We start from the raw sequence: 55,237 nt of genomic DNA, 5'->3' as shown, positions 1-55,237 counted from the left end.
GAAAGCGAACGAGGCGCTGTGGGCGACGCGCAGCCGGTCGCGGCCGGCGCGGCGCACGGCGGGGGCGATGTGGTCCTCGCCGAGGCCGGCGTGCAGGTTGGCCAACGAGGCGTGGGTGACCACCACGCCCTTGGGGCGGCCGGTGGATCCCGAGGTGTGCAACACGTAGGCGGGGTCGCGGAGTCGGGGTGCGGGCGGGGCCTCGGCGGGCTCGAGGTCCGCCTCCCCCGGCTGGACGGTGAGCAGGTCGGCGGGCTCGGGGTCCGCCTCCCCCGGCTGGACGGTGAGCAGGTCGGCGGGCAGGTCGAGCCCGGCAAGGGCCTCGGCGGTGCCGATGGCGCAGACCGGGCGGGCGTCGGCCAGTACGGCGGCCAGGCGCTGCGCCGGGTGGGCGAGGTCGAGGGAGACGCAGGCGCCGCCCGCCTTGAGGACGGCGAGCATCGCGACCAGGGTGTCGGTACCACGCGGCAGGGCGATCGCGACCGGTGCGCCGGCCCGGACTCCGAGGGCCGTCAGGCGGTGCGCGAGGTGGTCGGCGGCGCGGTCGAGTTGCTTGTACGTCAGGGCCGTTGAGCCGCAACGGACGGCGACGGCGTCCGGGGTGCGGGCGGCCTGGGCGGCGAACAGCTCGGGCACGGTCCGCTCGACGGGGGGCTCGGTGCGGCCTTCGGTGGCGCGGCGCAGGCCGTCGGGGTCGAGCAGGTCGATCCGGGCGATCGGCGTCCGCGGGGCAATGACCAGGAGGTCGGCGAGGGCGTCGAGGTAGCGCAGCAGGCCGTCGCGGTGAGTGGCGAGGGAGGCGAGGCCGTAGCGGACCGGGTCGGCGTCGATGACCAGGCGCAGCGCGCCGTCCGGGCCGGGTGAGACGTTCACGGCGAGATCGTCGACCGGGCCCGCGGCGAGATTGCGGACGGTGCCGGGCAGGCCCGCCAGGTCGAGGTCGCCCTCGAAGGCCTTGATGTTGACCATCGGGCCGAACAGGGCGCGACGGTCGCCGGTGCGGCCGAGGTCGCGGCGCAGTTCCTCCAGCGGGTAGCGCTGGTGGCGGCGGACCGCGCGCAGCTCGCGGACCACGGCGCGCAGCAGGGCCTCGGCGCTGTCGGCGGGGTGGACGGCGAGGCGCAGCGGGAGCACGTTGGCGGTGGCGACGGGGGTGCGCAGGGCGGCCGGGCCGCGCCGGTTGGCGAGTGGCAGGCCGAGGACGACGTCCTGGGTGCCGGTCAGGCGGTGCAGGTAGCCGGCGGTGGCGGCGAGGAGCAGTTCGGCCCAGGTGGCGCGGACGGCTTCGGCGGCGCGCTCCAGGCGGTCGCGGGTGCCGGGGGGCAGGTCGGCGGTGAGGCGGACCGTTTCGGCGGGGGCGTTGTCGGCGCTGGTGTTGTCGGTGGCGGGTTCCGGGGTGGCGGTGGCGGCGTTGTCGGTGGCGGGTTCGGGGGTGGCGGGTTCGGGAGTACCGGGGAGGGTGGCCGGGGTGTCGGCGTCGGCCATCCGGGCGGACCAGTGGGCGCGGTCGGCCTCGTACTCCGCGCTCTCCCGGTAGGCGGCCTCCTCGGCGGCGGTCTCGGCGAGTCCGGCGAAGGGGTTCGGAGCGGGTTCGACTCCGGTCGTGCGGGCGGTGTAGAGGGCGGAGACCCGCTCTCCGAGGAGGGTCAACGCGTAGGCGTCGACGGCGAGGTGGTGGATGCGGCGGTACCAGAGCCGACGGCCCTCGGCGAGCCGGATGAGCGCGTGGGTGAACAGCGGGCCCTCGGCGAGGTCGGCCGGGCGGGCGAGGTCGGCGCGCATCCAGGTCTCGGCCTCGGCGGCCGGGTCGGCGGCGGCCCGCAGGTCGAGGCGGTGCAGCGGCCAGCGTCGGCCGGGACGCAGCCGCTGGCGGGGCGTGCCGTCCGGACCGGTCACGACGACGGCGCTCAGCGCCTGCGCCTCCTCCACCGCCTGCCGCAGCGCCTGTTCGAACCGGTCCTCGTCGAGCGGGCCGCTGATCTCGACGGCGTCGCCGGTGTTGTAGACCGGGCTCGCGGGGTCGAGGGCCTGGGCGTACCAGATGGCCGACTGGGCGGCGAGCAGCGGGATGTCGGCGGTCTGGCGGTCGGCGATCTGGGTTTCGACGGCAGGCATGGGGTGGAGAGCTCCTCGGGGATCCGGAACGCCTTACTTAGGTTAGCCTAATCTAACTTCATATGATCTGGTCAACGGCCCCACAGGGCCGGGCCCCTGACAACCCGGAGACGCCACCCATGCCCCCGACCGAGCCGCCGACCGCACCCTCGGCTGATCTCTCGACCGGCCTCTCGACCGGCCTCTCGACTGACCTCTCGCCCGGCCTTCTCACCGAGGCCAAGCAGGCCGTGCGCGACCGCGTCCACGCCCACAGGGCCGAACTGCTCGCGCTCAGCCGCCGCATCCACTCCCACCCCGAGACCGCCTTCGAGGAGCACCTGGCGGCCGCATGGTGCTCCGAACTGCTGCGCGCGCACGGCTACTCGGTCACCGCACCCGCCCACGGCCTGGCCACCGCGTTCGACGCGCGCCTCGGCAGCGGGCCGGTCACCGTCGCGCTGGTCTGCGAGTACGACGCGCTGCCCGACCTCGGCCACGCCTGCGGGCACAACCTGATCGCCGCCGCCGGCCTGGGCGCGGCACTCGGGCTCGCACCGTTCGCGGACCGACTCGGGCTCACCGTACGGGTGATCGGCGCACCGGCCGAGGAACGCGGGGCCGGAAAGGCGCTGCTGCTTGAGGCCGGGGCGTTCGACGGGGTGGACGCGGCGATGATGGTCCACCCGTGCCCCGTCGAGGTCGCCGACTTCCGGTCCTTCGCGCTCGGCACGCTGTCCGTCCGCTACACCGGGCGCGCCGCCCACCCGAGCCTCGACCCCCACCGGGGACGCAACGCCGCCGACGCGCTCACCGTCGCCCAGGTCGCGATCGGGCTGCTGCGCCAGCAACTCCCGCCGCAGTGGCGGGTGCACGGCATCACCACGGCGGCCGGGACGGCACCGAACCTGATTCCGGACAGCGCGAGCGCCGAGTACGAGATCCGCGCCTCGGCGGCCGAGGACCTCACCGAGCTTCGCTCCCGGGTCGAGGACTGCTTCCGGGCCGGGGCGCTCGCCGCCGGCTGCGAGGTGGAGTTGACCCGGCCCGAGCCGGACTACCTGGACATGCGCTCCGACCCCCGGCTGCTGGCGCTGTGGCGGGCCAACGCGGCGGCTCTCGGCCGGCCGGAGCCGGTCGAGAGCGGGCCGTTCGCCTGCACGGACATGGGGAACGTGTCGCACGCGGTGCCGTCGATCCATCCGGTGCTGGACATCACCGGCGGCACCTGCGCCCCGCACGAGGCGGCGTTCGCCGAGGCGGCTCTGAGCGCGGAGGCGGAGCGGGCGGTGCTGGACGGCGCGGTGGGGATGGCGTGGACGGCGGCGGACCTGGCGGTGCGGGCGGCGGCGGTCGAGCCGCGCTGAACGACGGGCGACAGCCGACGACTTTCAGCGAACAGATGACGAAATCTGTTCGCTGAAATCTGTTCGCCGACTTCTGTTCGCTGAAAGTCGTCACCCGTCCTCAGCCGCCCAGCAGCGCTCCCGGCGCCACCCGCACCGCCGTAACCGCCAGCGCCCGCACCAGCGCCCCGACCTCGCCCTCCTGCCCCGGGTCGACGAGCACCACGGCGGCGCCCGTCCGCAGCGGCCACAGGTACTCCCAGAGCGGCAGGCCCAGCTGCAGCACCCGGTCGCCCGGCCCGAGCGGGTGGGCCGCCTGGAGGTCCCGGAGCCGGCGGTCCGCCTCGGCATGGGTGAGCCGGACGGCGGGCGGGCGCCCGCCCGGACCGTAGCCGACGCAGAGCAGGTGCTGCGGGGTCAGCGCCCGGGGCGGGTCGGTGGGCAGCTCGTGGTCCGTCTCCAGCCCGGTCACCGCCCTCGCGACCCCCTCCCCCAGCACACAGACCGGCACGTTCTCCGCGAGCAGCCGTTCCCGCCGTCCGGGCGCGTCCGTCGGGTCCAGCGGCAGGTACGCCGCGCCCGACTTCGCCACCGCCAGCAGCGCCGTGAGCAGCTCCGCCGGACGGCGGAACCCCGCCAGGCCGACCACCGCGCCCGGGCGGGCCCCGCGGGCGGCCAGGGCGCGCGCCAGCCGGTTGGCCGAGGCGTTCAACTCCCGGTAGCTGACGGTCTCCCCGTCCGCGAGCACCAGCGCCGGCGCATCCGGCGTCCGGGCCGCCTGCGCCTCGACCGGCCCCACCACCGTGGTCGCCGGGTACCTCACCGTAGGGCGGGGCAGCGGAGGCAGCTCGGGCACCGTGGGCGGCGCGGCTCCACTGACCGCGGCCCCACGGGCCGCGTCCCGGACCACGTCCCGGACCGCCTCGTCCACCCCCGCCGCCATCACGCCGCGCCCAGCAGCTCGGCCCAGGCCTCGATCGCCGGGCGTTCCGCGAGCCGGACGAACGCCACGTCGGCGCCTTCCTGCTGCCAGCGCGCGGCGAGCGTCATCAGCCGGATGGAGTCCAGCCCCCAGTCGACCAGGTTCTCGTCCAACGGGATCTCCGCCGGGTCCTCGCCGAGCAGGTCGGCGACCTCGGCCCGGATCCGCTCCACCGTGAAGCCCATGCCCGTCACTTTCCGCCCACCCCTTCGAGCTCCGAAGTCCCGTACTCACCCTCGATGTTCGAGGCGGCCGGCTCCGTGACCGGCTCCACAAGCGACCCCACGAGCGACCCCACAGCCGGCCCCGCGGCCGACTCCAGCGTCCCGAGCACGGCCTCCGCCGTGGTGACCATCCCGCATCGCCCGGCCACCCAGGTCAGCGCGCCACGGTGCTCCGCCGGGCCGAAGTCGGCGACGGCGTCCGCCACCACGAAGGCCTGGACGTCCCGCATCCAGGCGTCGCAGGCGGTGGCCTGCACCCCGATGTGCGCGTACACGCCGGTGATCACCAGCTGGTCCCGCCCCTGCTCGCGCAGCAGCTGCTCCAACTCGGTGCGCACGAAGGCGCTGTACTTCCACTTGGTGAGCACGGTGTCGCCGGGTGCCGCGGCGACGGCCTCGGCGATCGCGGTGGCCCGCGGGTCGTCCGGGATTCCCGGCCCCCAGAAGTCCTGCTGCAGCCCGCGCTCGGCCGGACTCTGCCCGCCGAGCTGCGCCGAGTACACGACGGGGACGCCGGCGGCGCGCGCCGCCTCGGCCAACGCCGCTACGTTGCCGAGGAGTTCAGGCACCGGAGCGGCCTCCGCGCCGAAGGCGTCCAGGAAGTGGTTCTGCAGGTCGTGCACCAACAGGACGGCGCGCGCCGGGTCCACTGCCCAGGCGACCCGGTTGGCGGGCAGCTCCTCGGCGGCGGGCATGGGATAGGAGGGAATGCGTGGCAGGCCCACGGTGGTGTTCCTTAACTGGACGGAAGGCGAGATGGCGTGCGGGGAGGGAGACAGCCGGCGGTCGGCGGGTGGTCAGCGGGTGGTCAGCGGCCGGTCACCGAGGCCGCGATCGCGGCGCGCAGGTCCTTCTTGCTGACCTTCCCGATCCCGGTGGCCGGGAAGGCCTCGACGAACTTGACCCGGTCCGGCACCTTGAACTCGGCGAGCCCGCGCTCGCGCACGAACCGCTTCAACTCGAAGCTCCTCGGCGGCTGTTCACGGTGCTCGGCGCGCAACACCAGGTACGCGCAGGTGCGCTCGCCCAAGTACGGGTCGGGCATCGACACCACCGCGGCGTCGTGCACCGCGGGGTGGGCGAGCAGATGGTTCTCGATCTCCTCGGCGGCGACCTTCTCGCCGCCCCGGTTGATCTGGTCCTTGGCCCGCCCCTCGACCACCAGGTAGCCGGTCGGGGTACGCCGGACCAGGTCCCCGGTGCGGTAGAAGCCGTCCGAGGTGAAGGAGGCGGCATTGTGCTCGGGCGCGTTCCAGTAGCCGCGGATGGTGTACGGGCCGCGCGTGAGCAGGTGGCCGGTGACGCCGTCGGGCAGGTCGCGGTCCTCGTCGTCGACAACCCTGACCTCGTCGTCGGGCGAGATCGGCCGGCCCTGGGTGGTGGTGATCAGCTCCTCCGGGTCGTCCAGCCGGGTGTAGTTGACCAGTCCCTCGGCCATCCCGAACACCTGCTGGAGCGTGCAGCCCAGCACCGGCCGCACCCGCCGGGCCGCCTCCTCGCTGAACTTGGCGCCACCGACCAGCAGCACCTCCAGGCTCTCGTACCCGGTGGCGCCGCGCTCGGCGGCGTCCAACCAGAGCAGCGCGAGCGGCGGCACCAGCCCGGTGATGGTCACGCCCTCGCGCTCGATCAGCGGGAAGGCCGTTTCCGGGCCGGGCTGCGGGCAGAGCACCACCCGGCCGCCGGCGTACAGCGTGCCGAGCGAACCCGGCGAGCTGAGCGGGAAGTTGTGGGCGGCGGGCAGCACGCACAGGTACACGCTGTCCTGGTCCTGCCCGCACAGCTCGACCGAGCCGCGCAGCGAGTAGATGTAGTCGTCGTGGGTGCGCGGGATCAGCTTCGGCACGCCGGTACTGCCGCCGGAGAGCTGGAGGAACGCGACGTCCCCGGGTTCGGGCTCCCCGCCGGAGATCGTCGGGTCACAGGCCGTCGGGTCACAGGCCGTCGGGTCACAGGCCTCCCCGTCGCGGGCCTCCGGGCCGGGCGGGTCGCAGGGCACGTCCGCGAGCCGAACGTGCTCCCCCGGGTCATCGCCGGCCACCAGCACCAGCCGCAGCGCGGGGTTCTCCGCCCGTACCCGGCCGGCGAGTTCGCGGTAGTCGAAGCCGCCCTCGACGGCCGGCACCACGTACGCGGCCGCCTCGGTGAAGGAGCAGAAGTACCCGATCTCGGCGTACCGGTGGGCGGGCAGCGCGAAGACCGGCAGCGCGCCGATCCGGAACAGCGCGAAGACGACCTCGAAGAACTCGGCGACGTTGGGCAGTTGGACCACCACGCGGTCCCCGGAACGGATGCCCCGGGCGCGCAGTCCGGCGGCCATCCGGTCGGCCCGGCGGTCGAGTTCGGCATACGTCCAGCGCCGCTCCGTCGCCGCCACCGCGTGGCCGCCCGGGTCGACGACGGCGATCCGCTCTCCGTGCGCGGAGGCGCGCTCGCGCAGCATCCGGCCGAAGGTCTCGCCGCGCCAGTACCCGGCGGCCCGGTAGCGCTCGGCGAACTCGGCGGGATACGGGGTGAACTCGTCCAGCGGCGTCACCGGGCCACCCCCGCGGCGTCCAGGAAGGTGCGGAACTTGGCGCTGGTCTCGGCGAGTTCAGCCTCCGGCCGGGACTGCTCGACCACGCCGGCGCCGGCGTACACCCGCAGCGTCCGCTCCTCCGCCTCGGCGCAGCGGATGGTGACCACCCACTCGCCGTCACCGGTCGCGTCCTCCCAGCCGACCATGCCGGTGTAGAGGCCGCGGTCGAAGGGCTCGACCTCGCCGATCACCCTGCGCGCCACGTCCGTCGGCGTGCCGCAGACCGCCGGGGTGGGGTGCAGCGCGCAGGCCAGCTCCAGGGCGGAGACCGCGGGGTCGGCCAGCTCGCCTCGGATGGTGGTGGCCAGGTGCCACATCGCCGCCGTCCGTACCAGGGTGGGCCGTTCGGGCACCTCCAGGGTGCGGCAGTACGGCGCCAGCGCCTCGCGGATGGCGTCCACCACGACGGCGTGCTCGTGCAGGTCCTTGGGCGACTCCAGCAGCGCGGCGGCGCGCCGGACGTCCTCGCCGAGGTCCTCGCCGCGCGGCACCGAGCCGGCCAGCGGGTTGGCCAGCACGGCCGTTCCCCGCCGGGAGAGCAGGAGTTCGGGGCTGGCGCCGATCAGGGTGCGGCCACCGCCGGACGGGACGGCGAAGGTGTAACCGCCGGGGTCGCGCCGGGCCAGCCGTTGCAGGACGGCGGGCAGGTCGAGCGGCTCGGCGGCGCTCAGCTCCAGCGTGCGGGCCAGCACCACCTTGCTCAACTCCCCGCCGCGCAGCCGCTCGACGGCCGCCGCGACGCCCGCGCCGTACGCCTCCGGCGCAGGCACCGGGTGGATCCGCCAGTCGATCCGCTCGGCCGGCGGCGCGGGCAGGGCGATCAGCGGGTCGTCGCGCAGCGCCCCGGCGGTGCGGACCCTGGCGGGGACGGCGAGTTCGACCCGGCTGTCCCGGTCGAACGCCATCGCGCCGACCACCAGCGGCCGTTCGATCCCGGCCCGGCCCGCCTCGGCGAGCGTCTCGGCGACCCTGACCGGCAGCGGCCGCCCGTCCTGCGGAACCCGGGCGTGCACGCCGGAGCCGAGCAGGGTTCGGGTCGGCGAGGCGAAGAACGCCTCGTCGGAGCCGGCCCGGTACTGGCCGAGCAGTCCGCTGGCCGCGCCGATGACGGCGTGGTCCGGGCCCGCGGCGAGGGCGGTCGCCGGGGCGTCGGGCCCGGCGGGTATCGGCCCGGCAGGGGCGTGGTGCACCGTGGTCACGGCGGATTCTCCAGTCTGGGACGGTTCTTCGGAAGGTAGGAGGAGGGCCGGCGGCGTGCCGCTCAGGCGCGCAGGGTCAGGCGCGCATGGTCAGACACGTAGGGCCAGGCACGCAGCGTCAGTCGCGCGGGCTCAGGCGCGCAGGGTCGCGCCGCCGTCGACGTACAGGTCGTGCATGGTGATGTGCCGTGCCCGGTCGGAAGCGAGGAACACCACCGCGTCGGCGATGTCGGCGGGCGCGGCGATCCGCCCGAGCGGAATGCCGACCCGCCAGGCTCCCAAGTCGCCGTCGATGACCCGGCGTTCGGCCGCCTCGGCGTCCTCGCCCCACAGCGCGCGCTGCATCTCGGTGTCGGTCGAGCCCGGCGACACCACGTTGCACCGCACCCCGGAGCGGGCGAGTTCCAGCCCCAGGCAGCGGGTGAACATGGTGGCCGCCGCCTTGGACGCCGCGTAGGCGGCCATCCCGGCCCGCGGCACCCCGGCGGCGTTGGACCCGACGGTCACGATCGCCCCGCGCCCGCGGGCCGCCATCCGCCGGCCGACCGCGCGGCTCGCGTGGAAGACCCCGGTGGTGTTGACGGCGAAGGTGTCCGCCCAGTCCCCGTCGGCGAGTTCGACGACCGGGGCGGTGCGTAGAATGCCCGCGACGTTCACCAGCGTTCCGATGGGCCCGAGTTGGCCCTCGATCGACTCCACGGTCCCGTCCACCGCCCGGGCGTCGGAGACGTCCAGCGCGTACGGGCGCGCGGACGGCACCTCGGCCACCAGGGCCTCTAGCCCTTCGGGGTTGCGATCCACCGCCGCGACGACGGCCCCCTCGGCCACCAGCGCCCGCACCACGGCCGCGCCGATGCCCTGCCCGGCCCCGGTGACCATCGCGACGGCACCGGCGAATTCGGACTGTTGCTGCACAGGACATCCCTCCGACCAGCAAGATTAGGTAAGCCTAACCTAACACAGCAGTTCGCCCGCGCCGAGCGTCTGTGCGAACGTCAACTCGCCCCGGAAGGCCCCACGGCGGACGTCCCGCACCAGAGCCGCACTCGGAGCCACACTCGAACCTGCGCCCGGACACGCCGAGGCCGCCCAGCCCTGGACGGGTCGGGCGGCCTCGGCGCCCTGTGGCGGTGGCGCGGCAACGCGGGCCGCTACGGCAGGCGGCTCGCGGAGATCAGGTCGCAGCCGTCGCCCCCTCCGCCGTCCAGGTGCTCCGCACGGCGCAGGCTCGCGCGCAGGGCGACGCGTCGGAAGGAGGGGTTCTCCGGGCGGGCATGGGCGGGCATGGGCGGTCAGCAGGCAGTCGGGGACGTGGGCGGCCGCCCATCGGGCGACGCCGGTGACGGCCTCGGTGACGGCCTCGGCGGCGAGGCCCGGCCCCAGGAGGCGAGGGCGAAGCGCTGGAAGAGGTTGGGGATCGGCAGGCCCGCCGGCGCCCTCGGCTTGGTGCCGCAGAAGCCAAGCGCAGCCGGGAAGTTGGGCGCGCGGACGGTCCGCTGGCGGTAGCCGTGGCGCTGCCGGACGGCGCTCCAGCGGTTGCACGGTTCTTCGGCCTCGGCCTCGGCCCGGGTGGCGAGCGCGTCCGAGGGGCTGTGGACGCAGATGGCCGGGTCGCGACGGATGGCCAGGACGCCGTCGACGCCTGTCTCAGCAGGGCGCAGCGGAGAGAAATGACGGACCGTCAGTTCTTCGTGCCCGCCCCATGGCGGGCACCCTAGCGCGGGACGGCGGGGGTCGTCGAAGCCTTCGCGGTACCCGAAGGAGCCTTTGCTTGAGGCGTGGGGGCGGGAGGCGTGGCGGGCGGAGCCGTCGAGCCCGCGGCAGCGGCAGCGGCCCCGGCAGCGGGTGCCGGGGAGAGGCCGGTGCAGCCACGCAGGCCGTCGCGGCGCTTGAGGGCGGCCTCGGCGGTGGCGCCGGTGACCGGCTCCGGGATGCCCTTGTCGTCGATGGTGGCCGGAGTGAAGGCTTCGCCCGTCACCTTGCCGTCGGCGGTGAGGGTGAGGGTGGTGACGCCGGTCTCGTTGGAGTTGGCGTAGTTGGAGGTGCCGTACCAGAGGAAGTTGCCGAAGCCGTACCCGATGTAGGTGTTGCCGAGCATGCCCGAGCCGACCATGGTGTGCGCGTGGGTGCCGACCACGGCGGTGGCGCCGGCGGCGGCGAGCTTCTTGGCGATGGTGGTCTGCGGTCCGGTCGGGCAGGCCTTGCCCTCGTCGCCCCAGTGCAGGTAGACGAGCACCACCGGGGCCTGCTGCTTGGCCGTCTCCACCGCCTTGACCAGGGCCGGGACGTCCAGCGCCGAGGCGATGCCCGGCTTGTTTGCGCCGGCCCGCCACTTCTGGTTGGTGAGGTCCTCGACCTGGCTGGCGGCGACCACGACGACCTTCACCCCGCGCACGGTGGTGACGTACGGGGCGTACGCCTCCTTGGCGTTGCGCCCGACGCCGACCACGGGGATCGGCGAGGAGTCCTTGGCGGCGAGGGTGTCGGTGAGGCCGTCGGCGCCGAAGTCCACGGCGTGGTTGTTGGCCATCGAGACGACGTCGACGCCCGAGTCCTTGAGCACCGACAGGGCCTTGGGCGAGGTGCGGAAGGTGTACGTCTTCGGCTCCGGGGCGCCGCGCCCGGTGATCGCGGTCTCCAGGTTGAGGACGGACAGGTCGGCGTCGGCGAGGGTGTGGGAGATCGGGCCGAGTGCCTGCTCGGGTGCCTGGACGGCCAGCCGGGCCTCGGTGCGGCCCTCGAAGTGGACGTCCCCGGCGAAGGCGACGGTGATGGTGCCATCGGGTCGGGGCGGGGCGCTCTTGCCCGGGGCCGTGCCGGGGGGCGAGCCGTCCGGTGCGGACGCGGTGGGCGGGGCGGGGGCGGCGGAGGCCGGGGCCGGGGCGGGGTCGTCCGGCCCACACGCGGCGACGGCGGTCATTCCGACGAACAGCGCGACGGCGGCCGCGGCACGACGCATGAGTGAATCCCCCCGAGGATGATGCAAGAGCGGTCAGCCTACGCCACCGAATCACCATCACTCGGACCCGAGCCCGCAACATTCCGGCCACAAAGTATTCCGCCGGCCCCGGGCCGGACACTGACGGGCGCCGCTGGACCGCGCCGTCGGCCCATCCGTCCCTCTCGTCCCAATCGCCCCACCCGACCCGGCCACCGCGTCCCTGGCGCGCGGGCGGGCGGGGCGCGCAGCGTGGTGTGCAGGGGCAGTGTTGGTATACGGGGGCAGTGTGGTGCACGGGGACCGGCGCGGTGTGCGGAAGCGGGTCCCGCGCCGAAGGCCGGGAGGTGTGACGTGATGGACAGCAACCAACTCTCCCCCGCGGGCGGCGGTCGGCCCTCCGCCGAGGGCGGCGGCCGGCCCTCCCCCGCCCGGGAGCGCCGGATCGTGGTCGGGATCGACGGCTCCGCGCCGTCGAAGGCGGCCCTGCGCTGGGCGGTCGGCCAGGCCGTGCTGACCGGGGCGACGGTGCACGCCGTGGCGGCCTGGGAGTACCCCTCGCTGTACGGGTGGTTCGCACCGATGGTGGACGACGGGTTCGAACAGACCGCCAGCCGCACGCTGAGTGCCGAGATCAACGAGATCCTCGGGCCCGACCGCCCGGTGGAGGTCCGGGAGAGCCTGGTGCTGGGCCACGCCGCCGATGTGCTGCTGGAGGCGGCCGACGGGGCCGATCTGCTGGTGCTGGGCAGCCGCGGCCGGGGCACCTTCGCCCGGACGCTGCTCGGCTCGGTGTCCACCCGCTGCGCGGTGCACGGGACCTGCCCGGTGGTGATCGTCCGTGCCGACGGGACGGCCGTCGCCCCACCGCAGGGCACGGCCGTGGCCGGCGGTGCCGAACAGGGGGCGCCCGGCCGCGTGCGCACCAAGGACTGGCAGCTCAGCCTGCACGTGGTCGAGGACGAGGACACCACCCGGGTGCACGCCGTACTGGACGCCGACGGCAACGTGCTGCACAGCGACGCCCGCTCCCGCCGCAACCCGCGCGACGCCCCGGCCCCGGAGGTCGGCGACGAGTTCGCGGTCGGCCGCGCCCTGGTGGACCTCGGCCACCAGCTGCTGCGCGCAGGCGTTCACAGCGCCACCGGGCCCACCGAGGAGTGAGCACCCGTCCTCGGATGGGTGCCGGGCGGTGGAGTGCGCGCCGACCGGTCGGGTGCGCCATGCTGGCACCGCCGGAGCAGCATCGAACCGCCGTACCATCACGGCGCTGAACCGCTGAACCGCTGAGCCGCTGAGCCGCACCACCGCCGTACCGCCGAACCGTTCCTCCCGCGATCCGACCGGAAGAGCCACACCCCGCCATGGACACCACCCCGGCCGCCGATACCCCACCCGTCGGCACCCCACCCACCGAGGCCCCGCCCGCCGAGACCCGGGCCCCGGACTTCACCGCCAGCGAGCGCGCCCGGGGCCGTGCGCTGCGTCGCGCCCAGTTGCCGTGGGCGCTGGGCGGGCGGCTGGCGGGCCTGGCGCTGACCCTGCTGCTCGGCCTCACCCCGGCCGGCGCGGCCCTGGTGACCACCACCGGCGGCTGGTTCGGCGGCTCCCGGACGGCCGGCGCGCTGGCCGGAGCGGCGGCCCTGGTGCTGCTCGGCCAGGCGCTGCAACTGCCGTTCGGCGCCGAGGCGAGGACCGTCCGGGCCCGGTACGGGCTGGTGACCCAGGGCTGGGCCGGCTGGGCCCTCGACGCCGTGCGCGGCCTCGCGCTCACCCTCGCCCTCGTCCTCCCGCTCGCGCTCGGGCTGTTCGCGCTGACCGCCTGGTCACCGCAGCGCTGGTGGCTGCCGGCGGCGGGTGCGGCGGCACTGCTGACGGCCGCGCTCTCCTTCCTCCACCCGCTGCTGATCGAGCCGGTGTTCAACCGCTTCTCCCCGATGCCTCCGGGGGAACTGCGCGCCGCGCTGCTGGCGCTGGCCGAGCGGGACGGCGTCCGGGTGCGGGACGTCCTGGTGGCGGACGCCTCCCGCCGCACCACCGCGCTCAACGCGTACGTCTCCGGGTTCGGGGCGACCCGCCGGATCGTCGCGTACGACACGCTGCTGACCACCGCCGAGCCGCGCGAGGTGGAACTGGTGGTCGCGCACGAGCTGGGGCACGTCAAGCACCGGGACGTGCCGGTGGGCACCGCGCTGGGTGCGGTCGGCGCGGCCGTCGCGGTGGTCGTCCTCGGCCTCCTCGCCGCTTGGCGGCCGCTGCTGGACGCCGCCGGGGCGACGGACGCGGCGGACCCCCGGGCGCTGCCGCTGCTGGCGGCGCTCGCGGCGCTGCTGGGCACGCTGTCGGGGCCGCTACAGTGCACGGTGAGCCGCCGGATCGAGGCCAGGGCGGACCGGCACGCGCTCGAACTGACCGGGGACGTCGAGCAGTTCGTGGCGATGCAGCGCAGACTGGCCGTGGCGAACGTCTCCGATGTCGACCCGCCGAGGGTGCTTGAGCTACTGTTCGCCACTCACCCGAGTGCGACCAGCCGGATCGCCGCCGCCCGCGCCTGGCAGGCCGCACCGGAGCAGCGGGCGCCGGAGCGACGCGTCACGCCGGGCGAATCTGTTGTATAGTGCAACAAATATCGAGGAGGTAGGAACGCCGTGCCCGGCCGCCAGTCGTCCATCGAGACCATCCAGCGCGAGCTGACCGCCTTCGCCCGCCGCGCCCGGCACAAGGCCTCCCAACTGCACCCCGACCTCTCCCTGGTCACCTACAGCATCCTCGACCTGATCACCGAGCGCGGCGGCTGCCGGGCCGCCGACGTGGCCGCGTACTTCATGCTCGACAAGTCCACCGTCAGCCGTCAGGTCACCGCCCTGGAGAAGCTCGGCCTGCTGGCCCGCGAGACCGACCCGGACGACCAGCGCGGCCAGATCCTGCGCGCCACCGAGGCCGGGCTCACCCTGCTGCGGGACGCCAACGAACAGCGCCGGCTCTCCTTCACGGCGCGCTTCACCGACTGGTCCGACGACGACGTCGCCCGCTTCGCCGACTACCTGGCCCGCTACGGCCAGGAGGGCTGACCGACCCGTCGGCCGGCGGGCCCGACCCCTCCGGGGTGCGCAGGGCCACCTCCACGGTGTACAGAGGAGGAGTGCCCCTCCGGCAGCGTCCCGATGCGCCGCACCCGCCGCCCGCGCCGCATCCCCCCGACCGCCGCCGCGCCTGGCGGCCCGACCGCCGGGTGCTGACGGCGCTGACGCTCGCGCTGATCGTGCTGATCACCGTGGTCGACATCCTCTCCCCGCCGGACATCCACCTTGGCCCGCTGCTGATCGTCGCCCCCGCCATCACCGCTTCCTTCGCCGGCCCCCGGGCCACCGCCACGGTCGCCGCGATCGCCTTCGCCGCGCTGACCGTCATCGGCTCCGTCCGCGAAAGCCTGACCAGCACGAACATCGAGACCCAACTCAGTGCGCAACTGATCGTCTCGGTGCTGATCATCGGCCTGCGGGTGCTGCGCGAACGGCACGAGCGCGAACTGGCCCGGGTGCGCTCGGTGTCCGAGGCCGCCCAGCGGGTGCTGCTGCGCCCACTGCCCGACCGGATCGGACCGCTGCACCTGGCCTCCGTCTACCTGGCCGCCGAAGCCGAGGCGCAGGTCGGCGGCGACCTGTACGCGGCCGCCCGCACCGCCACCGGCACCCGGCTGCTGGTCGGCGACGTGCGCGGCAAGGGCCTGTCCTCGCTCGGCGACGCGGCCCTGCTGCTCGGCGCCTTCCGCGCCGCCGCCCACCTGCACGCCGAGCTGCCCGACCTGGCCGCCTACCTGGACGGCAGTGTCAGCTGGGACCTCGCCCAGCTCGCCGAACAGTCCCAGCGGGACCGACAGGACCGGCAGGAGCGACGGGAGCGACGGGAGCGGAGCGGGCGAGGCGACCGGGGTGACCGGGGCGAGCGGCAGGGCCTGCAGGCGCTGTCCGCACTGCCGCTCCCCGCGCCCGAGGAGCCCCCCAAGGAGAGCGGCGAGGCCGGCGAGTCCTTCATCACCGCCGTCCTGCTCGACATTCCCGACGACGGCTCCCCGGTCCGCCTGATCGACTGCGGCCACCCTCCCCCGCTGCTGCTGCGTCCCGACGGCATCACCACCCTCGCCGCCCGCCACCCCGCCCCACCACTGGGCCTCGGCGAGCTCGCACCGGTGCGGTACGAGACGGAGACCTTCCCGTTCCGGCCCGGCGACCGGCTGCTGATCTACACCGACGGCGTGATCGAGGCCCGCGACGCCCAGCGCCGCTTCTACCCACTCACCGAACGCGTCACCGCCTGGCGATCCGAGCGCCCCACCGCCCTGCTCCACCGCCTGCGCCGCGACCTGCTTGCCCATGTCGGCGGCCGACTGGACGACGACGCGGCCATGGTCGTGGTCGAGCGACTGCCGTGAGGGGTGGGCGGGCGGCTGACAGATGACAGATTTCAGATGACAGATTTCGAAAGCTGTCATCTGAAATCTGTCAGCTGAAACCTGTCGGCCGCCCGCCGTCGTCGTCACCGAAGCCGAGCTGCGGCTCGTGCGGCAGTTGCGGAACGTCGCTGGGCTGCCGAACGGGACGCGCCTGGCGCTCGGTGGCACCGGTCTCCGTGCCAGCTCACGGATGAGAGCCGCCCGGCACCGGTGATCTGCGGCGGGGCCTGCCCAACCCCAGCCGGGGGACCCCGATCTTCTCCAGCACGCACCGGAACGAACTAAGTGCAGTCGGCCCGCTGCCCCGGCGTAACGATCAGCGACAGCAGGCGGCAGAAGGCGTCGGCACTCAGGTGGATCTTGCTGATGAGACCGCCACGCGAACGGCCCAGGCCCTCGCCTCCTGCACCACCTCCACCAGCCGGCCGACGAGGCTCTGCCACGGAGTTTCGTCCTGGTGTTCCAGCGACTCCTCCTCCGTTGAACCGACAAGGGCCGACAGTGGATCGACGCGGGCGCCGACGTCCCGCACCGCCTTGCCGCTCACGTACGGGCGCCGTGGAGTCGAGGACGTGCGCCTGGTCGATCAGCCGGTACACGCAGTCCCGACTACCGACCCCGCCGCCGCTGTCGTCACAGATCGGGTGTGCCCGTGCAGGGCGCCGCGGTTGTTGAGGGCCTGGAAGAACGTCTGGGCGCCGTAGCGCGGGCCGGTGAACACCTCGTTGCCGACCGGGCTGGTGAGGGAGGCGACCAGGGCGCTCCGGATCCTGGTGGCCGGGTTGGTGCTCCCGGTCGCACCACCGGCCAGGGCTGGTGGCGGGGGCGGGACGGGCCGTGAAGGCCTCGTCGGGCAGCCGGGGGCCGCGGTCGGTGAGCAGAAGCGAGGGCCTCCGGGAGGGCGGCAGAGCGGGCGGCGCGTGTCGACGGCATCCGGTCAGCTGCAGCCGGGGATCGGGTTGGCGGTGGCGCTGCCCGCCTGGGTGAGCAGACCGCACAGGGTCGAGCGGGACACCTTCCAGGTGCCGTTGTCGAGGACGGACTGGCCGGTCGCGCTCGGCTCCACCGCGTTGCCCTGGAGCGAAAGCGAGTACGTGACGTTCGCGTGGCTCGCGTCCGTGAGCGCGACGTCCTCGACCTCCACCTGCCCCTGGCCGACCTGCGGGTCCTGGGCGAAGCCCTGGAGCACCGGAAGCAGCATGTCGCCATCCTGGAGCAGCCTGGCCTTGTCGGCGACCGACGTGCTGGGGTCGAAGAACCGCTCCCAGTTGCTGGTGACCTCCTCCTTGGCCGCGGCAGGGTCGGTGGGGGCGGTTTCGGCGGCGGTCTCCGTCGCCGGGGCGGACTCGGTGGCGGTGGCAGTGGCACTGGCAGTGGCAGTGGCGCCCGTGGCCGCCGGGGAAGTGGTTGCGGAGCCGGAGCCGCCGCCACCGCCGCACCCCGCCGCCGCACCCACGAGCAGCAGGGCGAGCAGCGCGCCCGCCGTCCGCAGAGCCCGGCCGCCGGTATCGGGGGTGCCGCTTCGAATCACGTGCATGGTCGTCTTCCCTCTCGACTGCGCCGCCCGGGCCCCACTCTCAGCGCCCCGGACGCTGTTCCAGGCCGATCCTGGACACGTCTCACGTGACACCTTGAGGCGGATCCACGGCTGAATCGCAATTCGACGGAGAAATCACCCGTAACGCCCCGGGCGTTCGCCCGTCCGGGACTGGTTCCACCGAACTCGGGTTCCACCGGGGTCGGTTCTTCCGGACCGGCCGGGACCGACCGGGAGTGGGCGGGAGTGGGCGGGAGCGGGCGAGCCGGCTGCTCGCCGCGGCCGGCGCCGTGCCGTGCTGTGCCGTGCCGTGCCGTGCACGCTCGGCGGGTACGGGACCTCTGAGCGCTTCGTCGAGCGCAGGCCCCCTGCCTGTCCTCGGCCGCCATCCGCGGCGCGGCGCTGATCGTGCCCGGGGCTGTCGGGGTGCCCTGCGATCGCCGCCCGCTCCGCCGGACCAGCGGCCGACTCCTCGGGAGACCGGCAGGATCGAAGGCAACCGGCCCTGCTGGATTACCTGTTCATGACTTCCAGATGACCCCTCCCTTCCGATCCGATGGCTACGATGGCCGCACCCATGTCGATCAGAGTCGACATAGCCGGGTAGGGGGAACTGACGATGAATCACATCCACGTCCAGACGCATGCCCTGCGCCAGTCCGCGAACGGCCTCACCGAGGCCGCCAAGACCTTCGGGCCCGTCGGGCACTGGCTCGACGACAGCCACACGGCCGCCGACAGCATGTCGGCCTGGGACTCCGGACCGGCACTGAAGGACTGCGCCGACGCCTGGCAGGCCCATGTGAAGTCCGTCGTCGATCAACTTCACGTCTATTCGCAGCAGTTGCACGACTCGGCCCACTCCTACGACCAGGCCGACCAGGAGTACGCCCGCCGGCTCGAGTCCGCGCTCGACGACCTCGGCGGCGCGGCGACGGAGCAGCAGCCGTGACGATGACCATCGCGGCGCTCAAGGCCGCCAACAGCATCGACGTCGACGCCGCCGCCGGCTCCTGGCTCGCCCTGTCCAAGCAGGCGTGGCAGGCCGTCAACGACATCCACGCCAATGGTGTCGACCCGCTCAAGGAGAACTGGAAGGACAAGGTCGGCGAGGCTGCCGGCCGCAAACTCCAGGAGCAGGCCGAGATCCTGGAGGCCGGCGCGGACATCATGCGCGGCGTCGTCATGGTCCTCGACGGGCTGAGCGCCAGCATCACCAGGGCCAAGCTCACCCTGAACTCCGCCCTGGACATGGCCAGGCAGTACGGCCTCACCGTCGACGAGTCCACGGCCACCGTCCACGGCAGCGGCGGCGCGGCGGCCTCCAACGACAACGTCGTCCAGGAGATCGACGCGCTGCTCCAGGAGGCGCTGCGCGAGGCCGCCCAGGCCGACAGGCTGGCCTCCGCCGAGCTGCGCAGACTCGCCGGGGCGACCTGCGAGACCGATCCACGCAAGGCGCTGGACCAGCTCCAGCGCGAAGCCTCACAGACCGAACTGTCCATGTACACCGGGGACATCCCCAGCGGGCAGGACCCCCGGCTGGTCAGCGACTGGTGGAACGCGCTGACCGACAACCAGCGCAAGCAGCTGATGCTCTCCAACCCTGTGACCCTCGCCAACCTCCCCGGCATCCCCGACGACGTGAAGGTGAGCCTGCGCGGCGGGCCCAATGCAAAGTACGACCGGGTGAAGACCGTGCAGTGGGCGCTGGAGCACTGGAACGACACCACCATCGACGTCTTCGACGACAACTGCACCAACTTCGCCTCGGAGGCGCTGCGCCAGGGCGGCGTGCACGCCAAGTGGGACCAGTGGTGGGGCTGGCGCGGGGACGACACCTGGGGGCGCAGCGACGACGCCGGCGGCGACTGGTTCGACCAGCGACTCGACTACTCGAAGAGCTGGGCCGGGGCGCAGAACATGCACGACTTCATGATGCGCCACGGCGGCCAGGAGCTCACTCCGGACGAGGTGAGGCCCGGGGACATCGTCTACTACGAGGAGGACTCCGACCAGGACTCGCAGGACAAGAAGGGCGTCGTCCACCACACCGCGGTGGTGACGGCGGTGACCCCGGACGGGGACATCCGCTACACCCAGCACAGCGGCGGCCAGCAGAACGCGAGCCTGGGCGGTCGGATCGACAGCTTCCAGGAGCAGCGCGGGCACCAGAAGCTGCACTTCGTCCGCGTGAATCCGGACTGGTACTAGGCCTATGAATGAGGAACAGCGCTCTCCCCGGTGGCTGCGGGCGGGCGGCCCGCTGCTGCTCGGCTGCCTCGGGTGGGCGTTCGGCGTGCCGACGCTCCTCGCGGACGGCGACATCCACGCGCTGGTGAGCCGCTGCCAAAACAGCCCCGGCGCCCCGGCCCACGTGCTGCCGCTCGCCTGGGCGGGGCTGGTGCTCGGCATCGGCGCGGTGTGCTGGGGCGGTTGGCAGCTCGTCACCGCCGCTCGGCGCAGGACGTTCCGGATCGGCCTGGGGCACGCACTGCTGTGCGTCCTGCTGCCGGTGGCGGCGATCGGGGTGCCGTTCCAGTACGCCCTCGCGCAGACCGCCGCGCACGACACCGGCACGCAGCGGAGCGCCTGCTTCGGACAGGGCCGGCTCACGGACGCCGTCGCTGCGGGCAGGACGGCTCCGGACACGGCGGCACCAGGTGTGACGGCTCCGGGCGTGGCCGCCGCGGGTGTGGTCGGTGCGGCCGCGGCGCGTCAGGCACCGCTCCCGTCCTGATCGCCACCGCGCGAGTACCGGGCGGATACCCGAGCCCGAGCCGGCACCCAGGCCGGCGCCGCCCAAGCCGGCGCCCGAGCCGACGAGGACGGGCCCAGCCGTCGGCGATCCGAGGACGCGCAGAGACCAGAGGTCGAACATGTCGAGGCTCCTTCCCCGGGGACCAGACCGCCCCCGCTCGTGGTGCCTCAACGATGACCCCGGGCGCCCCTCCCGCACATGTGCTGAACGGCAGAGCCTGAGCAGCAACTCGCCCCCTGCCCCTGCCGATCGGCAGGGGCAGGGGGAACAAGGGCACCGGAGGCCTTCAGGCCCGCTCCGGCACAGTCCGCGCTCCCAGCCCGAGAGCCAAGCACGCGATGGCCGCGGCGGTCACCACCGACGACCAGCCGACGGACGGGGCCGGCAGGACCAGGCCGACGTACGCCGAGAGTCCCGCGCCGATCAGGTCGGCCGGTCGGCCGACTGGGCACAGGGTGGTCACGGCTCTCGTGGGCACAGGGTGGTCACGGCTCTCCTGGCCCCGGATGGGTGCCGACGACGCGGGACCAACCCGACTTCCGTCGGCTTCCGTCGTCCCGGCCAGGGCCGACCGCCCCCGGCAGGTCCTACGGCTGGTGGACGTACGGCGTCGTCGTGCTCAGCCAGGCGAAGCCGAGGCGCTGCAGGATGGGCCGACTCTGGTCGCTCGCGTCGACCTGGAGGTACTGGTAGCCGAGCTCGGCCGCGAGGCGGGCGCGGTGGGCGACGAGGGCGCGGTAGATGCCCCGGCCGCGCCAGTCGGGCGCGGTGCCGCCGCCCCAGAGGCCGGCGAACCCGGTGCCCGGGATCAGCTCCATCCGGGCGCCGCTGACCGGGCGGTCACCGGCCATCGCGACGACCATGCTGACCGTCTCGTTGCCGTGCCGCAGGTGGTCGAGCAGCCGCTCGCGCAGGTTGGGGTGCTCGGTGCCAAAGGCCTGTACGTGGGCCTCCATCAGCAGGTCCACCCCGGCCGGGTCGGTCACCGGGAGCAGCCGGACGCCCTCGGGCAGGGCGGCCTCGGTGGGCAGGTCCGCGATCCGGGCGATCATCAGCGCCTCGTCCGGCTCCGGGGTGAAGCCGGCCGCCAGCAGTCGGGCGCCGAGGTCCGCGGGGCGGTCGTGGGAGTAGGCCTTCCACTCGAACTCCAGCCCCAGTCCGGCGAAGTGGCGCACCTGTGCGGCGATGGCCGCGTCCGCCCCGGCCTCGTCCAGGCCTGACCAGACCACGCCGTTCCAGCTGTGCTCCGGACCCACCTGCCGGACCACCGCGCCGTCGCGCTCGACACGGCAGTCCGGGTCGGGCGGCGCGTTGCGTCGGAGTCGGTCGTCGAACAGGGCGAGCACTTCGTCATGATCCATCCGCTCACTCCAACACGGCGCGGGAGCGCGCGCCATCGAGTTTCCGCGCCACCGGCCGCGAGCGGCGGGCCGGCGGGCGGGCCAGGCAGGCGAGCCGGGCAGACGAGCCAGGCGGGCGCTGCCCGGGGTGCGGCGGGCGGGGAGGACCTCGGCGATCACGGCGCAGCCGAGTCCGGGTGTGGTGGGGCACGGAAGGGGGATGCCGGACCTGTCCCGCTGCGTGGTGCGAGCAGGACAGCGGCGGGCCGACTCCCGAGGAGATCCGCCAGGCGCTGCTGGCAGAGCACGGCCCTGCTCGACTTCGGCTTTCAGGGCCCGAGTCGAGCCTTGTCCCTGTCTTGCATGCCCTGCGGGAGATTCACGGGCTCTCGCTGACACAGGCCCGGGCCATGGCCCACGAGCTGAGGACAACCGGTCTGGTGGGCACGCTGGTCGAGATGGAGTTTGTGGCCGCTGGGCTCCGACGCCGCTCCGTCGCAGCAGCCGTCGAGCCCGCGGCCGACTGACGGTCAGCGCCCCGACCGGAGCGGCTCGACGAGAAGATCAGGAATCCACACCGGGGCGGCCCGCAGGCGCGCTTGTCGTGGCCGGGGCGCTCCGCCGGCGGCCGCTCAGCGCGGCACCCGGGGGTCACTGCGCGAGGTAGCCGCCGTCCACCGGCAGCACGACCCCGGTGACGAAGGAGGCGTCGTCCGAGGCGAGGAAGAGGACGGCCGCGGCGACCTCGGCCGGGACGCCGAGCCGGCCCATCGGGTGCAGCTTCTCGATCGCCCCGAGGTACTCGGGTCCGCCGGGCTCGTCGTACAGCCGGGCGACCCGCTCGGTGGTGATGGTGCCGGGGGCGACGGCGTTGACCCGGATGCCGCGGTCGGCCCACTCGACGGCGAGGTGCTTGGTGAGGCCGGAGGCGACGAACTTGGCGGGCCCGTACACCGCCTGGCCGCGCTGGCCGGCCTCGCCGGAGATGGAGGACAGGCAGACGATCGAGCCGCCGGGCCTTTCCTGCGCCGTCATCGCCTCGATCGCGTACTTGCAGGTGAGGAACATGCCGCGGCCGTCCACCGCCATGACGTGGTCCCAGTCCTCGGCGGTGGCCTCGGTGATCTCCATCAGCGGGATGATCCCGGCGTTGGCGACCAGGACGTCCAGCCGTCCGTGCCGCTCGACGGCGGCCGCCACCATCCGGCGGGCGTCCTCGTCCCGGGCCACGTCGCCGACCACCGTGCTGACGGCGCCCGGGAGTTGCTCGGCCAGCCGGTCCAGTCCGGCCGCGTCCACGTCGGTGGCGACCACCGACGCGCCCTCCCGGACGAAGCGTTCGGCGACGGCCCGTCCGATGCCGCTGGCCGCGCCCGTCACCACGCAGGAGCGGCCGGCCAGCCGCCCGGCCGCGGGGCTCCCCGCGTTCACAGTCACCATGGCGCGACTCTACCCAGCGCAGGGGCGGGAGCCGGGGCTCTCCGCCCGATGCGCCGGATCCGGCCGGTCGGCGGCTCAAATGCGGCCCGGACACTCGGCGGCGGCACCAGCGGGGCGACGGCCACAGGGAGCACTTGCGGCGGCGACAACGACAGCGCCCACAGCGACAGCGACAGCGACAGCGGGAACGACGGCGACGGCGGGAACGACAACGGCGGCCGGGGCCGTCGGTACGGTCCCGGCCGCCGTTCGACCGGCGTGCAGCCGGTGCGCGGTGAAGGCCGCGGGAGCTACACCCGCGCGTCCGTGGCCAGGGCCTCGGCCACCGGGAGGTTGGGCTGCGGGTGGGTCAGCAGGTGCGCGCCCGCCGCCAGCGCGCCGCCGACCAGCGGGGCGAGCAGGAACAGCCACAGCTGCGACAGCGCCTCGCCGCCCGCGAAGAGTGCCGGGCCGAGGCTGCGCGCCGGGTTGACCGAGGTGCCGGTGAGCGGGATGCCGACCAGGTGGACGACCATCAGTGCGACGCCGATCGGCAGCCCGTCGAAGCCGACCGCGGCCAGCCGGTGGGTGACCGCCAGGACCACGTACACCAGCAGGAAGGTGAGGACGACCTCGGTCAGGAACGCGCCGCCGGCGTTGATGTGCACCTGGGAGCGCTCGCCCCAGCCGTTGGTGCCGAGCTTGCCGTGGGTCTCCAGCCCCGGCACCTGCTTCGCGAGCAGCAGGACGAGCGCCGCACCCGCGATGCCGCCGAGCACCTGTGCCACCCAGTACGACACCGCCGTGCGCCCGTCTATCCGGCGGGCCAGCAGGAAGCCGAGCGTCACCGCCGGGTTGACGTGGCAGCCGGAGACCGGGCCCAGCGCGTACGCGAGCGCGAGCAGCACGAAACCGAACGCGAGCGCGATGCCCACCGCACCGATCGCCTCCCCCGCGAGCACCGCGGCGCCCACCGCCAGCAGCACCAGCAGCAGGGTCCCGAGGAACTCGCCGATCACCGCCCGCTTGTCCGTTCCACCCATGCGCCTGGTCCTCCTGACCGTCAGGGCAGGCGGTCCGGTACCGCCCACGTCCGGCCAACCCTGGTCGACCGTTCGAGGGATCGCATGTCGGCCGAACGGCCCACCACCGTGTTCACGGCGCGTCCGCCTGCCGAATTACTCCGAACGGATGAAACCGTACGAAAATGGCGAGCCCAATGCAAAACGGAGGTAAAACGGGCAGAGGCGGACAGGACGGGCGGCGAACAGCCCTCGGACCGGTCGACAAACGGTCGACGGCCGGGCGGCAGAACGGTCGGCAGGCAGGCCGGAACGGCCTTCAGACCGTCAGCACGATCTTCCCGCGCAGGTGCCCGGCCTCACTGACCCGATGCGCCTGCGCCGCCTCCGCCAGCGGGAACACCCGGTGCAGCGGCAGCCGCAGGGTGCCCGCCTCGTGCAGGGCGACGGCGGCCGCGAAGGCGCGCTGGTGGTACGGCTCGACGCCCTCGACACCGCCGTTGAAGCGGACGCCGTGCTCCTGCCCGTCCTCCATGTCGGCGATCGTCAGCACCCGGTCGGCGCTGCCCGTCAGCTCGACCGACAGCGGCAGCACCCCGCCCCGCCCGGCCGCGTCCAGCGCCCGGTCCACCCCGCCCGGGGCGACGGCCCGCACCCGCTCGGCCAGGCCCTCGCCGTACGCCACCGGGATCGCGCCGAGTTCCCGCAGATGGTCGTGGTTGGCCTCGCTCGCGGTGCCGATGACGGTGATCCCGCGCGCCCGGGCGAACTGGAGCAGCACGGTGCCCACCCCGCCGGCCGCGCCGTGCACCAGCAACGTCTCGCCCGGCCGTACGCCGAGGACGTCCAGGACCCGCTCCGAGGTCTCGGCCGCCGTCGGGAGCGCGGCGGCCTCCTCCCAGCTCAGCCCGGCGGGCTTGTGGGCCAGCGCCGCCGCGTCGAGCAGCGCGTGTTCCGCGTAGGCGCCGCCCATCGTGCTGCCGAACACTTCGTCGCCGGGCTCGAAGCCGCTCACCTCGGCGCCGACTGCCTCCACCGTGCCGGACACCTCGACGCCCGGCACGTAGGGGAAGACCACCGGGAACAGCCCGGCCAGCTCACCGGTGCGCAGCCTGCGGTCCACCGGGTTGACGCCCACCGCTCGGACCGCGACCCGCACCTGGCCGGGGCCCGGGGCGGGCAGTTCGATGTCGATCGGGCGCAGCACGTCCACGCCGCCGAACTCGGAGAAGGCGATCGCCTTGGTCATGGAAAGTCCCTCGGTTCCAGGAGAGTTGGTCTGTCTTCCGACGCCTTCCATCCTGTGACCGGAGCGGTGGGCGCCCGGCCGGTCCTTCGGACGGTTCGACCTGTCCGAACGGCCAGGCGGGACCGTCGGTGCCTCGAACTAGGCTGGAGCGCATGGACGGCATGAGTGGTTCCAACGGCATCGACGGCAAGGGCCGGGTCGACGGCAAGAGCCAACTCCACGGCAAGAGCCGGACCGACGGCAACGGCCGGGCCGACGGCAAGGGCCAACCTCACGGCACGGACCGGACCGACGGCAACGGCCGGGCCGACGCCGGGGGCGAGGCCTGGCAGCAGCGCTGGGGCCGCCCCGAGGACGCGCTGGCCCGAGCCCTCGAGGTGCTGCGCACGCCCCGGCCGGACCTCCTGCGGCAGCTGTCAGCGGTCCTGGACACCCTCGTCCCCCACACGGCGCTCGCCCAGCTCAGCGGCGTCTGCACGTTCAGCCCCACGCACAACTACGGCCCGCCCGAGCTGACCGGGGCCATCGGCTCACTCGACCTGTCCCGGCTGGCCGAACGCGTGGCCGGGACGACCGCGGCCGGCCGCCCCTGGCAGGGCGAGGCCGAACTCGCCGGGCAGTCCCGACCGGTGGTGGTCACGGCGACCACGCCCGGCAACGGCGACGGCGCCGTCCTGGTCCTCGTCCGGCGGGACGCCGAACCGCTCGCGACCGGGGCGCTCGCCGTCCTCCAGCAACTGTGGGACCTGGTGGTCGCCCACTCCGACCACCGCGCCACCGACGCCGCCCCCACCCAGGCCACCGCCTCCCGCGCCTCCGCCAACGCCCGCGCCCGCGCCATCGCCGAGTTCACCGGCACCCACAGCGCCGCGCTCACCGCGATCCTGGCGCCGCTGCGCTCGGCCGACCTGGACGACGCCACGGCCCGCCGCACCGCCACCGAGCTGGCCGTCACCGCCCTGCTCGACCTACGCCAGGGCGCCGAACTGGACCGCACCCTCAGCGAGCAGCCCGCCGACGCCGCCTTCGCCCGGCTGGTGCGCGAGCTGCGCCCGCTGCTGCGGCACACCCGGGTACAGCTCGACGTCGCGCCCCCGGCCGAGGCCGACCGGTCCGTCCCCGCCGATGCCGCGCACACCGCCCGGGACGCCGTTCGGGTGGCCGTGCTGCTGATGCTGGAGCAGGAGAAGCCGACCCGGCTGCACGTGAGCTGGCAGCTCACGGCGGACGGCCTGCTGCGCGCCGTGGTGCGCGGCGACGGCCTCGGCGTCCTCACCGCCGACGCCCTCACCGTCCACCGCACCGCCGACCGCATCGCCGCCCTCGGCGGACGCCACGGCGTCGAGGCCGTCCCCGGCTGGGGCACCACGGTGACCGTCGACCTCCCGCTCGCCCTGCCCGAACCCGTCCTCGCCACCGACCCGTTGGACGGCCTCCAGCCGCGCGAACGGGAGGTCCTCGACCAGCTCGCGCGGGGCCGCCGCAACCGCGACATCGCGGCGGCCCTGCACATCAGCGAGTCGACGGTGAAGTTCCACGTCGCCAACATCCTCGCCAAACTCGACGTCTCCTCGCGCGGCGAGGCCGCCGCCCTGGCCCACAGCGCCGGACTGCCGCGCGCGCCCGTCGGGCTGCACGCGGCATCCTGAGCACCCCACCCCACCTCGGAAGAGACGCCATGACCGACCCCACCAGCTGGGACCCCAGCACCCCCGGCATCCTGCGCCTGCCCTCCGGCCGCCTCCTGCGCGGCCGCGGCCTCAGCCGACCCATGCCTCCCGGGCCCCAACCGACCTTCGGCCTCTACCTGTTGGACGACAAGCCGCCCCACGTCGACTGGTCGAGCCGCTGGGTCCGCTGGCCCGACTTCGGCCTCCCCGCCGACCGCGCGGACGCCGCCGACGCCTTCCGCGAGGCCTGGGAGCGCTCCGCCACCGAACGCGTCGAACTCGCCTGCGCCGGCGGCTGGGGCCGCACCGGGACCAGCCTCGCGTGCATCGCCGTCCTGGACGGCGTCCCGGCGGCGGAGGCGGTGGCGTACGTGCGGGAGCACTACGACCCGCACGCCGTCGAAACGCCGGAGCAGCGCGAGTTCGTGGAGCGGCTAAGAACTGTCCCGTTTTAGACGGGGAGCCGGTCCTCAGAGACCTGGAAGCGGTCGCGGAATGCCTGGCGGCCGGGTTCTGTCAGTGCCAGGGCGCGGCCTGTGCCGATTCTGGTGACCCAGCCCGCGTCCAGGGCGTGTGAGCAGATCGCGGCTCCGACGGCGCCGCCGAGGTGGGGGCGGCGCTCGGTCCAGTCCAGGCACGAGCGCACCGGTGGGCGCCGGGTGGCGGTGGGTAGTTCGATGCCGTGCTCGGCGAGGCGGGCCGTTCCTGCCGAGGTGAGCCGTGGTTCCGGTTCCCACGTGATCAGGCCACCCGCGACGAACGCGTCCGTGACGGCCATGCCGAGGGCGCCCGCGAGGTGGTCGTAGCAAAGTCGGGCACGGGCCAGGGCACGCGCCCGGCCGGTGGCGCCCAATGACATGGGATGGCTGGGGCGGCGCGGGGCTAGTTCGGCCAGGCTCTCGATCAGTGCCGTCGCTTCGGGGCCTGCGAGCCGTAGGTAGCGGTGGCGGCCGTGCCGTTCCTCGGTAAGGAGGCCGCCATTCACCAGCAAGTTCAGGTGCTCGGTAGCCGTCGACGGTGCCACCGCGGCATGGCGGGCCAGCTCGCGCGCCGTCCAGGCCCGGCCGTCCAGCAGGGCCAGGCAGATGTGGGCGCGGGTGTCCTCCGCGAGCAGTCGCGCCACCGCGGCGAGGTCGAGGCCGATGTCGGTGTGCGCCTTGTCGGGTTTGTTCGCTCTAACAGCCGCCATGCCTTCGAGTATCGCGGAGCGTCGGTTCGGTCCGTGCCGAACGGACGGCGTTCTAGGCTCCCCGCCCTGAACGCCCCGAGCCGCCCTCTGAAGGAGCACGAACGCCCGATGCTGCGACTCATCACCCTGTACCTGCGACGCTGCACGGTTCCCGGCGCCCACGCCGCCAGCCCGCTGGCCCCGCTCGCGGACGCCGCTCTCGCCATAGCCCGCACGCACTCGCACACACCGGGCCCGCCGAGCAGGCCCGCGCCCGAGCTTGTCCTCACCGACGAGCCCAGTCCCTCCGACACGGCGGTGATCTCGAACGCCCTGGACCGTTTCAACACCGACATCACCGGCATCGACGACCGCCGCCCCCTGGCCGTCCTGGTCCGCGCCCCCGGAACCCACCGCATCCTCGGCGGCCTGACCGGCCGGACATCCCTCGGCCTGCTGTTCATCGACCTCTTCCACCTGCCGCCCGAGCTGCGTGGCTCGGGCCTGGGCAGCGAGATCCTGCGCCGAGCCGAGGAGGAGGGGCGGGCGCGAGGCTGCCGGGCCGCCGTCCTGTACACCATCAGCTTCCAGGCACCCGGGTTCTACGAGCGCAACGGCTGGCGCCGCATAGGGGAAGTGCCGTGCACGCCGGCCGGCACCAGTCGCGTCTACATGACCAAGGAGCTCTGAGTCCCTCATGCCGCTGGGGCGCGGTGAACTCATGACCGGCGGCGAGCTCACCGAATGGCAGGCCCAGCACAATCGCGAGCACAAGCAGGTTCGCGCCCGCGTCGAGCATGTCTTCGCCCGGATGAAGACCTGGAAGATCCTCCGCGACTGCCGTCTCAAGGGCGACGGCGTCCACTACGCCATGCTTGGCGTCGCCCGCCTGCACAACCTCCTCCAGGCCGCATAGGCGAAGCCCGCCCAGAGACGGATCACCCCACCTCGATCCACCGGAGATCAATTACGGGACGACCCTGAGCCTAGGAGCGTGGGTCAATAGCTGGGAGTGCGTGGGTGCGGATCTGGTGCCGTTTCGTGCTGCGGATCCACAGTGCTGCAGCGCAGGCGGCGACGAAGATCATGGCGATGCCAGTGCCGGTCAGCACTTGGCGGGCCCCCAGGGCGGTGGTGAGGGGTCCGCCCAGTGCCGCGCCGACGGCTCCGTCGGCCGGTTCAGCGTCGCGCACCTCGCCGCCACCCCTGACCCCCGTCAAACCGGCGGCGGCGAGGGCAGCGCACCGAGCGCAACAATCCCGGCGCGGCTGGAGCGGTAGACGGTCCCGTCGGCGGCGGCCAGCCGGATCGGGCTTCCTCCTCCGGTGTCGCCGCCGGGCGGCTCCGACTGGTCCTGCCAGCGCAGTTCACCCGTCGCGAGGTCGAACGCGTACAGCTGGTCGTCGCCCGCGTCGGCGTACACGCCACCACCCGCGGCAGCGGTCATGGCTGTCGGCCCGGGGCGGCTGCCGACGGGGACGTCAGCGGACCAGCGCCGGTCTCCGGTGTCCGCGTCCAGCGCGTGCAGGCGGGCCCCGCCGAACACGAAGACCGTCCGGTCGGCCGCCGACAGCGGGCAGGTCACCCGGCCGTACTGGAAGGAGCCCCAGAGCACCTCTCCGGTCGCCCCCTCCAGTGCCGTGACGACCGTGCCGCCCAGCCCCTCGGACGTGTGGAACAGAGCTCCCCGGTGGGCGGTGAGCGGGCCGGTGACGGCGACCTTGTGTTCCCACAGCTGCTCGCCGGTGCGCGCGTCCAGGGCGACGACCCCGGTCGACTCACCGGCCGCGTACACGGTGCCGCCGTCGAGGGCCAGGGCGTCCGCGTGGAGCACCGGGCCCGTCCAGCGCGGCTTGCCGGTGGCCAGATCGAAGCAGCGCACGGAGCTCCCGTGCGCCGCGAACACGCTGTCGCCGCTGACGGCGGGGCGTTGCTTCCCAGCGAACTGGGACCAGTACGGTGCGGCCGCCTCCCAGCGCTGCTCCCCCGACTCCGCGTCCAGGACCCGCAGGTGGGTGTCGGTGGCCACGCACACCGTCCCCTCTCCGGCGGCCAGTGGCCAGCCGCCCTGCGGGTCGGCGTCGTGGGGCGTGCTGACGGAGTGGCTCCAGCGGACCTCGCCGGTGCGCGGGTCGAGGGCTCGCACGCTGCGATCGAACCCGGAGACGTAGAGGGCCTGTTGGCGGCCGGTGGACAGCTCCAGCCGCCCGCTCGCGGCGGTCGTCTGCCAGAGCCGCGGACCATGTGAGTTCCTCCGGCGGAACCATTCGTTGACACCCGCCGCGGCCGCGAGGGCACCCAGGCCCGCGACGCCCATCAGCAGCTTTCGGCGGCTGACCAGGCGCCGGACCGGCGGCGTCGACCCGGCCTGCGCATCATCCGCCGCAGGCTTCGGCACATCGGCCGTCGTTTCAGTCGTCACGTCCGTCGCCGCGCCGTCCGTCACGGCCTCCGGCACGACATCCGGCACGACCTCGCGCGTCCCGTCCGGCGCGGCATCCCGTCTCGCATCCTCGTTCACGCCAGACAGGACTTCGCACCCCGCCCCGGGGTTGTACCGGACCCGGAAGAAGATCACGAGCGACCCCGGCCGCCGCTACTACGTCTTCCGCAGCTCCGGCGCCGGCGCCCCGATCAGCAGTCGCCGCACCGCGTCCCAGGCCGCGCGCAGGGCGGCCGCGCAGGCCCGGGTGTCGGCGCCGAGGAGGCGCAGCCAGGCTCCGCTGTCCTGCGGCAGCACGCTCACGCCGTACAGCAGCGAGCGGTCCCGGTCGGCCACCGCCTCGTGCAGGGCGTCCGCGATCCGGCCCGCCGGGGCGAGCGGGCTGAGGACGTACAGGCTGGACATCACGTCGTGCCCGGCCAGTACCGCCGGGCCGGTGACGCCGCTGCCCCCGCCCGCCGAGGGTTCCAGGCGGACGGTGTCCAGTGCCACCAACTCGCCGTCCGGGCGGCGGACTTCGAGGTCGGAGGCGAGCACCCGGTAGGCGTTGCGCTCGCCTCGAGCGAGTCGGCCGGCCAGGATGGTCTCGCCGGCGAGCACCGTCGCGCCCGGGTCGACGGTGAGGACGGTTCGCTGGTAGAGGCGCGAGTCGACGAAGGGGATCACCGGCTCGGGCAGGTACTCGACGTAGGCGCGCGGGCCGGCCGTCAGGTTGACCAGCTGCGTCGCGTAGTCGTGTTCCATCCGGTAGACCTTGGTGGCCGCCTGGGTGGTGAGGTGGACGGCCGTGTCGGCGCCGCAGTGCAGGTCGGTGCGGAGCCGGTCGGCTTGGAGGATGCCGCCGCCGGTGGACATCAGGAAGGTGACGGCGAGGTCGGGGCGGGCCGGGTCGAAGTACAGCGGGCGCATGATCTGCAGCGGTGACTTCTGGTAGTGGCCGGTGAGTTCGGTACGCCCGCCGATCTTCTCGAAGGCCAGTTCCAGCAGCCCGACCTTGCCGGGACTCCCGACCGCGAGGGTGTCGGGCGTCCCGGCGAAGCGCCGGACCGCGTACGGGACGCGGGCCGGCTCGTAGTGCCGGGGGTCGAGCCGGGGCACCGCCGAAGCCGCCACCGCCGAGGAACCCGGAGGAGCCGAGGAAACCGGAGGAGCCACCACAGCCGAGGAAGCCGCCACAGCCGGGGAAGCCGTCATGCCGGAACCGTCCGGAAGGTCTCCAGGAAGGCCGCGATCTCCTCCAGCCCTTCCCCCGTCAGGCAGTTGGTGAGCACGACCGGGCCGCCCTCGCGCACCCGGTGGGCGTCGGACTCCATCACCCCGAGGTCGGCGCGGACGTACTGGGCGATGTCGATCTTGTTGATGACCAGCAGGTCCGACTCGGTGATGCCCGGGCCGCGCTTGCGGGGCATCTTCTCGCCCTCGGCGGTGTCGAGGACGAAGAGGAAGAGGTCCACCAACACCGGGCTGAAGGTCAGCGTGAGGTTGTCCCCGCCGGACTCGAAGAGCAGGGTGTCGACGTCCGGGAAGCGCTCCAGCATCTCGGCGCCGGCCGCGAGGTTCATCGTCGGGTCGTCCCGGACGGCGGTGTGCGGGCAGGCGCCGGTCTCCACGCCGACCACCCGCTCGGGGTCCAGTACCCCGGCCAGGGTGCGCCGCACGTGCTGGGCGTCCTCCTGGGTGTAGATGTCGTTGGTGATGACCGCCGGGCGGTGGCCTCGGGCGATCAGCACCGGGACGAGCGCCTCGATCAGCGCCGTCTTGCCGGAACCCACCGGCCCACCGATGCCCACGCGGAGCACGTTCTCGGTCAACTCTCCTCCTCTGATGGTCCGTTGTGCCGTGTGCGGATGCAGGGGGTCAACTCATGAACAGCCGGGCCTCCGCCCGCTCGTGCCGCCCGGACATCGCGTCGGCGACCGGCACGCAGCCGCCCAGGTCCGCCAGGTCACGCTCCAGGGCGGCGGATACGACCTCCCGGATCACCGGGGAGGCCGCCCGCAGCACCACCTGCGCCTTGCGGTGATCGGTCAGCCGGAGCCGCAGCGCCGCGCCGACGAAGCTGGTGCAGAACGCGAACAGGTCGCTGGTGACGGCTTGGTGGACCGGAACGCCGGCCGAGGCGTACGCCACCCCGGCCGCCACCGCCTGGCAGCCGGGGGCGCGCTTCTCCGCGACCAGCTCGGCGTACCGTTCCAGCGGCGCGCCGCCCACCGACTCCCGGGCGATGTCCAGGAGTTGGCGTCCGGTTCGGGTGGCGGCCAGGCGCAGCTCGCGGTTGAGCCTGGTGGCGTGAAGCCGCTGGTCGGTCTCGGCGAGCAGCTCCCAGTCACCCGCCGTGGCGGCCCGGTGGGCCAGGACCAGGGCCGTGGCGTCGGACGGTCCGACGCCGTGCCGCAGCAGGTCGGCGAGCAGCTCGGGCAGGGTGTCCGGGGTGACGGCCTTGGCCTGGGCGTAGCCCTCCAGGCCGTGCGAGAGGGTGTAGAAGCCGCTGGGGAAGGCCGAGTCGGTCAGTTGGAGGCAGACCAGCAGCGTGTCCAGGCCGCCCGGCCCGTCCGGACCCTCCGAACCGCCCGAACCACCCATACCCTCCGGACCACCCGGAAGGCCCGGAAGGCCCGGAAGGCCCGGAAGGCCCGGACCGCCTTCGGCGCCGGTGCTCACGCGAGGTAGAACAGGTGGTTGAGCGGCAGCTCGCGGGCCGGTTCGATGGTGGCCGGCGCACCGTCCAGGGTGACCTTGTACGTCTCCGGGTCGACCGCGATCTTCGGCAGCGCGTCGTTGCGCACCATGTGCTGCTTGCCGACGGAGCGGCACCGCCGCACCGGCAGCACCCGGCTCTCCAGGCCGAGTCGGGCCGGGACCCCGAGGTCGACGGCGGCCTGCGACATGAAGGACACCCGGGTGGCCTGCCTGGCCCGCCCGTACTGGCCGAACATCGGGCGGTAGTAGACCGGTTGCGGGGTGGGCAGCGAGGCGTTCGGGTCGCCCATCAGCGCCCAGTTGATCACGCCGCCCTTGATGACCATCTTCGGTTTCGCGGCGAAGGAGTTGATCGGCCAGAGCACGATGTCGGCGAGCTTGCCGGGCTCCAGCGAGCCGATGTGGTCGGCGGTGCCGGAGGCGACGGCCGGGTTGATGGTGAGCTTGGCGAGGTAGCGCAGGACGCGGAAGTTGTCGTTGCGCTCGCTGTCGCCGGCGAGCTTGCCGCGCTGGTCCTTGCTGTGGTGGGCGGTCTGGAAGGCGCGGGTGAAGGACTCGCCGATCCGGCCCATCGCCTGCGAGTCGGAGGAGAAGATCGAGATGACGCCTTCGTCGTGCAGCACGGTCTCGGCGGCGATGGTCTCGGCGCGGACCCGGGAGTCGGCGAAGGAGACGTCCTCGGGGATGCTGTGGCTGAGGTGGTGGCAGACCATCACCATGTCCAGCAGCTCGTCCACCGAGTTGACGGTGTAGGGCAGCGTGGGGTTGGTGGAGGATGGCAGCACGTTGGGCTCGCCGGCGATCCGCATGATGTCGGGGGCGTGGCCGCCGCCCGCGCCCTCGGTGTGGAAGGTGTGGATGGTGCGGCCGTCGATCGCGGACAGGGTGTCCTCGAAGTAGCCGGACTCGTTGAGGGTGTCGGTGTGGATGGCCACCTGCACGTCGTACTCGTCGGCGACGCTCAGCGCGCTGTCGATCGCGGCCGGGGTGCTGCCCCAGTCCTCGTGCACCTTCAGGCCGCACACGCCCGCCTCGACCTGCTCGCGCAGCGCGCCGGGCAGCGAGCCGTTGCCCTTGCCCAGCAGGCCGACGTTGACCGGCAGGTCCTCGACGGCCTGGTACATCCGGTGGATGTTCCACGGGCCGGGGGTGCAGGTGGTGCCGTTGGTGCCGTCGGACGGGCCGGTGCCGCCGCCGATCAGGGTGGTGATGCCGTTGCTCAGCGCCTCCTGCACCTGCTGCGGGGCGATGAAGTGGATGTGGGTGTCGATGCCGCCGGCGGTGGCGATCAGGTGCTCGCCGGAGATCACCTCCGTGCCGGGGCCGATCACCAGCCGGGGGTGCACTCCGCTCTGGGTGTGCGGGTTGCCGGCCTTGCCGACGGCGACGATGAGGCCGTCCTTGACGCCGATGTCGCCCTTGACGACGCCGAGCACCGGGTCCATGACCACCACGTTGGTGATCACCAGGTCGAGCGCGCCCTGCGCGGAGGTCGCGGCCGGGTCCTGGGCCATCCCGTCGCGGATGGCCTTGCCGCCGCCGTAGACGGCCTCGTCGCCGTAGTGGCCATGGTTGAAGTCGCGCTCGACCTCGACCACGAGGTTGGTGTCGGCGAGGTGGAAGCGGTCGCCGACGGTGGGGCCGAAGAGGTCGGTGTACTGCTTGCGGGAGAGGATGGCCATCAGCGGTCGCCTTCCTGGTCGGCCGGGCGGGTCTCCGTCGAGAGGTTCCGTGGCCGGTCTTCCTTGTGGTCGAGGGTGGTGCCCTGGAAGCCGCGGGCGATGGCCCGGTCGACGGCGCGGGCCCGGGTGCCGGGGGCGGTGATGCCGCCGTCCACGAGGCCGGCGAAGCCCACCAGGCGGCGGTGGCCGCCGAACTCGGCGAGGGTGACGTCCCTGGTGTCGCCGGGCTCGAACCGGACGGCGGTTCCGGCCGGGATGTCCAGGTGCTTGCCGAAGGCTGCGTTGCGGTCGAAGTCGAGGGCGCGGTTGGCCTCGAAGAAGTGGTAGTGGGATCCGACCTGGATCGCCCGGTCGCCGGTGTTGCTGACCGTGACGGTGGCCTTGGCGCGGCCGGCGTTGATCTCCACCGGGTCGTCGCCGTACAGGTACGCGGCGCTGCCGGACATGGCTGGCCTTCCTCTCTGCCGGGTCAGTGCGGGACGTGTGCGGGTTCGTGGGTGTCGTGGGTGTGGCCGTGGTGCTGCCCGTGGTGCCGGTGGTGCTGCCCGCCCGGCCCGTGGCCGTGCCCGGAGCCCGGCCCGTGACTGTGCGCGTAGCCGTGCCCGTGCTCGGCGTCGAGGCCGGCCAGGATGCCGTCCTCCCCGTGCCCGAGCAGGTGCAGCGCCGCCGCCGTCCTGGCCGCGACCACCCCGGCGACGGCGGACGGCCGCAGCAGCGGGCCGCCGTCCTGTACGCCGGGCAGGGCGGTGCGCAGGGCCGGGCCGAACGAGGCCGCAACGGCCGTCACCTCGCGGGCGCCGAGCAGTCGGCAGCGTTCGGCGCCCTCGGCCGGGTCGGGGTCGCCGCCGTCGAAGGCGACCTCGACCCAGCGGTGCCGGCCGTACTGGCGGGCGAGACGGGCGATCCGGAACAGCTCGGCGTCCTCGAACGGGCCGGCCGCCGGGGCGGTGACCAGCACCGCGCCGTCGGGGGCGGCGCCGGCGGCGGCCCGCAGCCAGCCGATCAGGTGGTCGGCGGCGCCGAAGGGCGCGGTCAGGGCGAGCCGTCCGCGGCCCTCTCCGGCGACGAGCCAGCGCAGTGCCCGGGCGGTGTCGGCGATCAGCCCGGGGTCGCGGCCGAGCGTCATCGGCACGACGCACACCGGCCCGCCGCCCGCCGCGGCGAGCGCCGACCGTACGGCCTCGGTGAGCGGACGGCCTGCGGGGGCGGCGGCGTGTACGGCGGGTCCGGTGGCGTGTACGGCGGGTCCGGTCGCGACCAGCGTCGCGAGGTCCCGTCCGCCGTCGCTCTCGTGCCCGCCGGCCAGTACCACGGTGGCGGCCTGGGACCAGGTCATCGTTCAGGCACCCACCGGGTCGTGGCACGAGACCAGTTTGGTCCCGTCCAGGAACGCCGCCTCGACCTGGAGCAGCGGGAGCATCTCGCGCACGCCCGGCATGACGTCCGCGTTGCTGACGACCTGCTTGCCGATCTCCATGCACTCGGCGACGGTGCGGCCGTCCCGGGCGCCCTCCATGATGGCCTCGCTGATGAGTGCGCAGGCCTCGCTGTAGTTCAGCTTGACACCGCGGTCGCGGCGTTTGCGGGCCAGATCGGCGACGACGTAGATGTACAGCTTGTCCATCTCACGCGGCGAGAGATTCACGGGGACCACTCTTCCTTTCCGGGAATCCGATGGAGTGCGACAAAGCGGGAACTGATCGGACCGATTGGACCGCTTGGACTGCCTGCACTGCCTTCATTGCTGGAAGTCGGACGAAGTACGGGAACTCCGGGGGAACCGGATGTGGAATTCAGGTCCGGCGCAGGCCCGGGACGGCCGGCACCGCCGCCAGGAACAGCATCGTGGTCAGCACGAACGGCCAGGTGGAGGCATGGCCGCCGAAGGGCGCGGAGGCCGCGCCGAGCGCCGGGGTCAGCACGGTCGCGCCGGCCGCGCCGACCAGGGCGTAGGCCGCGCTCCGGCCGTCGGGCGCCAGCCCGTACGCGACGGTGGTGGAGACGGCGCTGCCGAGCAGCCCGTAGACGCCGAACTGTTGGCCGGCGGCGAGCAGTGCGGTCATGAAGAGGAGTCCGCACACGACGGACGGCATGAAATCGACCTGCGCCACGCCGCGCAGGACCTCCACGAACACGCTGCCGGATATCGGACGAGCCGCCACCGGGACGCTTTCCCCACCCTTTTGCCAATCCATGCTGCGCACCATTTCCGGTACGGCCGGCCTGCCTGGAAGTCGGACCCGGCGATCCCTCCGGAACCGTACTCCTACGGATTGTGAAGTCCAGGGGGAGCGGAGTGTCATGTCAAATCCACGAAGGGTGACCATCGGGCCACTGAACTGCAACAATATGTTGAAGTCGATGCCCGTCGGGTTCGTTGCAGGGAGAAATCCTTTGCGAAGTTTTACTGACGGTTGGCATCCCGGTCGGCCTCCGCGGCACCGAGCTGCCGGGCCAGGAACCGCTCGAACGAGTCCAGTTGGGGCTCCGGCACGTCCAGGTGGCCCCCGGGGTTGGCGTGCAGCGTCTTCTCCGGGGACCCCAGCGCGCCGAACAGTGCGAGCGCCCCCTCGCGCCGGACCAGCCGGTCGTCCCACTGGAGCAGGAACTCCACCGGCACGCCGACCCGACCCGCCGCCTCCGTCTGCGACGCGTGCCCCGGCGCGTCCAGCGCCACCGCCGCGAACCCGTGCCGCCGTACACACCGGTGCGCCCGGTCCACCAGCCCCGGCCCCAGCTTGTGCTGGCCGCCGCCGTGCCCCAGCAGCACCAGCGGCCGCCCACCGAGGGGCGGCCCGTCCGGCTGCCACAGGACACCGGGCACGCCGTCGAGGGTGAACCGGCGCCGCGTCACGCCGTCCGCGTTGGATTCCGAGCTGAAGTGCACCCGGCCATCATGGCTCCCGACACACGTTCGAGTCCCGGCTTTTCACCGCTGCCACCGGGAGCCGCCGCCACCGGAGCCACTGCCACCGGAGCCACTGCCACCGGAGCCTCCGCAGCCGGAACCTCCGCCGCTGACGGAGCGGCTACGCGCCCGGGGCGGGCTCGCCGAGGAAGGACAGGAGGAGGGCGGTGATCTCGGCGGGGCGCTCCAGGCTGGGGAGGTGGCCGGCCCAGGGGAGTTCCCGGTGGCGGGCGTCGGGGAGGAGGGTGGGGAGGGCGGCGGCGATGTCGCGGAAGTCCTGGAAGTCGTGGGCGCCGGCCACGGCCAGGGTGGGGGCGGTGATCCGGCCGAGGTCGACGTCCTCGCGGTCGGGGCCGATCGTCGCCTCCAGCTGGACGTCGAAGGCGTGGCGCTGCATCAGCCGGACCTGCGCGCGGGCCTGCTCGTCGGCGTCCGGGCCGAGCCAGCCGTCGACGTTCAGCTCGACGGCCGCGTCGAGGTCCCCGGCCTCGATCAGTTCGTCCTCGCGGTCGCCGAAGGCGCGCAGGGCGTCGCTGGGCTGGTGTCCGGGCATGGCCGCGCAGAGCAGGGCCAGCCTGGTGACCGCCTCGGGGCGCAGCGCGGCCGCGGTCAGGGCGATCCGGCCGCCGTGGGAGGCGCCGACCAGGGTGGCGGTCTCGATGCCCAGGTGGTCGAGCACGGCCAGGACGTCCCCGGTGTCGCTGTAGGGGCTCTCCGCGAGCGGTGTGTCGCCGAAGCCGCGGAAGTCACAGCGGACCACCCGGTACCCGGCGTCGATCAGCGGCTGCCACTGCGCGTCCCACATCCGCCGGTCGCACACCGAGGAGTGCAGCAGCACCACGGCGGGCCCACTGCCTGCTACGTCATGAGAAATGATCATCCGGCGGATGTTAGTGCCCTCGTCCCCGTTCCCCAAGCGATTTGAAGTCGCCGCGCCCGCCGGTAAGCGCTTGCGGCGGTCCCCGGGCTCTGGACGGGTGAAGGAGGTGCTCGGAGGTGCTCATGGGAGATGCGAAGAGCGAGCGGGACGACGGGTTCCAGGCGTTCATCGTCGCGGCCTGGCCCCGCCTGGTGCGGACGGCGTACCTGCTGGCCGGCGAGCAGTACGCGGCCGAGGACCTGGTGCAGTCCGCCGCCGAGAAGGCCTGCGCGGCCTGGTCGAGGGTGCGCCGGGCCGACGATCCGTACGCCTACGTGCGGCGGATCCTGGTCAACCAGCACGCCCGCCGCTGGCGCCGCCGGGCGCCGGAGCTGCTGGTGGACGCGGTACCGGACGCGGCGGGGACCGAGGACGGCTTCGCCCGCTCCGACCAGCGCGGGGCCCTGCTGGCCGCGCTGGCCACCCTGCCGCCGCGTCAGCGCGAGGCGGTGGTGCTGCGGCACTGGGAGGACCTGAGCGACAGCCAGACGGCTGCGGCGATGGGCTGCTCGGTGGGCGCGGTGCGCAGCCACGCCGCGAAGGGCATCGCGCGGCTGCGGCAGGTCACGGCACTGGTGGAACTCAAGGACACGACGCACATCGGAGGAACGGCATGAGGCGCGGAACGGACCAGGAGCCGGGCGGGACGGGCGTGGACGACGGCAGGGACGTGTGGGTCGGCCTCGGCCTGGCCGAGGCGGCGGCCGGCGCGCGGATCGGTCCGGCGCCGGTGGCGGACATCGTGGCGGGCGGCCGCCGGCTGCGGCACCGCCGCCGTGCGGTGGTCGGCGCGGTGGCGCTGGCCGCGGTGGTGGCGCTGACCGGCGGAGCGCTGGCGCAGCTGCGCCCGGGCCCGGCGCCCGCCCACGGGGTCGGCCCGGCGGGCGTCGGCGCCGTGCTCGGACCGGCGACCGCCGCGCCCTCGACGACCGCCGCGCCCTCGGCGACCGCCGCGGTGCGTGACCCGCTCACCCCGGTCCGGGTGCTGCTGGGCCAGGGCATGGCCCCGGACGGCAAGCAGTGGCAGCTGTGGGAGGCGCTGTGGCCGGAGGCCCCACGGGAGCGGGCGTTCGAGCAGGCGACGGCGGTATGGAAGGAGCGCAGCCGCTACGACTCGGCGGTGGCCGAACCGACGGAGGAGTACGTCCGGCGGTACTGGCAGCCCGACTTCGATGTCGTCGACGTCTACTTCACCGTGGACGGGGTGCGGCAGAGCCATGACTCCGAGGGCGTCCAGCCGGCCCCGGGCAAGGTCGACCCGCGCAGCCGGACCACCGTCGGCGGCGGTCTGGTCGGCCACCGGGGCAAGGGGGACACCGTGGCCCCGCTCGACGTGGTGCTGCTCTCGCTCGGCCCGGACGTCGGCCGGGTGGTGGTGACCTGGACCGACGGCACCTCCACCGAGCCGCCGCCCGTCACCGTGGCCGACTCCCCCGTCCGCGCGGTGGTGGTGCCCCGCCCGGGGGCGAAGCGGGCGAGCTCCTGGCAGTTCTTCGACAGGGACGGCAACGTGCTTCCGAACGCCGGCGCCAAGTACCTGACCGAGCCAGGCTTCTGAGGACGCCCGCCCGACGCCCCCTCAGCCGAGCAGCAGCTTCGCGGCCGCCGCCGCGCCGTCCGTGCGGATGCCGGCGGCGAGGGCGGCGGCGCGCTCGCGGGTGGCGGGGGCGAGGGCGTGGCGCAGGGCGGCGGTGAGGGACTCGGTGGTCGGGGTCGGGCCGTCGTGGGCGGCACCGATGCCCAGCGCCGCCACCCGCGAGGCCCAGTACGGCTGGTCCACCATCTGCGGGACCAGCACCTGGGGCACCCCCGCCCGGGCGGCCGTGGTGGTGGTGCCGGCGCCGCCGTGGTGGACGACGGCGGCGACCCTCGGGAACAGCGCCTGCTGGTTGACTTCGCCGACCGCGAAGCAGTCCCCGGCCCCGTCCACCTCGGCGAGCCGGGCCCAGCCGCGGCCGAGCAGCACCCGCCGGCCCTGGGCGCGGACGGCCTCGACAGCCACCCGGGCGGCGCCCGCCGGGTCGCGCAGCGGCATGCTGCCGAAGCCGACGTACACCGGCGCCTCACCGGCGCCCAGGAAGGCCGACAGGTCGGCGGGCAGCGGTCGTTCGTCCGGCAGGATCCACGCGCCGGTCTGCACCGCCTCGGGCCACCCCGCCCCGACCGGCCTCGGCCAGGGGTCGAGCAGCGGGTCGGTGGCCAGCCACGGCCGGCCGGTGAGGACGTGGTCCCGGACGTTGTCGACCTCGGGCAGTCCGACCGCCGCCCGGTGGGTGTTGACCGCCTCCCCGAACAGCGCGTTCATCGTCCCGATGTTGAGCTCCCACAGCTCCCGGCGGTCGGTCACCTCCGGCGGGTACGGCGCCATCGGGTACTCGAAGGGCCGGTGGTGCGGGGAGGGCAGCACGGTCGGTTGGAGGGCGACGTACGCGAAGCGGGCGCCCAGCCGCTCGGCCGCCGACTGCGCGCCGGCCGCCGCCGGGAACAGGCCGGTGGCCACCACCGCGCCGCCCGGCTCGGCCGCCCCGAGCACCGCCGCGTGGAACTGCTCGACCAGTCGGGCGGCGCGCTCGGAGATGCCCGAGGGCGCCGGCGGCCCGCTGACCAGCGCGCGCACCGACTGCCCGACCGGCACCACGTCCACCCCGGCCTCGGCCAGCCGAGCCGCGAACTCCTCGTCCGGCGGCGCGCACACCCGCACCGGGGCGCCCAGCTCCTCCAGCCGCAGCGCCAGCGCGGCCATCGGCTCGACGTCCCCACGCGACCCGTACGTCGACAACACCACTCGCACGTCGAACTCCCCGTTCTTTCCCCGGCTTCGTGTCCTTGAGCCGGTGATTCTGCGGCATCACCGGGGCCTTGTGGCAAGGCCCCCCGTGCGCTATAGCTTGAGAGTGGCGAGGAGTGGGGCCAGCCTCCTCGGGGCCAGCCTCCTCGGGGCCAGCCTCCTCGGGGACGGCCTCCTCCGGGCCAGCCTCCTCGGGGCTAGCCTCCTGAGAAGCGGGCCTCCTGCCAGAATCACCCCATGCGCGCGATCATCGAATCCATGGCCGGTCAACTCACCCGTGTGCCAGGCGTGGTGGGAGTGATGCTCGGCGGGAGCCGGGCCCGCGGCGAGGAGCGGCCGGAGTCGGACTGGGACCTCGGGGTGTACTACCGGGGCAGCCTCGACCTCGACGCGCTGCGTGAACTCGCCGGGCCGGGGGTCGAGGTGGCCGGCCCGGGCCGCTGGGGACCGTGGGTGAACGGCGGGGCGTGGCTGCGGGTCGACGCGGTCGCCGTGGACTGGATCCTTCGGGACCTCGACCGGGTCGGACGGGTGTGGGCGGACTGCCGCGAGGGCCGTTACGAGGTGGGGACGCAGGCCGGCCATCCGCTCGGCTTCTGGTCCCCCTGCTACCCGGGCGAGGTCGCCCTCGGGCAGCCACTGGCCGACCCCACCGGGGAGTTGACGCGGCTCAAGCGGCAGACCGCCGACTACCCGGAGCCGCTGCGCGAGGCCCTCACCGCGGCCACCTGGGAGGCCGGCTTCCTGCTGGACACCGCCGCGAAGAGCGCCGTCCGCGCCGACGCCCTGCACGTCTCGCTCTGCCTGTCCCGCGCCGTCGGCATCCTGGTCCAGGCGCTGTACGCCCACCACCGCCGCTGGTGCCTCAACGAGAAGGGTGCCCTGGCAGTGGCGGAGCAACTGCCCGACACGCCAAGGGACTTCGGCAAGGTCGCACGCGGCCTGCTCGCCGCACCCGGCGGGTCGGCGGCGGAACTGACGGCCACCGTCACCCGGGCCCGGGAGCTGACCCGGGAGACGGTGGCCGTGTTGGGCCGCTGAACCGGGCACCATCCCCACCCGACGGCCCGGGCCCCGGCCAGTGAGCTCCCCGCGCTGCGGGAAACCTCAGGGCGGGGAACTGCGGTTTTCCGCAGGAGGTTCGCCGGAAACCCGCATACCGCCGCTGACCTGCGATTTCTAGCGTGGAGGGCAGAGCCGAGCGCACCGGCGCCGGCACCCCTGCCCCCTGGAGAACCGCATGCAGCACACCGTCCTCGCCATCGCCCAGCAGCCCGCCGACGGGTTCGCCGGCTGGGCGGCCGACCTGGTGGACACCATGGGCGGCCCCGGCGCCGGCCTGGCGATCGCGCTGGAGAACCTGTTCCCGCCGCTGCCCAGCGAGGTGATCCTGCCGCTGACGGGCTTCGCCGCCGGGCAGGGCGTGATCAGCCTCGCGTCCGCGCTGACCTGGACCACTCTCGGGTCGGTCGTCGGGGCCGTCGTCCTGTACTGGCTGGGCGCGTTGTTCGGCCGGGAGCGGATGCACGCGATCTGGGCCCGGCTGCCACTGGTCAAGGCCTCCGACCTGGAGCGCACCGAGGCCTGGTTCGCCCGGCACGGGACGAAGGCGGTGCTGCTGGGCCGGATGGTGCCGATCTTCCGCAGCCTGATCTCCGTCCCGGCCGGGGTCGAGCGGATGCCGCTGCCCGCGTTCGTCATGCTGACCACGATCGGCAGCCTGGTGTGGAACAGCGTGCTGGTGATGGCCGGGTTCCTGCTCGGGGACCGCTGGGACGCGGTGGAGACGTACGTGGGCCTGCTCTCCAAGGCGGTCCTGGTGGTGGTCGTGGTGGCCGTGGCCGGGTACGTCGTGATGCGCTGGCGCGGGCGCAACAGCGCCGCCCAGCACCGCCGCGCCCGGTGAGCGGGCCGACCGGCCGCAACGGCCCGAGCCACCCGGCCGATCCCGCCGATCCCGCCGATCCCGCCGGCCTCGGCGCCCCCGTAAGCTCGGACCCCGTGCAGGGGGATGGAACAGACACCACGTCATGGCCGCGCCGCGCCACCGGTTTCCTGCTCGGCTGCCCGAGCGCCGTCCTCGCCGCGCTGTACCTGCTGCTGGCCGGCGCCGTCCTCGGCCCGTTCCTGCTCTGGCCGCGCACCCGCCCGTACGCGGCGCCGGGCCTGCTGTCAGGGGTGCGCCGGCTGGCCGCCCTGGAGCGGGCCCGGCGCAGCGCGTTCTTCGGCGACCGCTTCCCGCGCCACTACCGGGCGGACGAGGGCAGGCTGCTGCGCTACCTGGTGGTGCGCAGCGGCGGCGGGCTGGTCGCCGGGGTGGTGCTGGGGCTGCTGGTCTTCGGGCTGGCCCTGGCCGTGCTGCTGGTCGGCGGGGTGCTGCGCGGCTCGCTGGGCTGGGAGGAGTTGGCGACCCAGGTGCTGCTCGGCGGGGTGCTGCTCTTCCTGGCCGTGCAGGGCCTGTTCTCGCTGGCCGCGCTGGACGCCAGGAGCGCGCGGGAGTGCTTCGGGCCGTCCGAGGCCGAGCTGCTGCGCCGCCGGATCGCCGAACTCGCGGACAGCCGGGCCGCGGTGGTGCGGGCGGTGGACACCGAGCGGCGGCGGATCGAGCGGGACCTGCACGACGGCGTGCAGCAGCGGGTGGTGGCGCTGGCGATGCTGCTCGGCCGGGTGCGGCGCGGTCTGGACCGCCACCGGGACCCGGAGCGGACGGAGGCGCTGCTGCGCCAGGCGCACCGGGAGGCGCAGGAGTTGCTGACCGAGCTGCGCGAGGTGGCCTGGCGGGCGTACCCGTCGGCGCTGGACACCCTGGGGCTGGAGGAGGCGCTGGGCGGGGTGGCCGAGCGCTGCGCCATCCCGCTGCGGCTGCGCTACGAGGTGGCCGGTCCGCTCCCCGAACCCGTGCGGACCGCCGCCTACTTCGTGGTGTCCGAGTGCGTCACCAACGCGGCCAAGCACTCGGCCGCCTCGGCGATCTCGGCCCGGGTCGAGGGGACCGCCACCCTGCTCACCGTACGGGTCGAGGACGACGGCGGCGGTGGCGCGGACCCGACGGGCAGCGGCCTGACCGGCCTGCGCGGGCGGGTCGCCGCGCTGGACGGTACCCTCCACGTCCACAGCCCCGTCGGGGGGCCGACCGTCATCACCGCGGAGCTGCCATGCGCGTGACCCTCGCCGAGGACTCGACCCTGCTGCGGGAGGGCCTGGTCCGGCTGCTCGCCGAGGAGGGGCACGAGGTGCTGGCCGCGGTCGGCGACGCGACGGCGCTGACGGCGGCGGTGGCGGAGCAGCCGCCGGACATCGTGGTGGTGGACATCCGGATGCCGCCGACCCACACCGACGAGGGGCTGCGGGCGGCGGTGGAGATCCGCGAGCGGTGGCCGCAGGTCGGGGTCCTGGTGCTCTCCCAGCACATCGAACGCGGCTACGCGGCGCGACTGTTGGACGCCGGCGCGGAGCGGGTCGGCTACCTGTTGAAGGACCGGGTGGCCGAGGTGGACGAGTTCCTGGACGCCCTGGTGCGGGTCGCGGCGGGCGGCGCGGTGATCGACCCGGAGGTGGTCCGCCGACTGGTGGTGCGCACCACCCGCACCGACCCGCTGGCCCGGCTCACCCCGCGCGAGCGCAGCGTCCTGGAGGCGCTCGCCCAGGGCTGGACCAACGCCGCCATCGCGCAGCGGCTGCACGTCTCGCAGAGTGCGGTGGAGAAGAACCTCAACGCCGTCTTCGACAAGCTGGACCTGCCCCGCACCACCGACTACAACCGTCGCATCCTGGCCGTCCTGCACTACCTGGGCGCGTAGTCCCCCGGCGCGGCGGCTCCGTCCGGACCGAGGTCACCGGGGTGACCGACAGCACCGGCGACACCGGGGCCGCCGGCAGCACCGACGGCACCGACGGCAGCGAAGGCCCGGGGCCCACGGCCCGGGTCACGGCCCGGGTCAGGGCTCAGGGCTCAGGGGCTCCTGCGGCGCACGCCCCCGGAATGAGCCGTTCGGGTGAGCGACCGGCCGGCCGTCCCGACCGCTGGCGGTGGCGCCGCCCGGCCCGGCGTCCCGGCGGGTGGCCTCCTGTGCACCGAGGGTGAGCACGCGGTCCGCCAGCGTCAGCAGGGACCGGTCGTGGGTGATCAGGAGGGTGGTGCGCCCGGCCATCAGGCGGCGCAGCGCGGGGACGAGCTGCTCGATGGTGTGCGGGTCCAGGCCGCTGGTGGGTTCGTCCAGGATCACCACGGGCGTGTCGCGCAGGAAGGCCCGGGCGATGGCGACGCGCCGGCTCTGCCCACCGGAGAGCTGGAAGCCGTCGGCGCCGATCACCGTGCGGTAGCCCTCCGGGAGCGCTGTGACGAACCCGTGGGCCCCGGCGCTGCGGGCGGCGCGTTCGATGTCGGCGGGCGGGGCGTCCGGACGGCCGTACACGATGTTGTCGGCGATGCTCGCGTGGAACAGCGGGGCCTCCTGCGTAAGCAGTGTGACCGCTTGGCGCAGTGAGGCGAGGGTGAGGTCGCGCAGGTCCTGCCCGTCGAGGCGGACGATGCCGGCCTGCGGGTCGAGGAAGCGGACCAGGAGCTTGGCGAGGGTCGACTTGCCGCTGCCACTGGGCCCGACGACGGCCAGGGTCTCCCCGGGGAGCAGGTCGAGGTCCAGGTCGGCGAGGACCGGCGGTCCGGGGACGCCGGTGGCGCCGGGGTAGGCGGCGCGGATGCCCTCGAGGGTGATCCGGCCCTGGACCGGGCCGGTGTCCCGGGCCGTGGGGCGCTCCTGCACCGGGCTGCGGAGGTCGTGCAGCTCCAGGACGCGTTCGCCCGAGGCGCAGGCCAAGCCGGCCATCGGAATGAGGGCGGCGAGCTGCTGGACGGGCTCGAACAGCTGCGCCATGAAGGCGGCGAAGGCGAGCAGACCGCCCAGGCTGAGGTTCCCGCGGATGACCTGCAGCGCGCCGACGCCCACCACGGCCAGCCCGGCCAGCAGCTGCAGCACCCCGAGGAAGGGCTGGTAGAGGCCGGAGACCCGGGCGGCGGCGAGTTCTGCGTCGAGCAGGGCCCGGCCCTCCCGGCGGACCCGTGCGACCTCGCGGCTCTCCTGGCCACAGGTCCGGGTGACGGTGGCGTTGCGCAGGGATTCCTCCAGCAGCGCGGTGACCCCGCCCGCGCGGCGCTGGACCCGCCGCTCCCGACGCCGGATGACGCGCCCGAACAGCGTGCTGGACAGGACGAACAGCGGGGCGGCCAGCAGCGCGGCCACGGTGAGCGGCCAGCTCAGGTAGAAGGCGGCGCCGGTGAACAGCAGCAGGCTGACGAAGGCGACGGCGCCCTCGACCAGTCCGGTGGCCACCATCCGCTCGATCTCGGCGATGTCGAAGGTGAGCCGCGCCACCAGGTCGCCGCGCCAGCGGGTCTCCAGGGTGTCGGGGGGCAGGGTGTGCAGGTGGGCGAGGGTGTCGGTGCGCAGCCGCAGCATGTAGCGCTCGGCGATCCAGGTGCTGGTGTAGCTGCCGGCGAAGGTGAGCAGCCCGGCGGCGATGGACGCCGCGAGCATGAGGGCGGCGAGCGGCCAGAAGGCGGCGAAGTTCCGTGGGACGAGGACGTTGTCGATGAGGTCCTTGAACAGCCAGACCGAGACGATCTCGCCGAAGGCGCCGAGGACGAGCAGGGCCGCGCTCACCGGGAGCCAGCGCGCGTCGGGACGCACCCATGGCCAGAACCGGCGGACCAGCTCCCGCAGCGGGATGACCGGCGATTCCGCCACCGGTCCGTGGTCGTCGGCCTTGAAGGCCTTCGATGCCTTGGAGCCCTTGAAGACCTTGGGGGCCACCCGGTCACCCGGGGGCGTCACATCGCGCATGGACACGACCCGTTGCTCTCGGAGACGTCGTTCCGGGATCCGGAAACGACGTTCCGGGCGTGGACCCGTCGTTCCGGGCTGGGGACCCGCCGCCTCCGCGCGGAGGCGGCGGCGCCCCAGGACGAGGGGCCGGCGGTCGCACCGCCGACCCCAGTGATGGTGCTAGTCGGGACTACCGGGTGCAGTCCTGGCCGAAGTCACCGTCCCCACCAGTCGAAACCGAAACGACGGCGGTAACCACGACGGTCAAAACCACGACCACGGTCAAAGTCACGGCCTCCGCCGTAACCACGGCCGTAGCCACGGCCGTAACCACCGTCCCTGTCTCCTCGACGACCGAAGTAACTCATCACGGCTTCTCTCTCTCGTCGCGTCGGCGCTCCTTACCACCCGCGACCCGCACCGACGGCGGGGTTGCGAGAACTGGAGGCCGTTGCCGGTGGGCGGACCGTTCCGGTGGCCTGTCGGCGACGCCCGGCGGTTCGTCCCACTACTCCAGTATCCGCCCACCGACCGTATGCGCAGCTTCTGAGCCGATCGGATCGGACGATTAACAGGCCGCCACTGGAGCCGGCGCCCCGCCCGTCACGTTCAGCAACTGCCGATAGGTCATCGGCACGACGGTGTGCGGGTGTCCCGCGGCCGCCCAGAGCACCTCGTGGCCTTCGAGCACCGTGTCGACCACGGTGCGCAGCCGTGCCGGGTGGCCGGTCGGCGCCACTCCGCCGATGGCCTGGCCGGTGGCCTCGCGGACCTGGGCGGCGGTGGCGCGCTCGATCGGGCCGGTGCCCAACTGGCGGGCCAGGTAAGCGGTGTCCACCCGGTGGGCACCGCTGGTCATCACCAGCAAGGGCGCGCCATCACAGATGAACACCAGGCTGTTCGCGATGGCGCCGACGTCGCAGCCGAGCGCGGCGGCGGCCTCGGCGGCGGTGCGGGCGGAGTCGGGAAGGACGCGGATCTCGCCGGGGACGCCGGCCGCCGCCAGGGCCTCGGCGACGGTCTGACTGCGTGCGGGGAGGTTGGAGGTCATCGGCCCATCATGCCGTCCGCACCGGGCGGCGTCTGACGGCGCCGTCCGGCACGGCCCGCACACCCGCGGGGGGAGTCGAGGAGGACCGCGCCGCGCGCTCGACGCCGCGCCGACGGACCCGGCCGAACCCTTCCCGGCGGGGCGTCACACAGTTTTCACACCCCGGCCATCCAACGGCCTCGCGTCTCATTGACACTGCATCAAGCGAGTCGGGAGCCGCCTGCTCTGCATACATACGGTCAACGGTTGAATGACATTGTGCCCACCTCGTGCGCAAGCCCGGCCCAGGTGGCGAACGGGCTTTCACTCTAATCACACGGTATGACTAATATCGCTTCGTCAAAAACCCGTGCCCCGGACGGCCCGCCCCTCACCGGCCGGCCGCCAGCCCCAAGGAGTCAGCTCTGCGCGCGCGTGCGAATCGGCGGCCCCCGACGCCGAAGGGCCCCCGCAGGCGTCCACGCCTGTCCCTGCGGACGGCGCTGCTCGTCCTGGCCGTCGTCCCCAGCATCGCCCTGGTCGCCCTCTGGGCCGTGACCAGCGGCGAGACCATCGCCGACTTCCAGCGGCTGGCCGACCAGGCCACCATCGCGCAGAAGGCCGGCCAGCCGTCCAACATCGTGTACTACAACCTCCAGGAGGAGCGGCGGCTCAGCGCCGAGGCACTCGCCCGGCCCGGCTCCAACGCCGACCAGCTGCGCCACCAGCGCCAACTGACCGACGACGCGGTGCGGCAGTTCCAGACCCTCTCCGGGGCCACCGCCGACAACGCCCCCGAAGAGATCCGCGCCGCCGTCGTCGAGGCCCGCCAGGCCATGGGCAAGCTGGCCGAGCAGCGTGCCGCCGTCGACCGCGCCACCACCGACCAGCAGAGCGTCTACGCCTACTACACCGACCTGATCAGCGTCGACCTGCGGCTGTTCACCGCGCTCAGCCGGGTCGACACCGGCGAGGTCGCCTGGCTGTCCAAGACCCTGGTCAACTCCTTCTGGGCCAAGGAGATGCTCTCCCGCGAGGACGCCATCCTGGCCCGCGGCTGGCCCACCGGGCGGCTGTCCGCCACCGACTACCAGCAGGTCCAGCAGCTGATCGGCTCCCAGGACCACCTGCTCAACGTCCAGGTCCTGCCGTACATCCCGGACACCGAGGCGCCGGCCTGGCACGAGCTGGTCAACAGCCCGTCCTGGCAGGCCAAGGCCGCCGTCGAGCAGGCGCTGCTCAAGCCCACCGCCGCCGACGCCACCGGCACCGTCAAGCTCCCGGCGACCCAGGACCAATGGCGCCAGGCCCTCGACGGGCTCAACCCGCCGCTGGTCAAGGCCCTCGAGGACCGCACCAACGGCATCATCGAGGTCGCCAAGGGCGCCATCATCGGCATGCTCACCCGGGTCGTGCTGACCACCGTCATCGGCCTGATCACGGTCGTCGCGGTCGTCATCGCCTCCTGGCGGCTCAGCCGCTCGCTGCGCCGCCGCATCAAGGACCTGCACACCCAGGCCGAGGAGATGCGCAGCACCCTGCCCGAGGTGGTCGACCGCCTCGGCCGCGGCGAGCAGGTGGACGTCGAGGCCGAGAGCCGCGCCGTCACCGACGGTCCGCACGGCAGCGGCACCGACGAGCTGGCCCGGCTCGGCCAGGCGCTCAACCTGGCCCGCTCCGCCGCCCTGGAGGCCGCCGTCGGCCAAGCCGAGCAGCACCGCGGCTTCGAGCGGCTGCTCCAGCGCATCGCCCGCCGCACCCAGCTGCTGATCGGCCGCCAGCTGCGCAAGCTGGACGAGCTGGAGCGCAAGCACGACGACCCGGAGGTCCTGGAGGGCCTCTTCGACCTCGACCACCTCACCGCCCGCCTGCGCCGCTACGAGGAGAACCTCGTCATCATGGCCGGCGGCCAGCCGCAGCGGCGCTGGCGCAAGCCCGTCCCGCTGCTGGACGTGTTGCGCGCCGCGCAGGGCGAGGTCCAGGACTACCGCCGGATCTCGATCGACATCGAGGGCCACCCGTGGCTCTCCGAACGGGCCGTCGGCCCGGTGGCGCACGTGCTCGCCGAGCTGATGGAGAACGCCACCACCTTCTCCAAGCCGCCCACGCCGGTCGAGGTGCGCGCCGCCGTGGTCGGCCGCGGGCTGGCGATCGAGATCGAGGACCGGGGCCTCGGCATGGACCCGGAGCAGTACGACGCGGCCAACGAGCTGATGAGCCGCCCGCCGCGCACCGACGTGCTGGCCCGGGCCGACGACATCCGCCTCGGCTTCCACGTGGTCGCCCGGCTGGCCTCCCTGCACGGGCTGAGGATCGAGTTCCGCCCGTCCGCGTTCGGCGGCACCCGGGCGGTCGTCCTCGTCCCGGACGAGCTGGTCATCGAGGGCGACACCGGGCTGCCGGACGGCGCCGGCGGCACCGCCACCGAGCCGATCCCGCTGGTGCGCCGCTCGCGCCGGGCCGTGCGCTCGGCCTCCGACGAGGCGCCGGCCCCGGTGCCGACCGGTCCGCCGGTCGCGCCGGTGGACTCCTTCACGCAGGGCGACTTCGCCCCGCAGGCCGCTCCGGTGCCACTGCCTCAGCCGGAGCCGGCCCCGATGCCCCTGCCGGTGCGGGTGCCGCTGCGGCTGCCCTCGGCGGGCGCCGGGGTGGGCGAGGGGCCGCAGACCACGCTCCAGGACGTTCCGGTGCCGCCGGCGCCGTTCCCGGCGGAGCAGCCGTTCCCCGCGGAGCAGCCCCACCAGGCGCAGCAGCCCGACCAGGCGGCGCAGCAGCCGTATGCCGCGGAGCAGCCCCACCAGGCGCAGCAGCCCCACCCGGCGTACCCGGCCGGGCAGTCCTTCGGCCCGGAGCAGTCGTACGGGTCCGAACCTTCGTACGGCGCTGAACCTTCCCACACCCCGCGGCCGTCCTACGGGGTGGAGCAGCCCGTCCCGGCCGCTCAGCCGTCCTTCCAGCCGGAGCAGCCGATCGAGCACAGCTCCCCGGCCGACCCGGCGCCCGTCCAGGACGCCCCGGCCTACCCCGACATCGCCTACGCACGGGTCACCGAGGCCGAGGCCCCGTACGCCGACGAGCAGTACCGCCCGGCCGACCACTACCGGCTGGCCGAGCGGCGGCAGCGTCGCGAGTACCAGACCTCGGTGCCGTTCAGCCCGGCCGAGGGCGGCCAGCCCCCACTGCCGCAGCGCGTCCGGCAGGCCAGCCTGGCGGCCGAGCTGCGGGTGCCCCCTCCGGCCGCGCCGCAGTGGGTCAAGCGGTCCGCCGAGGACGCCACGCCCGCGGGCCCGTTCCAGCGCACCGACTGCCCGGTGCGGCGCTCGGGTGCGGCGATCGGCGCCTTCCAGCGCCAGTCCCGCGCCGCCCGGGCCCAGGACAGCGGCGAGCACCCGCTGCCCGCCGCCCCGCCGGCCCCCTCCCCCACCCCGTCCCCCTGGGCCCCTGCGGCCGCGGACTCCCGAACCACACGAACGGATGAGCAGTCATGAACCGTACGATCGCCACCCACCAGGACCTGGACTGGCTGCTGGACGGACTCGTCGACTCGGTGCCCGGGACCAGGAACGCCGTCCTGCTGTCCGACGACGGTCTCGTGGTCAGCCACTCCCGCACCATCGAGCGGGCCGACGCCGAGCGCCTGGCCGCCGTCGCCACCGGCCAGCAGAGCCTGGCCCGCGGGGTCGGGGCGCTGTTCGACGGCGGCCCGGTGCACCAGGTGATCGTCGAGCTCGCCGAGTGCTGGCTGTTCGTCATCGCCGCGGCCCAGGGCACCCACCTGGCCGTGGTCGCCTCCCAGGAGGTGGACGCCGAGGTGATGTCCGTCGCGATGCACACCCTGGTGCAGCAGGTCGGCCAGAAGCTCACCACCCCGGTCCGCCACGACGACGCCCCCGGCGCCCCCGCCGCCCCGGCCTCCTTCGACGCCTTCGCCACCCGGAACCGGGGCTGACCCGGGTGGAACGGTACGGGAACGACGCCTGGGGGGACGGCCGCGACGACGGCCGGCAGGCCGGTCCGCAGTCCGGCCCCGCCTCCGACCCGCAGTCCGGTCCGCAGTCCGACCGGGAGGACCGGGACGACCGCTGGCGGCGCGGCGCGGTGCCGCACTGGAGCGAGCTGGAGGAGGAGGAAGCGGAGGACGAGTCGGGCAGCATGGTGCGCCCGTACACGATCACCCGCGGCCGGACCGCACCCGAGCGGGACGACCTCACCCTCATCACCGTGCTCACCACGGTCGAGGAGAAGGCCGAAGCGGCCCTGGCGCGGGGCAACCGCGCCGGCGCTCGCGGCCTGCAGCCCGAGCACCGGCTGATCCTCGATCTCTGCCGGCACCCGATCGCCGTCGCCGAGGTGTCGGCGGACCTGGACCTCCCGGTCTCGGTCACCAAGATCCTGCTGGGCGACCTGGTCGCCCAGGGCCTGCTGAAGGCCCGGGCGCCGCTCTCGGTGGCCCGGGCCGCCGGGGGCGTGGACCTCGGCCTGCTCACGGCCGTACGCGAAGGACTCCGGAGACTCTGAACATGGCAACACCGCACTCCGCCGTCGACTCCCCCGCCGCCCCGGTCGCCCCGGCGGCCGTCAAGATCCTGATCGCGGGCGGCTTCGGCGTGGGCAAGACCACCCTGGTCGGCTCGGTCAGCGAGGTCACCCCGCTGCGCACCGAGGAGTACCTGACCCGGGCCAGCGTCGGCATCGACGACCTGGCCGGCATCGACCAGAAGACCACCACCACCGTCGCGCTCGACTTCGGCCGGATCACGATCAGCCCCGAGCTGGTCGTCTACCTGTTCGGCACGCCCGGCCAGGAACGCTTCTGGTTCATGTGGAACGACCTGGTCAACGGCGCCCTCGGCGGGATCGTCATCGCCGACACCCGCCGGCTGGAGACCAGCTTCGCCTCCATCGACTTCTTCGAGAGCCGGGGCATCCCGTTCGTGGTCGCGATCAACTGCTTCCACAACACCAACACCCGCACCCCCGACGAGATCCGGGCCGCGCTCGACCTCGACCCGCAGGTGCCGATGCTGCTCGGGGACGTGCGCGAGCGCGCCTTCGGGCGGGACCTGCTGCTCGCCCTGGTCGACCACCTGATGGACCTCGCCGCCACGCCCGCCGGCTGAGCCGTCCCCTTCCCCCGGCCGGACCTCCCGTGAACTTCCCTACGGAGCACCCCTCATGACCAGAGCCCTGCGCGTCCTCGTCCACGGTGGCGGCATCGGCGGCCTCACCCTCGCCACCGCCCTCGCCCAGCGCGGCCACCAGGTCGACGTCGCCGAGCTGCGCGAGCAGTTGGAGGCCCTCGGCGTCGGCATCATCCAGCCGTCCAACGCCCTGCACGTGATGCGCGAGATCGGCGTCCTGGAGGACTGCCTGGCCGTCGGCTTCGAGTGGGAGATGCTGACCATCTGCGACCCGGCCGGCGCCACCCTCGCGAAGATCCCGCAGCCCCGGATGGGCGACGCCCCTTCCAACAACGGCATACCGCGCCCCGCGCTGGCCCGCGTCCTCGCCGACGCCGCCGCGAAGGCGGGCGTCACCGTCCGCTTCGGCACCACCATCGACACCCTGGCCGAGGACGCCGAAGGCGTCGAGGTCACCCTCACCGACGGGCACGCCGGCCGCTACGACCTGGTCGTCGGCTTCGACGGCATCGGCTCGCCGCTGCGCCGCCGGCTGTACGGCGAGAAGTACCTCCCCGAGTACACCGGCTTCGCCAACTGGCGGGTCACGCTGCCGCGTTCGCCCGAGGTGCGGGGCGTGGTGATGTCCTCCGGCAACCTGAGGGCGAAGGCGCTGCTCACCCCGATCAGCGCGGAGCGGATGTACCTGGGCTCGGTCTTCGCCGAGGCCGAGGACTTCCGCCCGGACCCGGAGCGCGCCCACGAGCAGCTGCGCGAGCGGCTGGCCGGCTTCGGCGGCCCGATCGCCGGGGCGCTGGCGCAGATCACCGACCCGGCCGCCGTGGTCTACTCGCGGATCTCCCAGGTCACCGTCGAGGGTCCCTGGCACGTCGGCCGGATCGTGCTGGCCGGCGACGCCGCCCACGCCTCCACCCCGCACCTCGCCCAGGGCGCCGCGATGGCCGTCGAGGACGCCCTCGTACTCGCCCTGAGCCTGGACGAGGCCGACTCCGTCCCGGCCGCCCTCGCCGCCTGGGAGGAGCGCCGCCGCCCGCGCGCGATGTGGGTCCAGGCCCTGTCGCGGGCCGTCCTCAAGCAGGAGACGGGCACCGCGACCACGCCGGAGGAGGACGAGCTGCTGAAGGTCGGCATCCCCGGCGCGGCGCACGTCCTGGTGCAGCCGTACTGACGGCTCCGGACTGACGGCTCCGGGCTACGGGCCACGGCCGGCCACCGGCCCGGCGGGGCGCTGCGGCGCGCCGCCGGGCTCACCAGCGGCCGGCCAACTCCAGGATCCGGTACCCGAGCCACCCCGGCGGGATCATCGCGAGGGCCAGCCCCGCGACCACCAGGTCCGCCTTCCTCGTGGCGAGTTGAGCCCGCCAGGCCATCGCCCGCTGCCGCCTCCCGTCGGCCGTCAGGGCGGTGTGGATGGTGTGCGCCAGGTGCACCGTGGGCGTCGGCGGGGAGGAGATGCCCGACCGGGCCATCCACCGCCACGCCGCCGGGCCCTGGCGCTCCTTCACCGGGAACACCCGCGGGGTCCACTGGCCGTCGAAGGTGATGACGGCTCCGATCCAGTGCCCGCCGGTGACCAGTTCCCTGGGCAGCAGCGGGGTGGGCAGGCTCTCGTTCAACTCCCCGGCCAGCTCCGCCAGGCCGCGCGGGGCCAGCAGGATCAGCTTCGCCGGCGGCTGCGTGGCCCTGGCCTCCCCGATCTCCCAGCGCAGCCCCTCCCCCGGCCCGAGGCGCAGGACGATCAGCTGGGACAGGTCCATCAGCCGCCGCACGGTGCCCTGCCAGTCGTCGAGCGGCAGGTAGAACCGGGCGGCGCCCAGGAGCGGC

Annotated in this window: 52 protein-coding genes and 3 pseudogenes (2 of these 55 only partly in view); 23 read left to right on the top strand and 32 right to left on the bottom strand. The window is 74.0% G+C overall.

Features of this window, described 5'->3' with window-relative positions:
* Nucleotides 1-2,115: the 5' end (the start) of an amino acid adenylation domain-containing protein gene (locus tag ACZ5OX_RS18800; RefSeq protein WP_465631130.1), read on the bottom strand. 5,391 nt of this gene lie to the left of the window's left edge; only the first 2,115 of its 7,506 coding nucleotides appear in the window; its start codon is at nt 2,113-2,115; the stop codon falls past the left edge of the window.
* A 119-nt stretch (nt 2,116-2,234) separates the two neighbouring features.
* Here ACZ5OX_RS18800 and ACZ5OX_RS18795 point away from each other — a divergent pair, with 119 nt between their 5' ends.
* A complete protein-coding gene (locus ACZ5OX_RS18795) occupies nt 2,235-3,461 on the top strand; it encodes an amidohydrolase (protein WP_465631129.1) in 1,227 nt (408 codons plus the stop codon).
* 100 nt (nt 3,462-3,561) lie between these two features.
* Here ACZ5OX_RS18795 and ACZ5OX_RS18790 read toward each other — a convergent pair whose 3' ends face one another.
* From ACZ5OX_RS18790 to ACZ5OX_RS18755, 8 genes and pseudogenes are all read right to left on the bottom strand, one after another.
* Nucleotides 3,562-4,263: an AMP-binding protein gene (locus ACZ5OX_RS18790; protein ID WP_465631127.1), complete on the bottom strand. Its 702-nt coding sequence runs from the start codon at nt 4,261-4,263 to the stop codon at nt 3,562-3,564.
* A gap of 119 nt (nt 4,264-4,382) precedes the next feature.
* On the bottom strand, nt 4,383-4,607 hold the full coding sequence (locus ACZ5OX_RS18785; RefSeq protein WP_465631125.1) for a phosphopantetheine-binding protein: 225 nt from the start codon (nt 4,605-4,607) through the stop codon (nt 4,383-4,385).
* Between the two features lie 146 nt (nt 4,608-4,753).
* A pseudogene (locus ACZ5OX_RS18780) lies at nt 4,754-5,371 on the bottom strand (isochorismatase family protein); the annotation flags it as partial.
* Between the two features lie 83 nt (nt 5,372-5,454).
* Nucleotides 5,455-7,182: a (2,3-dihydroxybenzoyl)adenylate synthase gene (locus ACZ5OX_RS18775; RefSeq protein ID WP_465631123.1), complete on the bottom strand. Its 1,728-nt coding sequence runs from the start codon at nt 7,180-7,182 to the stop codon at nt 5,455-5,457.
* Nucleotides 7,179-8,390, bottom strand: coding sequence for an isochorismate synthase DhbC (dhbC, locus tag ACZ5OX_RS18770; protein WP_465631401.1), 1,212 nt, complete (start codon nt 8,388-8,390; stop codon nt 7,179-7,181). Before dhbC ends, ACZ5OX_RS18775 begins: the two co-directional genes overlap by 4 nt.
* A 165-nt stretch (nt 8,391-8,555) precedes the next feature.
* The gene (locus tag ACZ5OX_RS18765) at nt 8,556-9,338 is read right to left on the bottom strand and encodes a 2,3-dihydro-2,3-dihydroxybenzoate dehydrogenase (RefSeq protein WP_465631121.1); all 783 of its coding nucleotides are present in this window, start codon (nt 9,336-9,338) and stop codon (nt 8,556-8,558) included.
* Nucleotides 9,339-9,574: 236 nt separating this feature from the next.
* Complete coding sequence (locus ACZ5OX_RS18760; protein ID WP_465631119.1) at nt 9,575-9,709, bottom strand: hypothetical protein; 135 nt, start codon at nt 9,707-9,709, stop codon at nt 9,575-9,577.
* A 428-nt stretch (nt 9,710-10,137) separates the two neighbouring features.
* Nucleotides 10,138-11,382 (bottom strand): CapA family protein, encoded by a 1,245-nt coding sequence (locus ACZ5OX_RS18755; protein ID WP_465631117.1) that lies wholly within the window; start codon nt 11,380-11,382, stop codon nt 10,138-10,140.
* A gap of 336 nt (nt 11,383-11,718) precedes the next feature.
* On the opposite strand from ACZ5OX_RS18755, the gene ACZ5OX_RS18750 reads away from it, so the two are divergent.
* The 4 genes from ACZ5OX_RS18750 to ACZ5OX_RS18735 all read left to right on the top strand — a co-directional run bounded on the left by ACZ5OX_RS18750 (nt 11,719) and on the right by ACZ5OX_RS18735 (nt 15,793).
* Nucleotides 11,719-12,525: a universal stress protein gene (locus tag ACZ5OX_RS18750; RefSeq protein ID WP_465631115.1), complete on the top strand. Its 807-nt coding sequence runs from the start codon at nt 11,719-11,721 to the stop codon at nt 12,523-12,525.
* 200 nt (nt 12,526-12,725) lie between these two features.
* Complete coding sequence (locus tag ACZ5OX_RS18745; protein ID WP_465631113.1) at nt 12,726-13,979, top strand: M48 family metalloprotease; 1,254 nt, start codon at nt 12,726-12,728, stop codon at nt 13,977-13,979.
* A gap of 30 nt (nt 13,980-14,009) precedes the next feature.
* Nucleotides 14,010-14,432, top strand: a complete 423-nt coding sequence (locus ACZ5OX_RS18740; RefSeq protein WP_392872236.1) for a MarR family winged helix-turn-helix transcriptional regulator — start codon at nt 14,010-14,012, stop codon at nt 14,430-14,432.
* 161 nt (nt 14,433-14,593) lie between these two features.
* Nucleotides 14,594-15,793, top strand: a complete 1,200-nt coding sequence (locus ACZ5OX_RS18735) for a PP2C family protein-serine/threonine phosphatase (RefSeq protein WP_465631399.1) — start codon at nt 14,594-14,596, stop codon at nt 15,791-15,793.
* 305 nt (nt 15,794-16,098) lie between these two features.
* Here ACZ5OX_RS18735 and ACZ5OX_RS18730 read toward each other — a convergent pair.
* The 3 genes and pseudogenes from ACZ5OX_RS18730 to ACZ5OX_RS18720 all read right to left on the bottom strand — a co-directional run.
* Nucleotides 16,099-16,227, bottom strand: a pseudogene (locus tag ACZ5OX_RS18730) (IS5/IS1182 family transposase); the annotation flags it as partial.
* Entirely contained in the window at nt 16,164-16,361 is a 198-nt protein-coding gene (locus ACZ5OX_RS18725) for a hypothetical protein (RefSeq protein ID WP_465631420.1), read from the bottom strand. The pseudogene ACZ5OX_RS18730 and the gene ACZ5OX_RS18725, both read right to left, overlap by 64 nt.
* 390 nt (nt 16,362-16,751) lie before the next feature.
* Nucleotides 16,752-17,351, bottom strand: coding sequence for an MTB12 C-terminal domain-containing protein (locus tag ACZ5OX_RS18720; protein ID WP_465631112.1), 600 nt, complete (start codon nt 17,349-17,351; stop codon nt 16,752-16,754).
* A gap of 619 nt (nt 17,352-17,970) precedes the next feature.
* Here ACZ5OX_RS18720 and ACZ5OX_RS18715 point away from each other — a divergent pair.
* The 3 genes from ACZ5OX_RS18715 to ACZ5OX_RS18705 are packed head-to-tail and all read left to right on the top strand — an operon-like array spanning nt 17,971 to nt 20,091.
* Nucleotides 17,971-18,303, top strand: a complete 333-nt coding sequence (locus tag ACZ5OX_RS18715; protein ID WP_465631111.1) for a type VII secretion target — start codon at nt 17,971-17,973, stop codon at nt 18,301-18,303.
* Nucleotides 18,304-18,305: 2 nt separating this feature from the next.
* Nucleotides 18,306-19,565, top strand: a complete 1,260-nt coding sequence (locus ACZ5OX_RS18710; protein ID WP_465631397.1) for an amidase domain-containing protein — start codon at nt 18,306-18,308, stop codon at nt 19,563-19,565.
* A gap of 4 nt (nt 19,566-19,569) precedes the next feature.
* On the top strand, nt 19,570-20,091 hold the full coding sequence (locus ACZ5OX_RS18705; protein WP_465631110.1) for a hypothetical protein: 522 nt from the start codon (nt 19,570-19,572) through the stop codon (nt 20,089-20,091).
* Nucleotides 20,092-20,699: 608 nt separating this feature from the next.
* Here the strand turns inward: ACZ5OX_RS18705 and ACZ5OX_RS18700 are convergent.
* The 4 genes from ACZ5OX_RS18700 to ACZ5OX_RS18685 form a co-directional block, all read right to left on the bottom strand.
* Nucleotides 20,700-21,473 carry a GNAT family N-acetyltransferase gene (locus tag ACZ5OX_RS18700; RefSeq protein ID WP_465631108.1) on the bottom strand — a complete coding sequence of 258 codons (774 nt, stop codon included), beginning with the start codon at nt 21,471-21,473 and terminating at the stop codon, nt 20,700-20,702.
* Nucleotides 21,474-22,103: 630 nt separating this feature from the next.
* Complete coding sequence (locus ACZ5OX_RS18695; RefSeq protein ID WP_392913773.1) at nt 22,104-22,892, bottom strand: SDR family NAD(P)-dependent oxidoreductase; 789 nt, start codon at nt 22,890-22,892, stop codon at nt 22,104-22,106.
* 290 nt (nt 22,893-23,182) lie between these two features.
* Nucleotides 23,183-23,914 (bottom strand): MIP family channel protein, encoded by a 732-nt coding sequence (locus ACZ5OX_RS18690; RefSeq protein ID WP_465631105.1) that lies wholly within the window; start codon nt 23,912-23,914, stop codon nt 23,183-23,185.
* 298 nt (nt 23,915-24,212) lie between these two features.
* Nucleotides 24,213-25,142, bottom strand: coding sequence for an NADP-dependent oxidoreductase (locus ACZ5OX_RS18685; protein WP_465631103.1), 930 nt, complete (start codon nt 25,140-25,142; stop codon nt 24,213-24,215).
* Nucleotides 25,143-25,294: 152 nt separating this feature from the next.
* Here ACZ5OX_RS18685 and ACZ5OX_RS18680 point away from each other — a divergent pair, with 152 nt between their 5' ends.
* The gene (locus tag ACZ5OX_RS18680; RefSeq protein ID WP_465631101.1) at nt 25,295-26,791 is read left to right on the top strand and encodes a helix-turn-helix transcriptional regulator; all 1,497 of its coding nucleotides are present in this window, start codon (nt 25,295-25,297) and stop codon (nt 26,789-26,791) included.
* A 29-nt stretch (nt 26,792-26,820) separates the two neighbouring features.
* Entirely contained in the window at nt 26,821-27,267 is a 447-nt protein-coding gene (locus tag ACZ5OX_RS18675; protein WP_465631099.1) for a protein-tyrosine phosphatase family protein, read from the top strand.
* Here ACZ5OX_RS18675 and ACZ5OX_RS18670 read toward each other — a convergent pair.
* Nucleotides 27,264-28,001: an ArsR/SmtB family transcription factor gene (locus ACZ5OX_RS18670; protein ID WP_465631097.1), complete on the bottom strand. Its 738-nt coding sequence runs from the start codon at nt 27,999-28,001 to the stop codon at nt 27,264-27,266. The two genes, ACZ5OX_RS18675 and ACZ5OX_RS18670, sit on opposite strands and share 4 nt — an antisense overlap.
* A 108-nt stretch (nt 28,002-28,109) precedes the next feature.
* Here ACZ5OX_RS18670 and ACZ5OX_RS18665 point away from each other — a divergent pair, with 108 nt between their 5' ends.
* Both ACZ5OX_RS18665 and ACZ5OX_RS18660 read left to right on the top strand, forming a co-directional pair.
* Nucleotides 28,110-28,670, top strand: a complete 561-nt coding sequence (locus tag ACZ5OX_RS18665) for a GNAT family N-acetyltransferase (protein WP_465631095.1) — start codon at nt 28,110-28,112, stop codon at nt 28,668-28,670.
* A gap of 37 nt (nt 28,671-28,707) precedes the next feature.
* Nucleotides 28,708-28,896: pseudogene (locus ACZ5OX_RS18660) on the top strand (transposase); the annotation flags it as partial.
* 300 nt (nt 28,897-29,196) lie between these two features.
* Here ACZ5OX_RS18660 and ACZ5OX_RS18655 read toward each other — a convergent pair.
* From ACZ5OX_RS18655 to ACZ5OX_RS18605, 11 genes are all read right to left on the bottom strand, one after another.
* Entirely contained in the window at nt 29,197-30,450 is a 1,254-nt protein-coding gene (locus tag ACZ5OX_RS18655) for a PQQ-binding-like beta-propeller repeat protein (protein ID WP_465631094.1), read from the bottom strand.
* A gap of 129 nt (nt 30,451-30,579) precedes the next feature.
* Nucleotides 30,580-31,536: an urease accessory protein UreD gene (locus tag ACZ5OX_RS18650; RefSeq protein ID WP_465631092.1), complete on the bottom strand. Its 957-nt coding sequence runs from the start codon at nt 31,534-31,536 to the stop codon at nt 30,580-30,582.
* Between the two features lie 77 nt (nt 31,537-31,613).
* Nucleotides 31,614-32,234, bottom strand: a complete 621-nt coding sequence (gene ureG, locus ACZ5OX_RS18645) for an urease accessory protein UreG (protein ID WP_465631090.1) — start codon at nt 32,232-32,234, stop codon at nt 31,614-31,616.
* Between the two features lie 46 nt (nt 32,235-32,280).
* Nucleotides 32,281-33,006, bottom strand: a complete 726-nt coding sequence (locus ACZ5OX_RS18640; RefSeq protein WP_465631088.1) for an urease accessory protein UreF — start codon at nt 33,004-33,006, stop codon at nt 32,281-32,283.
* A 74-nt stretch (nt 33,007-33,080) separates the two neighbouring features.
* Complete coding sequence (gene ureC / locus ACZ5OX_RS18635) at nt 33,081-34,805, bottom strand: urease subunit alpha (RefSeq protein ID WP_465631086.1); 1,725 nt, start codon at nt 34,803-34,805, stop codon at nt 33,081-33,083.
* Complete coding sequence (locus ACZ5OX_RS18630) at nt 34,805-35,251, bottom strand: urease subunit beta (RefSeq protein ID WP_465631084.1); 447 nt, start codon at nt 35,249-35,251, stop codon at nt 34,805-34,807. Before ACZ5OX_RS18630 ends, ureC begins: the two co-directional genes overlap by 1 nt.
* 23 nt (nt 35,252-35,274) lie before the next feature.
* Nucleotides 35,275-36,141 (bottom strand): sirohydrochlorin chelatase family protein, encoded by an 867-nt coding sequence (locus ACZ5OX_RS18625; RefSeq protein WP_465631083.1) that lies wholly within the window; start codon nt 36,139-36,141, stop codon nt 35,275-35,277.
* Nucleotides 36,142-36,144: 3 nt separating this feature from the next.
* The gene (locus ACZ5OX_RS18620; RefSeq protein ID WP_033349169.1) at nt 36,145-36,450 is read right to left on the bottom strand and encodes an urease subunit gamma; all 306 of its coding nucleotides are present in this window, start codon (nt 36,448-36,450) and stop codon (nt 36,145-36,147) included.
* 148 nt (nt 36,451-36,598) lie between these two features.
* Complete coding sequence (locus ACZ5OX_RS18615) at nt 36,599-36,967, bottom strand: urea transporter (RefSeq protein ID WP_465631081.1); 369 nt, start codon at nt 36,965-36,967, stop codon at nt 36,599-36,601.
* A gap of 242 nt (nt 36,968-37,209) precedes the next feature.
* Entirely contained in the window at nt 37,210-37,692 is a 483-nt protein-coding gene (locus tag ACZ5OX_RS18610) for a hypothetical protein (protein ID WP_465631080.1), read from the bottom strand.
* A 142-nt stretch (nt 37,693-37,834) separates the two neighbouring features.
* Nucleotides 37,835-38,593 carry an alpha/beta fold hydrolase gene (locus ACZ5OX_RS18605; protein ID WP_465631078.1) on the bottom strand — a complete coding sequence of 253 codons (759 nt, stop codon included), beginning with the start codon at nt 38,591-38,593 and terminating at the stop codon, nt 37,835-37,837.
* A 122-nt stretch (nt 38,594-38,715) separates the two neighbouring features.
* Here ACZ5OX_RS18605 and ACZ5OX_RS18600 point away from each other — a divergent pair, with 122 nt between their 5' ends.
* Both ACZ5OX_RS18600 and ACZ5OX_RS18595 read left to right on the top strand, forming a co-directional pair.
* Nucleotides 38,716-39,249, top strand: coding sequence for a SigE family RNA polymerase sigma factor (locus tag ACZ5OX_RS18600; RefSeq protein ID WP_392913762.1), 534 nt, complete (start codon nt 38,716-38,718; stop codon nt 39,247-39,249).
* On the top strand, nt 39,246-40,190 hold the full coding sequence (locus ACZ5OX_RS18595) for a hypothetical protein (protein WP_465631076.1): 945 nt from the start codon (nt 39,246-39,248) through the stop codon (nt 40,188-40,190). The genes ACZ5OX_RS18600 and ACZ5OX_RS18595 overlap by 4 nt, the downstream gene beginning before the upstream one ends.
* A 21-nt stretch (nt 40,191-40,211) precedes the next feature.
* Here the strand turns inward: ACZ5OX_RS18595 and ACZ5OX_RS18590 are convergent, their stop codons facing one another.
* Nucleotides 40,212-41,423 (bottom strand): glycosyltransferase, encoded by a 1,212-nt coding sequence (locus ACZ5OX_RS18590; protein WP_465631075.1) that lies wholly within the window; start codon nt 41,421-41,423, stop codon nt 40,212-40,214.
* Between the two features lie 234 nt (nt 41,424-41,657).
* Here ACZ5OX_RS18590 and ACZ5OX_RS18585 point away from each other — a divergent pair, with 234 nt between their 5' ends.
* The 4 genes from ACZ5OX_RS18585 (at nt 41,658) to ACZ5OX_RS18570 (ending at nt 45,220) form a co-directional block, all read left to right on the top strand.
* Nucleotides 41,658-42,461 (top strand): nucleotidyltransferase domain-containing protein, encoded by an 804-nt coding sequence (locus ACZ5OX_RS18585; protein ID WP_465631074.1) that lies wholly within the window; start codon nt 41,658-41,660, stop codon nt 42,459-42,461.
* Nucleotides 42,462-42,660: 199 nt separating this feature from the next.
* The gene (locus ACZ5OX_RS18580; RefSeq protein WP_465631072.1) at nt 42,661-43,326 is read left to right on the top strand and encodes a DedA family protein; all 666 of its coding nucleotides are present in this window, start codon (nt 42,661-42,663) and stop codon (nt 43,324-43,326) included.
* Between the two features lie 95 nt (nt 43,327-43,421).
* The gene (locus ACZ5OX_RS18575) at nt 43,422-44,585 is read left to right on the top strand and encodes a sensor histidine kinase (protein ID WP_465631071.1); all 1,164 of its coding nucleotides are present in this window, start codon (nt 43,422-43,424) and stop codon (nt 44,583-44,585) included.
* Nucleotides 44,576-45,220, top strand: coding sequence for a response regulator transcription factor (locus ACZ5OX_RS18570; RefSeq protein ID WP_465631069.1), 645 nt, complete (start codon nt 44,576-44,578; stop codon nt 45,218-45,220). Before ACZ5OX_RS18575 ends, ACZ5OX_RS18570 begins: the two co-directional genes overlap by 10 nt.
* Nucleotides 45,221-45,358: 138 nt before the next feature.
* Here the strand turns inward: ACZ5OX_RS18570 and ACZ5OX_RS18565 are convergent, their stop codons facing one another.
* Together ACZ5OX_RS18565 and ACZ5OX_RS18560 are read right to left on the bottom strand one after the other, a co-directional pair.
* Nucleotides 45,359-47,260 (bottom strand): ABC transporter ATP-binding protein, encoded by a 1,902-nt coding sequence (locus ACZ5OX_RS18565; protein ID WP_465631396.1) that lies wholly within the window; start codon nt 47,258-47,260, stop codon nt 45,359-45,361.
* A gap of 550 nt (nt 47,261-47,810) precedes the next feature.
* Nucleotides 47,811-48,293, bottom strand: coding sequence for a YbaK/EbsC family protein (locus ACZ5OX_RS18560; RefSeq protein WP_465631067.1), 483 nt, complete (start codon nt 48,291-48,293; stop codon nt 47,811-47,813).
* 533 nt (nt 48,294-48,826) lie between these two features.
* On the opposite strand from ACZ5OX_RS18560, the gene ACZ5OX_RS18555 reads away from it, so the two are divergent.
* The 5 genes from ACZ5OX_RS18555 to ACZ5OX_RS18535 are packed head-to-tail and all read left to right on the top strand — an operon-like array spanning nt 48,827 to nt 54,581.
* Entirely contained in the window at nt 48,827-51,760 is a 2,934-nt protein-coding gene (locus tag ACZ5OX_RS18555; RefSeq protein WP_465631065.1) for a sensor histidine kinase, read from the top strand.
* Nucleotides 51,757-52,221, top strand: a complete 465-nt coding sequence (locus ACZ5OX_RS18550) for a roadblock/LC7 domain-containing protein (RefSeq protein ID WP_465631064.1) — start codon at nt 51,757-51,759, stop codon at nt 52,219-52,221. Before ACZ5OX_RS18555 ends, ACZ5OX_RS18550 begins: the two co-directional genes overlap by 4 nt.
* A 5-nt stretch (nt 52,222-52,226) precedes the next feature.
* Nucleotides 52,227-52,790 carry a DUF742 domain-containing protein gene (locus ACZ5OX_RS18545; RefSeq protein WP_465631062.1) on the top strand — a complete coding sequence of 188 codons (564 nt, stop codon included), beginning with the start codon at nt 52,227-52,229 and terminating at the stop codon, nt 52,788-52,790.
* A gap of 2 nt (nt 52,791-52,792) precedes the next feature.
* Nucleotides 52,793-53,392 carry a GTP-binding protein gene (locus ACZ5OX_RS18540; protein ID WP_465631060.1) on the top strand — a complete coding sequence of 200 codons (600 nt, stop codon included), beginning with the start codon at nt 52,793-52,795 and terminating at the stop codon, nt 53,390-53,392.
* Nucleotides 53,393-53,447: 55 nt separating this feature from the next.
* Complete coding sequence (locus ACZ5OX_RS18535; RefSeq protein ID WP_465631058.1) at nt 53,448-54,581, top strand: FAD-dependent monooxygenase; 1,134 nt, start codon at nt 53,448-53,450, stop codon at nt 54,579-54,581.
* Between the two features lie 79 nt (nt 54,582-54,660).
* Here the strand turns inward: ACZ5OX_RS18535 and ACZ5OX_RS18530 are convergent, their stop codons facing one another.
* On the bottom strand, nt 54,661-55,237 hold the 3' end of the coding sequence (locus tag ACZ5OX_RS18530) for a transferase (RefSeq protein ID WP_465631056.1). Its footprint extends 632 nt past the window's final position; 577 of the gene's 1,209 nt are visible here — the last part of the coding sequence; its start codon lies off the right edge, out of view; the stop codon is at nt 54,661-54,663.

Source organism: Kitasatospora sp. NPDC032121 (assembly GCF_055580145.1).
This window is presented reverse-complemented; position numbering and strand designations above follow the sequence as displayed.

What these genes read in the sequence shown, in the direction of transcription:
- ACZ5OX_RS18795 (WP_465631129.1), top strand. Translation starts at nt 2,235, where the DNA reads ATGCCCCCGACCGAGCCGCCGACCGCACCCTCGGCTGATCTCTCGACC.
- ACZ5OX_RS18785 (WP_465631125.1), bottom strand. Translation starts at nt 4,607, where the DNA reads ATGGGCTTCACGGTGGAGCGGATCCGGGCCGAGGTCGCCGACCTGCTC.
- ACZ5OX_RS18760 (WP_465631119.1), bottom strand. Translation starts at nt 9,709, where the DNA reads ATGCCCGCCCATGCCCGCCCGGAGAACCCCTCCTTCCGACGCGTCGCC.
- ACZ5OX_RS18755 (WP_465631117.1), bottom strand. Translation starts at nt 11,382, where the DNA reads ATGCGTCGTGCCGCGGCCGCCGTCGCGCTGTTCGTCGGAATGACCGCC.
- ACZ5OX_RS18750 (WP_465631115.1), top strand. Translation starts at nt 11,719, where the DNA reads ATGGACAGCAACCAACTCTCCCCCGCGGGCGGCGGTCGGCCCTCCGCC.
- ACZ5OX_RS18745 (WP_465631113.1), top strand. Translation starts at nt 12,726, where the DNA reads ATGGACACCACCCCGGCCGCCGATACCCCACCCGTCGGCACCCCACCC.
- ACZ5OX_RS18720 (WP_465631112.1), bottom strand. Translation starts at nt 17,351, where the DNA reads ATGCACGTGATTCGAAGCGGCACCCCCGATACCGGCGGCCGGGCTCTG.
- ACZ5OX_RS18715 (WP_465631111.1), top strand. Translation starts at nt 17,971, where the DNA reads ATGAATCACATCCACGTCCAGACGCATGCCCTGCGCCAGTCCGCGAAC.
- ACZ5OX_RS18710 (WP_465631397.1), top strand. Translation starts at nt 18,306, where the DNA reads ATGACCATCGCGGCGCTCAAGGCCGCCAACAGCATCGACGTCGACGCC.
- ACZ5OX_RS18705 (WP_465631110.1), top strand. Translation starts at nt 19,570, where the DNA reads ATGAATGAGGAACAGCGCTCTCCCCGGTGGCTGCGGGCGGGCGGCCCG.
- ACZ5OX_RS18700 (WP_465631108.1), bottom strand. Translation starts at nt 21,473, where the DNA reads ATGGATCATGACGAAGTGCTCGCCCTGTTCGACGACCGACTCCGACGC.
- ACZ5OX_RS18695 (WP_392913773.1), bottom strand. Translation starts at nt 22,892, where the DNA reads ATGGTGACTGTGAACGCGGGGAGCCCCGCGGCCGGGCGGCTGGCCGGC.
- ACZ5OX_RS18690 (WP_465631105.1), bottom strand. Translation starts at nt 23,914, where the DNA reads ATGGGTGGAACGGACAAGCGGGCGGTGATCGGCGAGTTCCTCGGGACC.
- ACZ5OX_RS18685 (WP_465631103.1), bottom strand. Translation starts at nt 25,142, where the DNA reads ATGACCAAGGCGATCGCCTTCTCCGAGTTCGGCGGCGTGGACGTGCTG.
- ACZ5OX_RS18680 (WP_465631101.1), top strand. Translation starts at nt 25,295, where the DNA reads ATGGACGGCATGAGTGGTTCCAACGGCATCGACGGCAAGGGCCGGGTC.
- ACZ5OX_RS18675 (WP_465631099.1), top strand. Translation starts at nt 26,821, where the DNA reads ATGACCGACCCCACCAGCTGGGACCCCAGCACCCCCGGCATCCTGCGC.
- ACZ5OX_RS18670 (WP_465631097.1), bottom strand. Translation starts at nt 28,001, where the DNA reads ATGGCGGCTGTTAGAGCGAACAAACCCGACAAGGCGCACACCGACATC.
- ACZ5OX_RS18665 (WP_465631095.1), top strand. Translation starts at nt 28,110, where the DNA reads ATGCTGCGACTCATCACCCTGTACCTGCGACGCTGCACGGTTCCCGGC.
- ACZ5OX_RS18640 (WP_465631088.1), bottom strand. Translation starts at nt 33,006, where the DNA reads ATGGGTGGTTCGGGCGGTTCGGAGGGTCCGGACGGGCCGGGCGGCCTG.
- ureC (WP_465631086.1), bottom strand. Translation starts at nt 34,805, where the DNA reads ATGGCCATCCTCTCCCGCAAGCAGTACACCGACCTCTTCGGCCCCACC.
- ACZ5OX_RS18630 (WP_465631084.1), bottom strand. Translation starts at nt 35,251, where the DNA reads ATGTCCGGCAGCGCCGCGTACCTGTACGGCGACGACCCGGTGGAGATC.
- ACZ5OX_RS18625 (WP_465631083.1), bottom strand. Translation starts at nt 36,141, where the DNA reads ATGACCTGGTCCCAGGCCGCCACCGTGGTACTGGCCGGCGGGCACGAG.
- ACZ5OX_RS18605 (WP_465631078.1), bottom strand. Translation starts at nt 38,593, where the DNA reads ATGATCATTTCTCATGACGTAGCAGGCAGTGGGCCCGCCGTGGTGCTG.
- ACZ5OX_RS18600 (WP_392913762.1), top strand. Translation starts at nt 38,716, where the DNA reads ATGGGAGATGCGAAGAGCGAGCGGGACGACGGGTTCCAGGCGTTCATC.
- ACZ5OX_RS18595 (WP_465631076.1), top strand. Translation starts at nt 39,246, where the DNA reads ATGAGGCGCGGAACGGACCAGGAGCCGGGCGGGACGGGCGTGGACGAC.
- ACZ5OX_RS18585 (WP_465631074.1), top strand. Translation starts at nt 41,658, where the DNA reads ATGCGCGCGATCATCGAATCCATGGCCGGTCAACTCACCCGTGTGCCA.
- ACZ5OX_RS18580 (WP_465631072.1), top strand. Translation starts at nt 42,661, where the DNA reads ATGCAGCACACCGTCCTCGCCATCGCCCAGCAGCCCGCCGACGGGTTC.
- ACZ5OX_RS18570 (WP_465631069.1), top strand. Translation starts at nt 44,576, where the DNA reads ATGCGCGTGACCCTCGCCGAGGACTCGACCCTGCTGCGGGAGGGCCTG.
- ACZ5OX_RS18565 (WP_465631396.1), bottom strand. Translation starts at nt 47,260, where the DNA reads ATGCGCGATGTGACGCCCCCGGGTGACCGGGTGGCCCCCAAGGTCTTC.
- ACZ5OX_RS18560 (WP_465631067.1), bottom strand. Translation starts at nt 48,293, where the DNA reads ATGACCTCCAACCTCCCCGCACGCAGTCAGACCGTCGCCGAGGCCCTG.
- ACZ5OX_RS18550 (WP_465631064.1), top strand. Translation starts at nt 51,757, where the DNA reads ATGAACCGTACGATCGCCACCCACCAGGACCTGGACTGGCTGCTGGAC.
- ACZ5OX_RS18540 (WP_465631060.1), top strand. Translation starts at nt 52,793, where the DNA reads ATGGCAACACCGCACTCCGCCGTCGACTCCCCCGCCGCCCCGGTCGCC.
- ACZ5OX_RS18535 (WP_465631058.1), top strand. Translation starts at nt 53,448, where the DNA reads ATGACCAGAGCCCTGCGCGTCCTCGTCCACGGTGGCGGCATCGGCGGC.